General features: G+C 41.0%; 47 protein-coding genes and 1 pseudogene (2 of these 48 only partly in view). 41 read left to right on the top strand and 7 right to left on the bottom strand.

Translation table 11 applies throughout. From position 1 onward, the window contains the following. The 3 genes and pseudogenes from infB to EGX73_RS14010 all read left to right on the top strand — a co-directional run. Positions 1–1245 carry the 3' end of a translation initiation factor IF-2 gene (gene infB, locus EGX73_RS14020; protein WP_123867020.1) on the top strand. It extends 1335 nt beyond the left edge of the window, so the window shows 1245 of its 2580 coding nt (coding positions 1336–2580); the start codon falls outside the window, past its left edge; the stop codon is at positions 1243–1245. Between the two features lie 28 nt (positions 1246–1273). Continuing rightward, entirely contained in the window at positions 1274–1624 is a 351-nt protein-coding gene (rbfA, locus tag EGX73_RS14015) for a 30S ribosome-binding factor RbfA (RefSeq protein ID WP_005471299.1), read from the top strand. 85 nt (positions 1625–1709) lie between these two features. Further along, positions 1710–3121 (top strand): annotated as a pseudogene (locus EGX73_RS14010) (IS3 family transposase). A 151-nt stretch (positions 3122–3272) separates the two neighbouring features. Here EGX73_RS14010 and EGX73_RS14005 read toward each other — a convergent pair. After that, positions 3273–3842, bottom strand: a complete 570-nt coding sequence (locus EGX73_RS14005; RefSeq protein ID WP_005471304.1) for a phosphatase PAP2 family protein — start codon at positions 3840–3842, stop codon at positions 3273–3275. A gap of 124 nt (positions 3843–3966) precedes the next feature. Between EGX73_RS14005 and truB the strand changes: the two genes are divergently transcribed. The 5 genes from truB (at position 3967) to iadA (ending at position 11092) form a co-directional block, all read left to right on the top strand. Beyond that, positions 3967–4896: a tRNA pseudouridine(55) synthase TruB gene (truB, locus tag EGX73_RS14000; RefSeq protein WP_029486752.1), complete on the top strand. Its 930-nt coding sequence runs from the start codon at positions 3967–3969 to the stop codon at positions 4894–4896. A 2-nt stretch (positions 4897–4898) separates the two neighbouring features. Then, on the top strand, positions 4899–5837 hold the full coding sequence (gene ribF, locus EGX73_RS13995) for a riboflavin biosynthesis protein RibF (protein ID WP_003126385.1): 939 nt from the start codon (positions 4899–4901) through the stop codon (positions 5835–5837). A gap of 687 nt (positions 5838–6524) precedes the next feature. Beyond that, positions 6525–7949, top strand: a complete 1425-nt coding sequence (locus tag EGX73_RS13990) for an APC family permease (protein ID WP_003126386.1) — start codon at positions 6525–6527, stop codon at positions 7947–7949. A gap of 250 nt (positions 7950–8199) precedes the next feature. Further along, a complete protein-coding gene (gene yfcC / locus EGX73_RS13985) occupies positions 8200–9891 on the top strand; it encodes a putative basic amino acid antiporter YfcC (RefSeq protein ID WP_227760841.1) in 1692 nt (563 codons plus the stop codon). Between the two features lie 16 nt (positions 9892–9907). Continuing rightward, entirely contained in the window at positions 9908–11092 is a 1185-nt protein-coding gene (gene iadA / locus EGX73_RS13980; protein ID WP_096711060.1) for a beta-aspartyl-peptidase, read from the top strand. 70 nt (positions 11093–11162) lie between these two features. Here iadA and EGX73_RS13975 read toward each other — a convergent pair whose 3' ends face one another. Continuing rightward, on the bottom strand, positions 11163–11981 hold the full coding sequence (locus EGX73_RS13975) for an aldo/keto reductase (protein ID WP_029486755.1): 819 nt from the start codon (positions 11979–11981) through the stop codon (positions 11163–11165). A gap of 187 nt (positions 11982–12168) precedes the next feature. Between EGX73_RS13975 and EGX73_RS13970 the strand changes: the two genes are divergently transcribed. After that, positions 12169–12819, top strand: coding sequence for a hypothetical protein (locus EGX73_RS13970; RefSeq protein WP_029486756.1), 651 nt, complete (start codon positions 12169–12171; stop codon positions 12817–12819). A gap of 216 nt (positions 12820–13035) precedes the next feature. Here the strand turns inward: EGX73_RS13970 and EGX73_RS13965 are convergent, their stop codons facing one another. Next, entirely contained in the window at positions 13036–14229 is a 1194-nt protein-coding gene (locus EGX73_RS13965; RefSeq protein ID WP_123867018.1) for an AraC family transcriptional regulator, read from the bottom strand. 165 nt (positions 14230–14394) lie between these two features. Here EGX73_RS13965 and EGX73_RS13960 point away from each other — a divergent pair, with 165 nt between their 5' ends. The 15 genes from EGX73_RS13960 (at position 14395) to EGX73_RS13890 (ending at position 29271) form a co-directional block, all read left to right on the top strand. Next, entirely contained in the window at positions 14395–15849 is a 1455-nt protein-coding gene (locus tag EGX73_RS13960) for a DUF5597 domain-containing protein (RefSeq protein WP_236550262.1), read from the top strand. Between the two features lie 166 nt (positions 15850–16015). Beyond that, on the top strand, positions 16016–17191 hold the full coding sequence (gene hemW / locus EGX73_RS13955; RefSeq protein WP_172956418.1) for a radical SAM family heme chaperone HemW: 1176 nt from the start codon (positions 16016–16018) through the stop codon (positions 17189–17191). Positions 17192–17382: 191 nt separating this feature from the next. Continuing rightward, positions 17383–18426, top strand: a complete 1044-nt coding sequence (hrcA, locus tag EGX73_RS13950; protein ID WP_003126395.1) for a heat-inducible transcriptional repressor HrcA — start codon at positions 17383–17385, stop codon at positions 18424–18426. A 34-nt stretch (positions 18427–18460) separates the two neighbouring features. Then, positions 18461–19027 carry a nucleotide exchange factor GrpE gene (grpE, locus tag EGX73_RS13945; protein ID WP_003126396.1) on the top strand — a complete coding sequence of 189 codons (567 nt, stop codon included), beginning with the start codon at positions 18461–18463 and terminating at the stop codon, positions 19025–19027. A gap of 37 nt (positions 19028–19064) precedes the next feature. Next, positions 19065–20894 (top strand): molecular chaperone DnaK, encoded by a 1830-nt coding sequence (gene dnaK, locus EGX73_RS13940; RefSeq protein WP_029486759.1) that lies wholly within the window; start codon positions 19065–19067, stop codon positions 20892–20894. A gap of 126 nt (positions 20895–21020) precedes the next feature. Next, entirely contained in the window at positions 21021–22187 is a 1167-nt protein-coding gene (gene dnaJ, locus EGX73_RS13935; protein ID WP_003126398.1) for a molecular chaperone DnaJ, read from the top strand. A 109-nt stretch (positions 22188–22296) separates the two neighbouring features. After that, entirely contained in the window at positions 22297–23406 is a 1110-nt protein-coding gene (locus EGX73_RS13930) for a glycerol dehydrogenase (RefSeq protein ID WP_029486760.1), read from the top strand. A 407-nt stretch (positions 23407–23813) separates the two neighbouring features. Then, positions 23814–24746: a PLP-dependent cysteine synthase family protein gene (locus EGX73_RS13925; protein WP_021149819.1), complete on the top strand. Its 933-nt coding sequence runs from the start codon at positions 23814–23816 to the stop codon at positions 24744–24746. Positions 24747–24748: 2 nt separating this feature from the next. Continuing rightward, positions 24749–25912 (top strand): cystathionine gamma-synthase, encoded by a 1164-nt coding sequence (locus tag EGX73_RS13920; RefSeq protein ID WP_029486761.1) that lies wholly within the window; start codon positions 24749–24751, stop codon positions 25910–25912. Further along, a complete protein-coding gene (locus tag EGX73_RS13915) occupies positions 25902–26552 on the top strand; it encodes a class I SAM-dependent methyltransferase (protein ID WP_003126403.1) in 651 nt (216 codons plus the stop codon). Before EGX73_RS13920 ends, EGX73_RS13915 begins: the two co-directional genes overlap by 11 nt. Beyond that, positions 26549–27004, top strand: a complete 456-nt coding sequence (locus EGX73_RS13910; RefSeq protein ID WP_003126404.1) for an S-ribosylhomocysteine lyase — start codon at positions 26549–26551, stop codon at positions 27002–27004. Before EGX73_RS13915 ends, EGX73_RS13910 begins: the two co-directional genes overlap by 4 nt. A 179-nt stretch (positions 27005–27183) precedes the next feature. Beyond that, positions 27184–27648 (top strand): RNA polymerase sigma factor, encoded by a 465-nt coding sequence (locus tag EGX73_RS13905; protein ID WP_003126405.1) that lies wholly within the window; start codon positions 27184–27186, stop codon positions 27646–27648. Next, positions 27641–28666: a hypothetical protein gene (locus EGX73_RS13900; protein WP_003126406.1), complete on the top strand. Its 1026-nt coding sequence runs from the start codon at positions 27641–27643 to the stop codon at positions 28664–28666. The genes EGX73_RS13905 and EGX73_RS13900 overlap by 8 nt, the downstream gene beginning before the upstream one ends. Positions 28667–28669: 3 nt before the next feature. Further along, complete coding sequence (locus EGX73_RS13895) at positions 28670–28987, top strand: hypothetical protein (RefSeq protein WP_003126407.1); 318 nt, start codon at positions 28670–28672, stop codon at positions 28985–28987. 17 nt (positions 28988–29004) lie between these two features. After that, positions 29005–29271 (top strand): hypothetical protein, encoded by a 267-nt coding sequence (locus tag EGX73_RS13890; protein WP_003126408.1) that lies wholly within the window; start codon positions 29005–29007, stop codon positions 29269–29271. Positions 29272–29312: 41 nt separating this feature from the next. On the opposite strand, the gene EGX73_RS13885 is transcribed toward EGX73_RS13890, so the two are convergent. Both EGX73_RS13885 and EGX73_RS13880 read right to left on the bottom strand, forming a co-directional pair. Continuing rightward, complete coding sequence (locus EGX73_RS13885) at positions 29313–30050, bottom strand: amino acid ABC transporter ATP-binding protein (protein WP_003126409.1); 738 nt, start codon at positions 30048–30050, stop codon at positions 29313–29315. After that, a complete protein-coding gene (locus tag EGX73_RS13880; protein WP_123867017.1) occupies positions 30051–32207 on the bottom strand; it encodes an amino acid ABC transporter substrate-binding protein/permease in 2157 nt (718 codons plus the stop codon). A 273-nt stretch (positions 32208–32480) separates the two neighbouring features. Between EGX73_RS13880 and uvrB the strand changes: the two genes are divergently transcribed. From uvrB to whiA, 7 genes are all read left to right on the top strand, one after another. Beyond that, positions 32481–34472 (top strand): excinuclease ABC subunit UvrB, encoded by a 1992-nt coding sequence (uvrB, locus tag EGX73_RS13875; RefSeq protein ID WP_005471338.1) that lies wholly within the window; start codon positions 32481–32483, stop codon positions 34470–34472. Positions 34473–34486: 14 nt separating this feature from the next. Continuing rightward, entirely contained in the window at positions 34487–37303 is a 2817-nt protein-coding gene (gene uvrA, locus EGX73_RS13870; RefSeq protein ID WP_003126412.1) for an excinuclease ABC subunit UvrA, read from the top strand. A 299-nt stretch (positions 37304–37602) separates the two neighbouring features. Then, positions 37603–38856 (top strand): carboxylate--amine ligase, encoded by a 1254-nt coding sequence (locus EGX73_RS13865; protein WP_117474667.1) that lies wholly within the window; start codon positions 37603–37605, stop codon positions 38854–38856. Between the two features lie 3 nt (positions 38857–38859). Next, positions 38860–39564, top strand: coding sequence for an amino acid racemase (locus EGX73_RS13860; protein WP_021149805.1), 705 nt, complete (start codon positions 38860–38862; stop codon positions 39562–39564). A gap of 113 nt (positions 39565–39677) precedes the next feature. Next, on the top strand, positions 39678–40568 hold the full coding sequence (rapZ, locus tag EGX73_RS13855; protein WP_003126416.1) for an RNase adapter RapZ: 891 nt from the start codon (positions 39678–39680) through the stop codon (positions 40566–40568). Then, positions 40565–41566, top strand: coding sequence for a YvcK family protein (gene yvcK, locus EGX73_RS13850; protein ID WP_005471344.1), 1002 nt, complete (start codon positions 40565–40567; stop codon positions 41564–41566). The genes rapZ and yvcK overlap by 4 nt, the downstream gene beginning before the upstream one ends. A 15-nt stretch (positions 41567–41581) precedes the next feature. Beyond that, positions 41582–42517 carry a DNA-binding protein WhiA gene (whiA, locus tag EGX73_RS13845; protein WP_003126418.1) on the top strand — a complete coding sequence of 312 codons (936 nt, stop codon included), beginning with the start codon at positions 41582–41584 and terminating at the stop codon, positions 42515–42517. A gap of 155 nt (positions 42518–42672) precedes the next feature. On the opposite strand, the gene EGX73_RS13840 is transcribed toward whiA, so the two are convergent. Continuing rightward, positions 42673–43188 carry a DsbA family protein gene (locus tag EGX73_RS13840; protein WP_003126419.1) on the bottom strand — a complete coding sequence of 172 codons (516 nt, stop codon included), beginning with the start codon at positions 43186–43188 and terminating at the stop codon, positions 42673–42675. Between the two features lie 226 nt (positions 43189–43414). On the opposite strand from EGX73_RS13840, the gene nifJ reads away from it, so the two are divergent. From nifJ to EGX73_RS13815, 5 genes are all read left to right on the top strand, one after another. Beyond that, positions 43415–47110 carry a pyruvate:ferredoxin (flavodoxin) oxidoreductase gene (gene nifJ / locus EGX73_RS13835; protein WP_123867016.1) on the top strand — a complete coding sequence of 1232 codons (3696 nt, stop codon included), beginning with the start codon at positions 43415–43417 and terminating at the stop codon, positions 47108–47110. Between the two features lie 212 nt (positions 47111–47322). Beyond that, positions 47323–48204 carry a diadenylate cyclase CdaA gene (gene cdaA / locus EGX73_RS13830; protein WP_005471347.1) on the top strand — a complete coding sequence of 294 codons (882 nt, stop codon included), beginning with the start codon at positions 47323–47325 and terminating at the stop codon, positions 48202–48204. Continuing rightward, a complete protein-coding gene (locus tag EGX73_RS13825) occupies positions 48201–49295 on the top strand; it encodes a YbbR-like domain-containing protein (RefSeq protein ID WP_003126422.1) in 1095 nt (364 codons plus the stop codon). Before cdaA ends, EGX73_RS13825 begins: the two co-directional genes overlap by 4 nt. 16 nt (positions 49296–49311) lie before the next feature. Further along, complete coding sequence (gene glmM / locus EGX73_RS13820) at positions 49312–50667, top strand: phosphoglucosamine mutase (protein ID WP_021149797.1); 1356 nt, start codon at positions 49312–49314, stop codon at positions 50665–50667. A 173-nt stretch (positions 50668–50840) separates the two neighbouring features. After that, positions 50841–51152, top strand: coding sequence for a DUF3784 domain-containing protein (locus EGX73_RS13815; RefSeq protein ID WP_041120212.1), 312 nt, complete (start codon positions 50841–50843; stop codon positions 51150–51152). Positions 51153–51400: 248 nt separating this feature from the next. Here EGX73_RS13815 and glmS read toward each other — a convergent pair whose 3' ends face one another. Continuing rightward, positions 51401–53203: a glutamine--fructose-6-phosphate transaminase (isomerizing) gene (glmS, locus tag EGX73_RS13810; protein ID WP_029486765.1), complete on the bottom strand. Its 1803-nt coding sequence runs from the start codon at positions 53201–53203 to the stop codon at positions 51401–51403. A 447-nt stretch (positions 53204–53650) separates the two neighbouring features. Between glmS and EGX73_RS13805 the strand changes: the two genes are divergently transcribed. The 5 genes from EGX73_RS13805 to tig all read left to right on the top strand — a co-directional run. Next, complete coding sequence (locus EGX73_RS13805; RefSeq protein ID WP_003126427.1) at positions 53651–53941, top strand: hypothetical protein; 291 nt, start codon at positions 53651–53653, stop codon at positions 53939–53941. Positions 53942–53955: 14 nt separating this feature from the next. After that, a complete protein-coding gene (gene sppA, locus EGX73_RS13800; RefSeq protein WP_096711050.1) occupies positions 53956–54981 on the top strand; it encodes a signal peptide peptidase SppA in 1026 nt (341 codons plus the stop codon). A 2-nt stretch (positions 54982–54983) separates the two neighbouring features. Then, positions 54984–55769 (top strand): RDD family protein, encoded by a 786-nt coding sequence (locus EGX73_RS13795; protein ID WP_123867014.1) that lies wholly within the window; start codon positions 54984–54986, stop codon positions 55767–55769. A 149-nt stretch (positions 55770–55918) separates the two neighbouring features. After that, positions 55919–56863 (top strand): hypothetical protein, encoded by a 945-nt coding sequence (locus tag EGX73_RS13790; RefSeq protein ID WP_123867013.1) that lies wholly within the window; start codon positions 55919–55921, stop codon positions 56861–56863. Between the two features lie 141 nt (positions 56864–57004). Continuing rightward, positions 57005–57671: the 5' portion of a trigger factor gene (gene tig / locus EGX73_RS13785; RefSeq protein ID WP_123867012.1), read on the top strand. It continues 617 nt past the right edge of the window; only the first 667 of its 1284 coding nucleotides appear in the window; it begins with the start codon at positions 57005–57007; the stop codon falls past the right edge of the window.

Below are 57671 nucleotides of genomic sequence, written 5' to 3'. Positions count from 1 at the left end.
GTAATGCCACAAACTGTCGAAGCAATCAACCACGCTAAAGCAGCAAAAGTACCAATCATCGTTGCGGTTAACAAAATCGATAAACCAGGTGCGAACCCGCAACATGTCATGCAAGAATTAAGTGAATATGAATTGATTCCAGAAGCCTGGGGTGGCGATACCATCTTTGTAGAAATCTCTGCTAAATTTGGTCAAAATATTGAAGAATTGCTGGAAATGATTTTACTTGTTGCTGAAGTAGAAGATTTGAAAGCAGATCCATCACAACGGGCGATCGGTACAGTGATCGAAGCTCGTCTGGATAAAGGAAAAGGTCCGGTTGCTACCTTATTGGTACAGCAAGGAACGTTACATGTAGGTGATCCTATCGTCGTCGGGAACACATTCGGTCGAGTTCGTGTGATGACCAACGATTTAGGCCGTCGGGACAAAACAGCGGGACCAGCTACACCAGTTGAAATTACCGGATTGAATGATGTGCCGCAAGCGGGTGATCGATTCGTTACATTTGAAGACGAAAAGACAGCTCGTGCAGCAGGGGAAGAACGCGCGAAACGCGCCGTGATGGAACAACGCGCTTCCAGCAGCCGGGTAACGCTTGACAATCTGTTTGAAAGCCTAAAAGAAGGCGAATTAAAAGAAGTCAATGTAATCATTAAAGCGGATGTTCAAGGTTCTGCTGAAGCGTTGGGTGCTTCATTGAAGAAAATCGATGTAGAAGGCGTTCGGGTCAATATTGTCCATTCAGCAGTTGGAGCAGTCAATGAAAGTGACGTGACACTTGCAGCAGCAAGTAACGCGATCATTATTGGTTTCAATGTGCGGCCAACTCCGCAAGCTAAACAACAAGCCGAAGCCGAAGAAGTCGATATTCGTTTACACCGAATCATTTACAAAGCTATCGAAGAAATCGAAACAGCGATGAAAGGGATGCTTGATCCTGAATTTGAGGAAAAAATCACTGGTCAAATGATCGTTCGTGAAACCTACAAAGTTTCTAAAGTTGGTACGATCGCCGGTTGTTATGTAACGGAAGGCAGCATTCGCCGTGACAGCGGTGTGCGGGTAATCCGTGACGGCATCGTGATCTATGAAGGAAAATTAGCTAGTTTGAAACGTTTCAAAGATGACGTGAAAGAAGTAAAACTAGGCTTTGAATGTGGTGCCATGATCGAGAAATTCAATGATGTCAAAGTAGATGATGTGATTGAAGGCTACGTAATGGAAGAAGTACCAATGAATTAAGACACTAGTTATCAGGGAGGTTTTTTGAATGGCTAATTATCGTGACCGTAGAGTTGCCCAAGAAATCTTAAAAGAAGTGAATCAAATACTTCGTAAGAAAGTCCGTGATCCTCGTGTTCAAGATGTTACCATCACAGATGTTCGCGTGACAGGGGACTTGCAGCAAGCAACGATTTTTTACAGCACTTTGAGTGATCTTGCATCTGAAAAGCAAAAAGCACAAGCCGGATTAGAGAAAGCAACAGGGTTAGTCCGTCGTGAATTGGGACAGGCACTGTCATTATATAAAGTTCCGGAGTTGCAATTTGAACTAGATGAATCTGTTCAATATGGAAATAAGATCGATGAAATGATTCGCGATTTGCATAAAGGCGAATAAAGAATCACATAAAAAAAGGCCGCGTATATGAAGCGACCCCCAAAAGTTAGACCAAAAAATCTAACTTTTGGGGGTCGTTATTTGTATGGCAAAATATCCTTTTGAATTAAAACTAAAAATCGTTAAAGAATATCTTAGTGACGTGGGCGGATATCGGTATCTTGCCAACAAATACGGTATTTCAAGCAAATCTCAAGTAAGTAATTGGGTGAATGTCTATCGTGAATACGGAGAGGAAGGTCTATTGAGAAAGCATCAAAATCAGAAATATTCTGTTCAATTTAAGTTAAATGCGCTAGAGTTATATCAAACAAGTGAGATGTCCTATCGAGAAGTTGCTAGCACTTTAGAAATGAACAACCCTGCGCTTATTGCCAATTGGATGCGTAATTTCAGAGAAGCAGGTATTGAGGGGCTCTCAAAAGAGAAAGGGCGACCACTTACTTTGACTAGAAAAAAAGAAAACAAAAAAGAAAATACAACAACTGAAGAACGCGATCGTATCAAGGCATTAGAAAAGCAAGTCCGATCCCTTCAAATTGAGAATGCCTTTTTAAAAGAGTTGAGGAAGCTGCGAAAACAGGAAGCCCAGCAAAGACGCAAGAATCAATCGCACGAATCATCGCCAGCCTCCGAGGATCATTCAAACTAGTTGAGCTTCTTGAAACATTGAAATTTCCTAAAGCAACCTATATGTATTGGCAGAAACGGTTTGACAGACCAAACCCAGACCAAGAAATTGAAGAAAAAATGCTTGAAATTCGCAAAGATCATAAAGATTACGGCTGTCTGCGACTAAAAAAAGAATTAGAGAATCAAGGGATTCATGTCAATAAAAAGAAGATTCAACGTCTGATAAAAAAACTAGGTATCGAAGTAAAGTCTTACACTCGAAAATCTCGACGGTACAATTCTTATCGTGGGAAGGTTGGCACTGTCGCCAAAAATCGTATTCATCGTCGGTTTTATACAAATATCTGTCACCAAAAAATTACAACTGATACCACAGAGTTTAAGTATTATGAAGTAGACACCACAGGTGTCGTTCGTCAGAAAAAGCTGTATTTAGATCCTTTCATGGATTTCTACAATAGTGAAATTCTATCTTATCGGATTTCTGAAAAACCAATCGCACTAGCCATAATGGAAGGATTAGAAGAAGCAATCCAGATGACAAATGATTGTCCATTTCGTAGAACCTTCCATTCAGATCAAGGATGGGCCTATCAAATGAATGCTTATAAGAATAAATTGAAGCAGCATAAAATCTTCCAGAGTATGTCTCGTAAAGGGAATTGTTTAGATAACTCACCTATGGAAAACTTCTTTGGTTTATTAAAGCAAGAGATTTTTCACGGAGAAGTCTATCGGAGTTTAGATGAATTGAAAACAAAAATTGACCAATATATCTATTATTACAACCATAAACGCATCAAAAAGAAATTAAATTGGCGAAGTCCGGTTCAGTTTCGAGAAGCTGTAAAAACAGCTGTCTAACAGTTAATCTTATCATACAAAAAAGGAGTGGATTTCTCCACTCCATAAAAGTCTAACTTTTGGAGGTCGCTTCAATATGCGGTCTTTTTTTTATTACTGAGAGGTGAGGCTATTCTATAATGATCAAACAGATACTGTGCAAGGCCAAAAATCATAACAAAATGGTGATCAATGCAGCAACTGCTAATCCTAAAAACCACCCACCGATAACATCTGTCAAAAAATGGATCCCTAAATAAACGCGACTGAACCCAATCATAAAACTGAGCAGGACCGCAAGAATGCTCATGGGCAGAACAGCAGGTGGCAAAAGAAAAGCCATATTCATCGCTGCAGTTCCATAAAGTGCGGCAGAAGTAGCAGCATGGGCACTAGGGAAGCTGTGGTCTTTTTCTTCGACTAACCGATGATCGTTTGGTCGTTCTCTGCGGACGATCCGTTTAATCAGATAAGCGAATGCAGAGACAAGTAAGACACTCGCTGCTGCTTTCGGCGCTAGGATAGTTTGTGTAGCTGGAAAAACATAAAGCAATAACAATAAGATGATCGTGGGCAATGCTTTACCGAAATTTGTAAAAAAGAGCATCATCCGTGTTAAAGCAGGTGTTCGGCTCTTGATAACAAATAAAGCCAGTGCCTCCTCTTGTTGTTGCAGCGTACCACGTTGAACCAAATATAAAAAAAGTATGAAACCAATCAATGAACAAACGAATACAATCATGTGGCACCTCCTTATAATATAAGTGTATCATGAACGAATATCATTCTGAAAGACTTTAAGACCATACTAAGTTTTTTTAGAATATGGTATAATGGTCAAGTTGAAAAAGAAGCGGAGGGATACTATGGATGGAATTTTGCCATTATGGAAAGACCGTGGTCAAACCAGTCACGACTGTGTCTTTAAACTACGAAAAATTTTACATACAAAAAAAGTCGGACACAGTGGAACCCTAGATCCTGATGTAGACGGTGTATTGCCGATCTGCATTGGCAAAGGAACCAAAGTCGTGGAATACTTGGTGGATTCCGGAAAGATATATACAGGAGAAATCACGCTAGGTTTTTCCACAACGACCGAAGACCGTTCGGGTGAAGTTGTTGAAAGGACGCCTTTAGCAAAACCTTTTACTACAGCAGAAGTCGATCGTGCAATGGCAAGTTTGACTGGTGAAATTACCCAAATTCCGCCAATGTATTCCGCAGTTAAAGTCAATGGGAAACGTTTGTATGAATATGCCCGGGCAAATGAAGAAGTGCAGCGTCCAAAACGGCAAGCTTTGATTCATTCATTTAAGCGGATCAGCGATCTAATCTTTGATGAGACAAGTGGCACCCAATCGTGGCGGTTTCAAGTAAGCTGTGGGAAAGGAACGTATGTCCGTACGTTAGCCGTCGATACGGGTGCTGCTTTGGGAGTAGCCTCTCATATGTCTGACTTGACACGGTTAGCAAGCGGCGGCTTTACCAAAGATCAATCTGTTACGCTTGCAGAAGTTCGTGAAGCAATGGAATCAGGGCGAATCAATGAGTTGCTGCAGCCCATTGAATATGGGGTAAGCGGGTTTCCCAAAATTGCAATTGATGAGAAGTTGTGGCAGAATGTCAAGAATGGCATGCCCTTGCCATATCATAGTTTTGGTCTTCAAGAACCTCCTGCAACACCTGTGGCATTGTTTTATCAAGATAAAGTCGTTAGTATCTATATGCCGCATCAAAGGAAACAGGGGCTATTAAAACCTGCGAAAGTTATTCGTACAGAAATAGGAGAGTAAGAATGGAAATTATCGAGCTACGTCATCCATATAATAAAGATGTCATTCCATCAGAACCTGTCGTTTTGGTTCTAGGCTTTTTTGACGGTGTGCATCTAGGTCATCAAAAAGTTATTGAAACAGGAAAAGCAGCAGCAAAAGAAAAAGGATTGAAGCTGGCATTGATGACATTCAATCAGCATCCATCTATTGTCTTTCAAAAAGTGGATCCTGAGGCAATGCAATATCTAACCAGCTTATCACAAAAAGAAGCCCATATGGCTGATTTAGGAGTCGACTATCTTTACGAAGTGGATTTCACTTCAGCTTTTGCAAATTTAGCGCCGCAAGTCTTTGTCGATCAATACATGGTAGGTTTACATGCGGAAGTGGTCGTGGCTGGATTCGATTATACCTATGGAAAGAAAGAGACAGCAAACATGGCACTTTTACCTTCTTATGCCCAAGGCCGTTTTGAAGTGATTACCGTTCCCAAGGAAACTTTGGCAGGGGAGAAAGTCAGCTCAACAAGAATCCGCGCCGCTTTGCAGAACGGAGAAATGGCAGAAGCCAATCGACTGTTAGGTTATCCTTATGAGTTTGAAGGAACTGTCGTACATGGCGATGCCAGGGGACGCGAACTTGGCTTTCCGACAGCGAATATTAAAGTCAAAAGTACAGTGCGCCTCCCAAAAGAAGGTGTCTATGTTACCGAGCTTAAAGTAGGTGATCGCTGGTATCCGTCTATGGGATCGATTGGTCATAATGATACCTTTGGTCAAGGCCGACAATTAACAGTGGAGATCTATATTTTAGATTTCCATCAAGATATCTATGGAGAGACTGTTGCGATTCGCTGGCACCACTTTTTGAGAGATCAAGTTGCTTTTAGTGGCGCAGAAGCCTTGATTGAACAACTGCAACAAGACGAGATTGATACTAGGAAATACTTCGATAAATAAGAGCTACCTTTAGTACTCGTAAAAAATCTTAAGAGGATCGGAAAGTGTCAATCAAACTGATCTAATTAAGATTTTTTGTTATTTTAAATAATAGTTAAAATAGTTTTATGACGAATGTTATCGTTTTTATTGTAGTCTAGACAAAATATAAGTTGGTTTTTTTCTATTACTGTTCACTTTGTTTAGCGGGAAGAGTGGTGTAAGGGAATATCTTGCGTGAATAAAATTATTTTTCTAATCATTAATAGTTAAAAGTCTGAAAAATTCCAAAATTCTATTTTATCTTTTTTCTAAAAAATTTGTTTAGGCGCTAATTTCCAGTAAAGGAACGGAACGCAATAGGAGTTATTTTAATCTAAATAATGGTTTTTATCTCGTTATTTATATATCGCTTAACCCATTGTTAAAAAACGATGAAAATTGTTATTATTTTCTCTTGACCAAAATAATTTTGGGGTTTATTCTAAAATGAGGTGATGACTGAAACGAAATGAATGGTCAAAAAAATGATATTCTATTCCATTTCTGGTCAATGTTAATGACAGTTATCGAGAAGTTCGTTAGAAGTGAAAAAGCGTTGTGGACAGCTCATTCGACTTACAAATAAACTTTGCTCGATACATGGAAATCATGATCATTCGAGAATTCGGTTCGATCACTGAAATCATATGTTTAAAGGAGAAAGTAATGAACGAGAAACAATTGCGCTGGTATAATATTGCGCTAATGGCGTTTGTCTCTGTTTGGGGACTCGGAAATGTAGTGAACAACTATGCACAACAGGGATTGACTGTTGTTGTATCTTGGATCTTGATCATGGCATTATACTTTGTTCCCTACGCATTGAGTGTAGGTCAACTAGGATCAACGTTCAAGGAATCAAGCGGTGGTGTATCCTCTTGGATCAAAGAAACTTCAACCAAACGATTGGCCTTTTTCGCTGCTTGGACTTACTGGGTCGTTCACGTCCCATATCTCGCACAAAAACCACAAGGGATCCTGGTATCATTGAGTTGGTTATTTAAAGGAAACGGCTCTTTCGTATCGACTGTCGGATCAATGGAAGTCTCATTAATTTGTTTAGCTATTTTTCTTTTCTTTTTATGGATCGCATCTAAAGGATTGACTACATTGAAGATGATCGGTAATATTGCCGGAACAGCGATGTTTGTCATGTCGATCTTATTTATTATTTTAGCAGTAACAGCACCAGCGATGACTGGAGCTCAAGTAGCAACACCAAATATGACAACTGTTTCAACTTATATTCCTAAATTCGATTTTACTTACTTAACGACGATTTCGATGCTGGTGTTTGCGGTAGGTGGCTGTGAAAAAATTTCGCCTTACGTTAATAACACGAAAAACCCTGCCAAAGAATTTCCTAAAGGAATGATCTTTTTAGCCGGAATGGTCGCTTTATGTGCGTTACTAGGATCAATCGCAATGGGGATGCTGTTCGATGCAAACAATATTCCTAAAGATTTGATGGTAAATGGCGCTTATGAAGCATTCCAACGTCTTGGCAATTTCTATGGGATTGGCAATACATTTGTGATTCTTTATTCGATCGCCAATGCATTAGCGCAAATTTCAGCATTAGCATTTTCTATTGATGCGCCGTTGAAAATTTTGCTTTCTGATGCAGATCCAGAATTTGTACCAAATGGTTTGGCAAAATTGAACAAAAAAGGTACACCGATCAATGGATATATCATGACAGGGATCTTAGTCAGCATCTTGATCATCATTCCTGCGTTAGGTATCGGAAATATGACTGAATTGTATCGCTGGTTGTTGAACTTGAATTCGGTTGTGATGCCATTACGTTACTTATGGGTATTTGTAGCCTTCATGCTGATCAATAAACAAGCCCATCGATTCTCATCAGATTATAAGTTTGTTAAAAATACAAAACTAGGCTTTGGTATTGGTTTGTGGTGTTTCTTATTTACAGCATTTGCTTGTATCTTAGGGATGGTACCAAAATTAGATTATGCTGCTGATCCAAAAGCTTGGTTGTTCCAATTGTCATTGAATATCATCACACCGATCATCTTTATCTTGATTGGACTGATTTTACCAATGATCGCAAAACGTGTGAATAAATAGAAGATGCATCACCTAAAAGTCTTCAAGATATTTTACTGTCTTGAAGACTTTTTCTTGTCTATTACTTGTTTGGTACATCAGTGTTCTCCTAGCTTATTTCGCTAGAATTTACAACAAATTCTAATGGTTTCCCAATGAGTAAAGGGCAAAATTCCGCTATACTAAAAAAGATGGGAAATGATAATTTATGCAGTCAATGTATAAGGTGAAAGGGAGAAAATTGGTGAAAAAGAAAAAAGATTTAACAAAAATGAAAACGCCACACACGTATGTGATCATTTTTGGCGTAGTGCTGGTAGCATGGGTATTGACATTTCTGATTCCTGCCGGAAAATTCAGTACGGAAGAGATTGAATATGTTGATGCAAATGGTGAAGTGAGCACGCGAACGGTTTTGAAACAAGATTCATTCCGTTATGCGTATCCGCTTAATACCGATTTTGTCTTCGAGCAGTTAGAGAATTTAGAAGAAAATCCAGCAGAGCTAGAAGAATTGGGTGTCGATCAAGCAGCACTGCAAAGTGTGCTAGACGAAGGGGAGTCGAAACTTGATCAAGAAAAGCTCGATGAGCTCTCCCTAACGGATGATGTTCTTTATGAGTTATATGGAGATAAAATCTATGATACATCAGAAAAACTTCATAAGACAGCAAAGGTTTGGGGAACAGATGATTTTGGCGGTTTTGGTTTCTTGAACTTTGTGTTTGAAGGATTGGTTTCAGGAGATAAATATGGTTCCGCTGTCGGGATCGCTGCGTTGATCTTAGTAGTCGGTGGCGCATTTGGGATCATTATGAAGACCGGAGCGATTGATGCTGGGATTTTTGCCTTTATCAGTAAGACACGAGGATTAGAACGATTGGCTTTACCGCTTTTATTCTTTGCTTTTTCATTTGGAGGAGCAACTTTTGGGATGGCGGAAGAAGTAATTCCTTTTTCTATGGTCATGGTGCCATTTGTGATCGCACTTGGGTATGATTCGATCGTGGCGGTAACGGTCACCTATGTGGCCTCGCAAATCGGAAATGCAACTTCTTGGATGAGTCCGTTTAGTGTGGCGGTTGCGCAAGGGATCGCGGGTATCCCAGTTCTTTCAGGGGCAACTTTCCGAATTATCATGTGGGTAGTCATTACTGGCTTATCAGCTGCATATTTGATGGTGTATGCAGAACGTATTCGTAAGAATCCGGAGAAATCATTGACTTACAAATCGGATGCCTATTTCCGCGACCATATCCAGAAGACATCTGATGAAAACAAGCCGTTTCTTTTGGGGCATAAACTGATTTTGCTTGAAATGCTGGCAGTTTTGATTTGGATCGTCTGGGGAGTAACACAAAAAGGGTACTATATTCCAGAAATTGCTTCACAGTTCTTCGTGATGGGCTTAGGTGCAGGCCTGATTGCTGTGATCTTTAAGTTAGAAGACATGGGCTTGAACGATGTAGCAAGTGCTTTTCAATCAGGTGCAGCTGATTTGGCCGGAACAGCGATTGTTGTTGGGATGGCAAAAGGAATCCTGCTTGTTCTAGGTGGTTCTGATGCCAATGTGCCTTCAGCGTTGAATACGATCCTACACAGCATCGGCGGATTGCTAAGCGGTGTGCCAGCCTTTATTGGTGCTTGGTTCATGTATATTTTCCAAAGCTTATTTAATTTAGTTGTTACTTCGAACTCAGGTCAAGCAGCATTGACAATGCCGATCATGGCGCCATTAGCTGATCTTGTGGGTGTCTCCAGACAGATCGCCGTTTTAGCTTATCAATTAGGTTCCGGATTCATGGATGCATTCACTCCAGTATCTGCCAGTTTGATCGGTGTGCTTGGCGTTGCCCGAATCGAATGGGCAAAATGGGCGAAGTTCCAAATTAAAATGCAAGGATTTCTGTTTGTGTTAGGTACGATCTTTATCTTTATCGCTGTAGCGATTGGTCTGCAATAAGAGAGGAGCTGCGAGAATGAAACTTATTCGTCAAGCGGAAGTTTATGCACCAGAATATTTAGGAAAGAAAGATATTTTAGTGATCAATGACAAAATTGTTGCCATCGAAGATCAAATCAGTGGCGGCTTTGATCAACTAACTGTCGAAGAAATCGATGGTTCTTCATTGATTGCGACACCCGGATTCATCGATTGCCATTTCCATATCTTAGGTGGTGGCGGGGAAGGGGGCTACCAGAACCGAACGCCTGAAGTAACCCTTAGCCAGCTAACAACTGCTGGAGTCACAACGGTTGTCGGCTGTTTAGGAACCGATGGTGTTGGGCGTGATATGGTGGCATTGATCAGCAAAGCCAAAGGTTTAGAAGCGGAAGGAATCTCGACTTATGTCTATGACGGTTCGTATCGATTGCCTCTTGATCCAGTGACGGATTCATTGATCAAGGACTTTTTGACGATCGACAAAGTGATTGGCATTGGTGAAATTGCGGTCTCAGATCACCGTTCTTCACAACCTAGTTTTGAAGAATTTACTCGTGCTGTAGCAGATGCTCGAGTAGGGGGCATGCTCTCAGGAAAAGCAGGGATCATCAATGTGCATTTAGGTGGTGGCAAGCGACAATACGAACTCTTGCTACAAACTGTGGAGGAGACTGAGATCCCTATTAGTCAATTTTTACCGACTCATGCAAATCGGACAAGTGAGTTGTTTGAAGCAAGTATCGCTTTTGCTAAAATGGGCGGTACCATCGATTTTACCGCAAGTGAAGATCCTGATTTTTGGGAAAGAGAAGATGATGAAGTTCGCTTTAGTAAAGGGCTAAAACGTTTGTTAGACGAAGGTATCGGGTTGGATCAATTCACCATGACATCGGATGGTCAAGGAAGTCTGCCTTACTTTGATGAAAACAATCAATTCATTGGGCTTGGGGTAGGCAGTTCCCGAGCTTTAATGGTAGGAATCAAAGAAGCTGTACAAGTAGAACAGATTCCTTTGGAGATTGCATTGCGTGCAATTACTTCTAATCCAGCAAAGATTTTGAAGTTGGCTCAAAAAGGCCGGATCGCTCCTGGAATGGATGCCGATCTTTGCCTGTTGAATCAAGATACGCTAGATGTTGAAACGGTGATCGCTAAAGGAAAAGTGATGGTCGATAAAAAAAACGTGAAAGTCTGGGGAACCTTTGAACAATTAGTATAAAACAACCGTAAAAAGGCTCACCTGCAAGTTGATCATTTTGCAGGTGAGCGATTTTTTGCGTTAGGGACGTTTAGAGTTGATCTAAAAAGGCCATATCTTCATCGGAAATGGTAAAATCAACTTTTGCATTATCCAAAATATATTCTTCGTGAACGGATTTTGGCAATGGTAAAATGTCCTTTTGCAATAGATAACGAATAGATAATTGAGGGATCGAGCGTTGATAGTTCTCGGCAATTTTCTTGATGTCGGCATTATCCAGCAAGCGACCAGTCGCGATTGGTGAATAACCTTCCACTAAAAGGTCGTTGTCTTTACAGAATTGCAGCAACTCTTCATTTGTTTTTCCAATATGATAAATGATTTGATTGACCATTGGTTTCACATCGCAATGGTCAAAAATATTTTGCAGGTCATCTTGGTCAAAATTGGAAACACCAATCGATTTGATCAAACCACTTTGATACGCTTCTTCCAGTGCTTTCCAGACATCAATGTTTTCTTCGAAATATTTTTTTTGCTCCGGATTATCCCGCATGATTTTCCAAGGTCGTGGAGCATGGATCAAAACAAGATCGATATACTCAGTGTCAAGCTCTGCCATTGAGCGTTTGATGCTATCGACAGCTTCTTGAAAAGACTTCAGTTCAGCAGGAATTTTTGTCGTAACGAATATCTCTTCTCGAGGAACACCAGAATCTCGGAGGGCTTTGCCCACAGCCGCTTCGTTTTTATAGGCAGCAGCAGTATCCACATGACGATAGCCGTTTTCAAGAGCAAATTTTGTCGCATGATAGGCATCTTCCGGAGAGGACTGCCAAGTGCCCAATCCGATCTTTGGTATTTTGATTTGATTCTTCAGTGTGAATGTTTCATTCAGTAGACTCATAGTTTCCCAACTTTCTATTTTTTTTAAAAGCGTTTTCCTATCTATTACTTTAACCCGAGTAGCCTATAAGAAGTCAAGGGAAATGATTCTATTTAAATAAAAAAACGATCACTCGAGAGACAAATTGACATTTTCACAAGATATTGATAAATTGAACCAAATAATCTTTTCAGAAAGTGGGACGATCATGAATTTTGTAAAAGATGACTTTGCCTATTATCGGCGATCTTTTGAACAAATGTATCGCAGTTATTTCCAACGAAGAATGATTGTTGTTGGAATCGCTCTTTTGATTATTTGTGCTTATCTAGCGCTGATCCAAGAGGGATTTCTACTAAACTTGTTTTTGATTGCTGTTTTGCTCGTGTTGTTTGCTTGGCTTTATCTACGTTGGCAAGAAGTCGATCAAATAATTGCTGAATTTGAACAAGAAAATAGCGAACCGATCATTTATCAAATCGTAGAATTTGAAGATTATTATGCTGCCAAAAATAAAAACGGGCAGCAAGTGCGAATCAAGAAAAACGGCAATCGGAATTTTCCGTCTGCTAATAAAACGTACACGTTGATGGCAGGATTCAAAAAAGCATTTTTCCCTAAACAACCTCTTTTTATCTTTTACTATGATATGTTGGAGAATACTTATGATGAAGCCTATCGCATTAGAAGAAATGGACAAACTACTTTTAGCAAATGGTCCCGTTACTTTAGTTTCCGCTCGTTTCGTGCCTCCATTGGAAATGGCTTCCGCTTTATTTTAGGTAACCTGTTTTTCTTGTTTTTGATCTATCGATTGATTCGTTATCTGATTTCGCTCTTGCGGATGTTTATTCAATGATAGTAAAACGTATAGCCTGAAGAGCTTTTTTTCTCACTATAGCATGCGAAGGTCAGACCTAGTTAAATAAGTCGTTGTTAGCAAAAAATTACTGTGAGCAGTAGTTAACCCAAAACATGAGTCTTTTAAGGAGTGGAGAAATCCACTCCTTTTTTTATGGAGGGCAGAAAAAGACGGTTAACAACCTTGTTTAGAGAGAGTTTATAAGTTGATCCATCAACTATCAGTTGAACAAAAGACACTTGAGAAATAGTTTTTGCGATATTCTTTAGGAGAAATGATCGCAAATTGCTTGAATACTTGGATAAAGTGGCTTTGATTCGAAAAATGAAGCAATGCAGCTATTTCTTTATAGCTATAATCAGTAAACACTAACAAATGCTTTGCTTCCGCTACTTTCTGCAGATTGATATAGGTGTGGATCGTTTGGCCTACATGTTTTTTGAATTCTGTGCTCAGATGGGTGGGGTGTTTTTCAGTAAATTCAGCCAAATCGTTTAATGTAATTTTATCGTAAATATGCGTATCAATGTAATTGATGAGACTTCTGATCAAAAAACTTTTCTGGGTAGGAAATGCATGAATCAACCTCATGAAATGATAAGTACTTTCCTGAATATGGGTCAAACATTCCTGAACGTCATAAATATTTTGTAGTTTTTGGAGTAGTGTATCGGATAACCCATAGGCTTGACTCACCGGAACGCCTTCATTGATACTGACCCGAGTTAGAATGGTAATCAATCCTGAATACTTGTATTTCAAACTTTCTAGCTTGTTGTTTGCTAGTTCGACGCTGTAGGTGCTGCTCATTTTATGGAATAGCCAAAGAATTTTTTCGGGTTGATTTCGGCGTACAGCCTCTACGTAACGTTTCTCAAATTCAAACGAGTCCAAATAAGGATCCTCTAACCGTCGTTGATAAAGATTTTCTTCTAATAGGGTGGACGTATTGGAATTTGCTTGTTTCTCTGGAACGCTCCAACGAAACTTGTTGGCATCAGGGATGGCTCTTTTTAGGATCGTGTAAAACAATTCAACGAAAGCGACAAAAGATTCTCGACTTTCTTTCGAGTAATGGACCCCAGCAATGTAATCATATCCTTGAAAAGGAAATGATCTTTTGTTAGTACCTAATATCCCGCAAGGTCCAATCAGCACATTGCCAATTGAAGAATCTGGTAGATCACAAGTAAAGCCGCTGAAAAAAAAGTCATCTCCTTCAAAAAACGTCACCACATCCAATTCAGTCGATTGGCTGGTAAGGAAAAAATGTTCCGCCACTTGTTTATCAGTTATGAAGGAATTACGAGGAATCACCACTTGCTGTTTTTCATCGAAGATAAATAAAGGAATCAAATATTTATCGTAGAGTTTTTTCACAATTGATTCTAGTGCTGCTCGATTCATCAAAAACCTCATTTCTGTTTTTTTAGTATGAATTCTCTTTTTTTAGTATACCTTATTTTAGAAGATTCCTATAATAGAATTACGACTAAAAACGCTTGCAACTACCTGAGAGGGATAGTCGATCAAAACGTGACTATCTGTCTGAGAAGAAAAAGGAGGACAATGATGAAACAACGACAGCATTCTCAAAAATTGATACTAGGAGGAGAAGTCCATAACTCCACTGCTTCCTCTATCGCTTACATGGAGGAAAAAGTATGGGACAAGATTGACAAAGTTGCGATCAATACCCTTTTGATACCTATTTATTGGGAGCTGATCGAACCACAGCCTAATCAGTTTGATTTTTCATTAATTGATTCCCATTTGGAAAATGCCGCTGAGAAGAAAATCGATGTGATTTTTTTGTGGTTTGGCCTTTGGAAGAATGGCTTATCCACGTATGTTCCTGAATGGATCAAAACGGATCCCAAATATTTTCGCATAGAGGATAGCGACGGAAACAAGATGAATAGTTATAGTCCGCTATGTCAAGATGTGATAGCACAGGCTCATTCAGCCTTTGCCGCCATCTGCGACTACTTGGGAAGCCATCCTTTGCGGGCCTTTATCAGAATGGTGCAGATTGAAAACGAGATTGGTAGTCTTGGCACTAGTCGTGATCATTCGTCAGCAGCAGAAAAAGTCTATCAGATGGCGTTGCCGCAAGAAATCAGAAACCTCTATCCTGGAGCTAAAAAATGGTCAGAAGTACCCTTTGGGGATGAAGTGTTTATGGCATATCATTATGCCGCAGCAATCCAAGACTATGCAAAGATTGCAAGAAAACGTTTAGCGTTGCCGTTATTTACGAATGTATGGCTCAAAAAGCCAGACAGGCGGCCGGGAGAATATCCTAGTGGTGGCGCTGTATCCACCACTTGGCAAGTTTGGAAAGTTATTGCCTCTCAGTTGGATTTTATTGCCCCAGATATTTACGAAGAAGAAATCAAACCGATCATCGCGGAATACGGGAATGATCAGCCGTTGTTAATTCCGGAAACCCGAATTGACAAAAGATATATTTCGAATCTATTTTATGCTTTTGGTCAAGGAGCAATCGGCTATTCACCTTTTGGTATCGAAGATCTTCTAACGGATGATACTAGTCAGGATTACCGCTTTTTATCCCAGTTAGGATTAGCGAAAGACGCCTTTGATTCTTCCGATACACTGCCTCATTTAAACCAAGGGTATCGAATCATCGCCGCCCTTGAGCCACTGTTGCAAGATCAGGAAGCTCAAATCTTCTCATTTAAAAAAGAAGGGGCTCAGAACCAAATTGTGTATGAAAATGGTCAGGATCGCTGGGCAGTCAAATTATTTTCTCGAGACAAAATGATCAATTCCGCAGGTCTGATCATTAAACACAAAGAATATTACTATCTCACCGGTGCTAATTTCGCATTGGATCTGCAAGCGCAGCAGGGTTCTAATCCTTTAGGTATCCTTTCTTTAGAAGAGGGGGGTCTACAAGATGGGCAATGGCGGACAAATCGTCGCCTGAATGGGGATGAAGCCTATTTCCCATTTATCGGTGAAGATTTTAAAATTTTGCGCATGCGATTGTATTCTTATTAACGGATAGCAGTGAGATCTGCTTCTAACTACTTTTAATGCAGAGGCGTTTCGAGATAATCTTACTTATGATAGAATGGGGAGCGGATATACCTCGGATCAGGTTCATTTGCTGCGAGCCGTATTTGTGCAGTTGAACGTTGATTTGATCTCTGAAAGGAATAAAAATATGCAAAACATGAATAAGATTCCAATCAATACACTTCCCACCAGTACTTCTGCCTATATTCACATCCCATTCTGTGAACATATTTGTTATTACTGTGACTTTAATAAAGTTTTTTTAGAAGGGCAACCGGTTGATGAATACATCGAGTGTTTGCTGAAAGAAATCGCTCTAACGGTGAGCAAACAACCAATCACTACTTGTGAGACGATTTATATTGGCGGCGGAACGCCGACTTCCCTTTCGGCTGCGCAGCTAGACCTTCTGATTACAGGCATACATGAATTACTGCCCACGCAAACGACCAAAGAATTTACGGTAGAGGCCAATCCTGGGGATTTAACGGAAGATAAATTGCTAGTTTTGAAAAATCTGGGCATTGATCGGTTGTCGATGGGGGTGCAGACTTTTGATAACCGCTTGTTAAAGAAAATCGGCCGCAAGCACACGGCAGAGGATGTCTATCAAACGATTCGGTTGTTAGATAAACATGATTTTCAAAATATTACGATCGATCTGATTTATGCTTTACCTGGACAAACGATGGAAAGTTTTCGAGATACGCTAACACGAGCGATTGATTTGGGTTTGCCTCACTATGCTATGTATTCACTGATTTTAGAGAACAAAACGATGTTCATGAATTGGGTTAGGCAAGGGAAAATGGAGTTGCCTTCTCAGGAATCTGAGACACAAATGTTTGAAGAAGCCATCACTGCAATGGCTAAAGCTGGCTTATCGCAATATGAGATCAGTAATTTTTCCCGGCCAGGATATGAGTCTAAGCACAATCTTGTTTATTGGAATAATGAACATTATTACGGATTTGGCGCAGGAGCGAGTGGTTATATCGGACAGACGAGATACAAAAACTTTGGACCGATCCAGCACTATCTGCGTCCATTGAGGGAAGATCAACTGCCGATCCATGAAACAGAATCGTTAACGACCAGCAATCAAATGGAAGAAGAAATGTTTCTTGGATTACGGAAGAAACAAGGTGTATCGAAAACAGCCTTTTCAAATAAATTTGCCTGTTCTTTTGATTCGATCTATGGCAATGTCGTTGAAGAACTTTCTAAAAATGGCTGGTTAGTCTCAGAAGGAGACCGCGTTTATTTAACAAAGTCTGGGATGTTTATCGGCAATGATGTATTTGAAAAATTTTTATTAAGTTAAGAATAACCAAGAAGATCGAGCTGTTTTCGATCTTCTTTTTTTGGAGCTAATTGACAATGAAGTGGATTAGCACTCTCTCTATAAGAGTGCTAAAAATCTGTGTCAAATTCTTGACATTCGTAGGAAATATGGTATATTAATAATCGTGTTAGCACTTAATGTGAAAGAGTGCTAACGGAGGAGTGGATAAGATGTTGACACAACGACAACAAACTATTTTACACCTCATCATCCAAAATTATACGGATACTGGTCAGCCTACGGGCTCCAAACGATTGATGGAGGATGGGGTTGAAGCAAGTTCGGCTACCATCCGCAATGAGATGAAGGCCTTAGAAGAAGCGGGTCTCTTATTGAAGACACATTCCTCTTCTGGACGTGTTCCTTCAATGGCCGGCTACCGCTATTACGTTGATCACTTATTAAGACCATCAAAAGTCAATCAAAATGAGATCAAAGCAATTCGCCATTCCTTGGGGAAAGAATTTCATGAAATCAATGAAATCATTCAGCAATCTGCTACGATCCTATCCAATCTTACGAGCTATACCGCATTATCGTTAGGACCGGATGTCAAAGAACGGAAATTGACTGGCTTTCGGATCGTACCTTTGAATGCACGACAAATTATTGCTATCATTGTTACGGATAAAGGCAATGTTGAAAATCAGATTTTTTCATTACCTTCATCGATGGATAGCAGCGACTTAGAAAAGATGGTTCGGATTATCAATGAAAAATTAGTGGGTGAACCGCTCATGACGGTCTATCATCGATTGCGAACAGAGATTCCGATGATTTTGCACAAGTATTTTCAAACAACAGAAGGAATCATTGATTTATTCGATGATATGTTGAGTCATCTCTTTGAAGAGAAAATTTACGTCGGCGGACGGATGAATCTATTAGATTTTGAACCAAGTCAAGATGTTCGTCAGTTTAAGTCGATGTACTCTTTCATGAAAAATGCAGAAGAACTCACACAATTATTGGCACCGAGAGACTCCACGATTCAGATCCGCATTGGTCAGGAACTAGGGAATGAATTACTCCAAAATATGAGTTTGATTCAAGCAAGCTATGACATTGAAGGTCATGGCCAAGGGACGATTGCTTTATTAGGTCCTTCTAGTATGCCTTATTCGCGAATGTTTGGACTGATGGATGCCTTTCGTCGAGAATTAGCAATGACATTGGCTGATTACTATCGCACACTAGATGCAAACAGTGAATGATCAAATAAGTGAATTATAGAAGGGATGGTAGCAAGTGTCAGAAAAAGAAGAACAGGTAGAAAAAGATCTTGAGACAACTGAAGAGCCTCTGACAGAACCGTCAGAAGAAGAAATCGATGCAGCTGGCCTATCAGAAGCAGAAGTAGAAAAAAGCGAGATCGACAGTTTAAAAGAAAAAAACAATGAACTAGAAGACCAATTTCTGCGCGCACGGGCCGAAATCGCTAATATTACAGCAAGAAACCGTAATGAACGTGAATTGTTGCAAAAATACCGTTCGCAAGATTTGGGCAAAAAATTATTGCCAGCGATCGATAATTTGGAACGCGCTATGGCAGCAAATGTGGAAGAAGACCAAGCGGCTAACTTGAAAAAAGGTGTCGAAATGGTGTTGGAAAGTTTGCGTCAAGCGTTGAAAGAAGAAGGAATCGAAGAAATTCCTGCTGAAGGAGAAACTTTCGATCCCAATCTTCATCAAGCGGTACAGACCGTACCTGCGACAGAAGATGTGCCTGCGGATACGATCGTCACAGTATTGCAAAAGGGCTATAAGCTGCATGATCGTGTCTTGCGTGCAAGTATGGTTATCGTAGCACAATAAATAAAAAGAACGATGAATGAAAAGGAGCGTATTACTTATGAGTAAAATTATCGGTATTGACTTAGGTACAACTAATTCAGCTGTTGCTGTCCTAGAAGGCGGCGAAGCAAAAATCATCACCAATCCAGAAGGAAATCGTACAACACCATCTGTTGTTTCATTTAAAAACGGCGAGATCCAAGTAGGGGAAGTTGCTAAACGTCAAGCAGTTACGAACCCTAACACGATTTCATCAATCAAACGTCATATGGGTGAAGCTGGCTATAAAGTAGAAGTTGAAGGGAAATCATACACTCCTCAAGAAATCTCTGCAATGGTCCTACAATATATCAAAGGATTTGCTGAAGATTATCTAGGAGAAAAAGTAGACAAAGCAGTTATCACTGTTCCTGCTTACTTCAATGATGCACAACGTCAAGCAACAAAAGATGCTGGTAAAATTGCCGGATTAGAAGTAGAACGAATCGTCAACGAACCAACAGCAGCAGCTTTAGCTTATGGATTAGACAAAACAGACAAAGACGAAAAAATCCTAGTCTTCGACCTTGGTGGGGGTACATTTGACGTATCGATCCTTGAATTAGGGGATGGCGTATTCGATGTGTTGTCTACTGCTGGGGACAACAATTTAGGTGGAGATGACTTTGATAACAAGATTATCGATCACATGGTTGCAGAATTCAAAAAAGAAAATGGCATTGATTTAGGTAAAGACAAAATGGCATTGCAACGTCTGAAAGATGCTGCTGAAAAAGCGAAAAAAGACCTTTCAGGTGTGACAAGTACACAAATCAGCTTGCCATTTATTACAGCTGGCGATGCTGGTCCATTGCACTTAGAAATGACATTGACACGGGCAAAATTTGATGAATTAACCGCTGATTTAGTCGAACGGACAAAAGTTCCTGTACGTCAAGCGCTAAAAGATGCTGGTCTTTCACAATCTGAAATCGATGAAGTGATCTTAGTCGGTGGATCAACTCGGATTCCTGCAGTCGTCGAAGCAGTTCGCAAAGAAACCAATAAAGAACCAAACAAATCAGTGAACCCAGATGAAGTTGTAGCAATGGGTGCTGCGATTCAAGGTGGCGTGATCACTGGTGATGTGAAAGATGTCGTTTTACTTGATGTCACACCATTATCATTGGGTATCGAAACAATGGGCGGCGTCTTTACGAAGTTGATCGATCGCAATACGACGATCCCAACAAGCAAATCACAAGTCTTCTCAACAGCTGCAGACAATCAACCTGCTGTAGACATCCATGTCCTACAAGGCGAACGTCCAATGGCTGCTGACAACAAGACATTAGGAAGATTCCAATTAACGGAAATTCCACCAGCACCTCGAGGAATTCCACAAATCGAAGTAACATTTGATATTGATAAAAATGGTATCGTAAATGTATCTGCAAAAGATTTAGGAACTCAAAAAGAACAAAAAATCACGATCAAATCTTCTTCAGGTCTAACCGATGAAGAAATTGAACGGATGGTTAAAGATGCGGAAGCAAATGCGGAAGCAGACAAACAACGTAAAGAAGAAGTTGATTTGCGTAATGATGTCGACGCATTACTATTCACTGTTGACAAAACATTGAAAGAGCTTGAAGGCAAGGTAGATGCCGATGAAGTGAAGAAAGCGGAAGAAGCTCGTGATGAGTTGAAATCTGCTGTCGATGCAAACAATATCGAAGAAATGAAAACAAAACGCGATGCATTGAATGAAATCGTACAAAACTTGACAGTGAAGTTGTATGAGCAAGCTGCACAACAACAAGCACAAGAAAATCCAGAAGCTGCACAAGGCGGCGCAGACGATGTGGTAGACGCCGATTTTGAAGAAGTAGACGGCGACGATAAATAATCGCTGTTTGTGAAAAAGCCAAAGTCACCACTTTGGCTTTTTCTTATGAATTTCTGAAACGTATTTTTCTGAAGCAAATTATATGCTAAAATACGAGGGACGCAAGAAAATAGTGGAGGGAAGCCAATGGCAGACAAAAGAGATTATTATGAGGTCTTAGGTCTACAAAAAGGGGCTTCGGATGACGAAATAAAAAAAGCATATCGGAAGCTTTCCAAAAAGTATCATCCAGACATCAATAAAGAACCTGATGCAGAAGCAAAATTCAAAGAAATTTCTGAAGCATATGAAATACTGAGCGATCCTCAAAAACGAGCTGCTTACGATCAATATGGTCACGCGGGAACTGATCCGAACTACGGTGGTGGTTATGGCGGCGGCTTTGGCGGCTTTAACGGCGGGGGATTCTCCGGTGGCGGCTTTGGTGGATTTGAAGACATCTTTGAATCATTCTTTGGCGGCGGTGGCAGAACGGCAAATCCAAATGCTCCGCGACAAGGAGCTGATTTGCAATATGCTGTGGATCTTTCTTTCGAAGAAGCGATTTTTGGTGTGGAAAAAAATATTCAGTATAACCGCGAAGAAACCTGTCATACTTGTGGCGGTAATGGCGCAAAACCAGGAACACAACCTGAAACCTGTCATAAATGTCATGGCTCAGGTACGATCAATGTGGAACGTCAAACACCTCTTGGTCGTGTCATGAGCCGTCAAACCTGTGATGTATGTCACGGTACAGGGAAAGAAATCAAAGAACCTTGTATGACTTGTCATGGCACAGGACACGAAAAGAAAAAACATAGCGTCAAAGTCAATGTACCCGCTGGCGTGGAAGATGGTCAACAAATGCGCCTATCCGGTCAAGGAGAAGCTGGCAGCAATGGCGGACCTTATGGAGACCTGTATGTCGTTTTCCGTGTTGAGGAAAGTGATATCTTCGATCGTGATGGATCCGAAATTTATTACGAATTACCATTGAACTTTGTTCAAGCAGCTTTAGGTGACGAGGTCAATGTTCCGACTGTTCACGGAAATGTCAAATTGAAGATTCCTGCTGGTACCCAGACGGGCACGAATTTCCGTCTAAGAGGCAAAGGTGCACCAAAATTACGTGGCAATGGCAATGGTGACCAACAAGTCAAAGTTAAGTTGATCACACCAAAGAATTTGAATGAAGAACAAAAAGAAGCGTTACGGGCTTATGCAAAAGCAAGCGGCCATGTAACCAATGAGCAACAACCTGAAGGATTTTTTGATAAAATGAAAGATGCCTTTGGTGGTAAGAAAAAATAAAAAGCGGAGCCTGAAGAAAACCACTTTTTCAGGCTGCGCTTTTACTAGCGTTTGTGAAAATTTTAACAATGTCGGGAATTGGTATAAAAAACTGAAAGTAGGAGAGTTCATGGAAAAAATATTTGTTAGTCCGCAGCGCTACATTCAAGGAGAAAACGTATTAAAAAAAGGCTTGCACTATATTAGCTCATTAGGAGATAAATTATTACTAATAACCGATCCATTTGTTTGGAGGATTGCTGGCGAAGAACTGGCAAGCGATTTAGCCCATCTAGGAATCGAAGTAACCTTAGCAAATTTCAGCGGTGAATCCTCCAATGCAGAAATCAGACGTATTGCAAAAGAAGCAGAAAGAGCAGAAGCGGCAGCAGTTGTTGCTCTTGGTGGCGGAAAGGTGATCGATACCGGTAAAGCAGTGGCCCATCATTTGAAGCGAGCGGTTGCTGTCGTACCAACAGTTGCCTCAACAGATGCCCCTACCTCCTCCATCTCGGTTCTTTATTCGAAAGAAGGGAAATTTGAACAGTATAGTTATTATCCGAAGAATCCAGAACTGGTCTTGGTTGATACAACTCTGTTAGCCAAGGCCCCTGCAAAATTATTAACTTTCGGCATCGCCGATGGATTGGCGACGTATGTTGAAGCCAGAGCAGTAGCTAAAAGCGGCGCTCAGAATCTTGTAGGAGGACGGCCGACTTTAGCAGCTATGGCAATTGCTGAGAAATGTGAAGCAGTGCTGTTTGCCAATGGGGTCGCTGCCTATAAGGCCAATCAGCAGCAACAGGTAACAGCCGCTTTCGATCAAGTAGTGGAGGCGAATACACTTTTGAGCGGACTAGGATTTGAAAGTGGAGGACTAGCAGCAGCTCATGCGATCCATAATGGGTTGACAGCCGCTACTGGGAAGTTCCACCAACTTTCTCACGGAGAAAAAATTGCCTATACGACGTTGATGCAATTGCTGTTGGAACAAGATACAAACGAGTTGGAACGTTATATTGTTTTATATCAAGCTCTGGGGTTACCAACAACGTTAGCAGAAATGCAGATGGACTCACTTAGCGATCAGGAATTACTAGCAATCGGTATTCAAGCCACTATCCCTAATGAAACGATCCATCGAATGCCCTTTAAGATCACAGCAGAAGAGGTAGCAAATGCATTTCAGGCTGTCGATGCATATGTCACCAAAAATTTTTCACAAAGAAAAAAAGATTGACTTCTATTTTTTCCCATGCTATTTTGTTTACAAGCTTAAAAAGGAGGGGACGTAGACATGACAAACAACAACTTGGCATTGGTATGTTGTTGTTGTATGGTGCTAAAAAGCAGCATACTGATTTGTCATGCCTATTAATCGTTCCCTCATCTGGATAAATCACTCTAAGAGTCTCTTTCGTTGGGAAAGAGTCCTAGAGTCATTCTCTAAGAGGTACTGATTGAATAGTCAGTGCCTCTTTTTGTTTGCCTTGATTTACCTTGCAAAGATCTGTAAACAAAGACAGATCATGCCTTTTTAAGCAGGTGATCACCTAGGAATGACCAATTGTAAAACGCAGTGCCTCTGATTTGCTGCAGCATTTTAGCGGACTGACAACAAAAATTTCATTGAAAAGAAGGTTGCCCATGATCGTATCAGATATCAAAGAATTAATTGGTAAGACACCGATTTTTCAGTTTTTAGCCACTGACTACGGAGGAGAAAGCCAAAGCCGGATCTATGCGAAATTAGAATACTTAAACCCTGGAGGTAGTATCAAAGACCGATTAGGCAGTTATTTGATCTCGGAAGCAGTTGCTGCTGGAAGAATAACGAAAGACACAACCGTGATTGAACCCACCGCTGGCAATACTGGGATCGGCTTAGCTTTAGCCGGTTTGGCATATGGATTAGACATGCTTTTTGTGATTCCAGAAACATTCAGTCAAGAAAAACAACAACTAATTAAAGCCTTAGGAGCACGAATCATTCACTCGCCTAGTCAAGAAGGCATGCAAGGGGCAATCAGGAAAGCCAAATTTCTTGCTGATCAATTGCCAAACTCTTTTTTGCCGCTACAGTTTGAAAATGAACAAAATCCGGCTGCCTATTATCGAACACTAGGTCCGGAAATCGTTCAAGAAATTCCTGAGAGAATTGACAGTTTTGTAGCAGGAGTGGGGAGTGGCGGGACTTTCGCCGGGACAGGCTCGTATTTAAAGTCGATAGATTCTACTATACGTTTGATTGCTGTGGAACCAGAAGGATCGATCTTGAATGGCGGGCCTGCTCATGAACATGCGATCGAGGGGATAGGCGTTGAAGAGAGGCCGATCTTTTTTAAGAGTCTTATGCCAGACAGCATTGAGACTATCAGTGATCCAGAGGGATTTTATTATACCCGGTTGCTGGCAGCCCGTCATGGTCTATTGGTAGGCAGTTCCAGCGGTGCAGCATTTGCAGCCGCTATCCGAGAAAGCAAGCGACTGCCAAAGGGAAGCACGATCGTCACTATCTTTCCTGACAGTGGAGATCGCTACTTGTCAAAAAATATTTATGGTCAACTAGAGGAGGCATAAACATGGAATTTCGCACAAAATTGATTCATGCTGGGATCAGTCAAGATCAAGAAACGGGGGCTGTCAGTGTACCTATCTATCAAACGTCTACCTACAAGCAAGTAGCTGTGGGACAGCCAAAACAATATGAGTACTCTCGTTCAGGCAATCCTACACGGTTTGCATTAGAAGAACTGATTGCTGAACTGGAAGAAGGCATACGTGGGTTTGCTTTTGCTTCAGGTTTAGCAGCAACCCATACTATTTTTTCTTTATTTCAGTCCGGAGACCATATTTTGTTGGGAGATGATGTCTATGGAGGCACCTTTCGACTGCTTCAGAAAATCTTCAAAAAGAATGGATTGACGTATACATTGGTCAAGACTGATGATCCCCAAGCGATTCAGCGGATTGCCGCAGCGATTCGGCCAGAAACAAGAGGAATCTTTCTGGAGACGCCTACTAATCCTTTGTTGAAAATCACAGATATTCAACAAGTTGCCACGATTGCTAAGAAAAAGGATCTCTTGACCATCGTTGATAACACATTTGCGACACCTTATTTTCAGCGTCCACTGGCATTAGGTGCCGATATTGTCATTCATAGTGCAACGAAATATCTGGGGGGCCATAGTGATGTCGTTGCTGGGTTGGTCGTAACCAATCAAGCGGAACTAGCTGAGCAAATTGGTTTTCTGCAAAATGCTATAGGTGGTGTGTTAGGGCCTCATGACAGCTGGCTAGTTCAGCGGAGCATCAAAACATTGGCTTTGAGGATGGAAGCCCATCAAGCCAATGCACTAAAAATCGCCACATTGCTTCAAGAACATGCAGCTGTAGCCAGAGTTTATTATCCGGGGTTATCAAGCCATAAAGGACATGAGATCGCCAAAAAACAAATGTCTGGTTTTAGCGGGATGATTTCATTTGAATTAAAAGCCGAAAACCGAGTAGCTGCGTTTGTTGAATCGCTAACTATTTTTACACTAGCTGAAAGCTTAGGTGGCGTTGAAAGTTTAGTTGAAGTTCCTGCGGTCATGACGCATGCTTCAATTCCACCTTCAATCAGAGAAAAAGCGGGAATCAAAGATGGCTTGATCCGTTTGTCTATTGGTATTGAAGACGCTGCCGATTTATGGACGGACTTAAAGCAAGGATTAGAAAGGGTGCTGGAAGATGGGGCGTGAATTCATTCCGATTTTTTCTGAGTGGGCCAAGCAATATGACGAGACCGTCAAAGGGAAGGATGAAGAATATCGGGAGGTTTTTCTTCATTATCCAGAATTGTTAGCAAATATTGCTGAAAAAGCAGGAGATTCTGTGATAGAATTTGGTAGTGGTACGGGAAATTTGACGTTGGAGTTGATTCGAAGAAAGAAAACAGTGTTCGCGATCGAGCCATCGGCTGCGATGCGTCAAGTAGCTGAGGCAAAGCCGGAGTTGTCACAGGTAACTTTTATTGATGGAGATATGGAACAATTTCCACAGATCAATTTTCCAATCGATACGATCGTTTCTAGTTATGTCTTTCATCACTTGAATGAAACAGAGAAACAGCGAGTGATTAAAAGATATAAAGCGCTGCTTTCTGAAGGCGGAAAAGTCATTATAGGGGATACGATGTTTTTATCCCCTGAGCATAAAGAAAGCATCCTAAGACAGGCAATCAAAGCCAATCACTTACGATTAGCAGCGGATCTGCAACGAGAATACTACCCATTGATACCAGATATTGAAACCTATTTTCGAGCCAATGGTTTTACCAGTCGCTTTAAACAAATCAATGCTTTTGTTTGGCTCGTCGAAGCGAGAGGAGAAAAAGAATGAAAATGAACGTGGAAAGCTTTAATCTAGATCATACGAAAGTCAAGGCACCTTATGTACGGGTCGCTGACAAAAAACAAGGAACAAAAGATACGATTATCAAATATGATGTTCGATTGAAACAACCGAATCAAGCACATATGGAGATGGCTAGCCTCCACTCATTAGAGCACTTGACCGCAGAATTGATTCGTAATCATGCCGATTACATTGTTGACTGGTCTCCGATGGGCTGTCAAACAGGATTTTATCTAACGGTTTTAAATCATGAAGATTATGATGAAATTTTAACTGTGTTAGAAAAAACGATGGAAGATGTGTTGAAAGCGACAGAAGTTCCAGCTAGTAACGAAGTCCAATGCGGCTGGGCAGCCAACCATACCTTAGAAGGCGCCCAACAATTGGCAAGGGAGTTTTTAGCCGAACGGGAGAACTGGTCAACCGTCTTTGCTTAAATCCATTCTAAAAAGCTGTAAGCCACACGAAACATTTCAGCGTGGTTTACAGCTTTTTTTGTTTTGTTACGTAGAAAGAACCTTCTGAATACGTTAGTAACAGTGATATACTATTCTTACTATAATATTTTTTTGCAACTTTTTTGTTGTTCACTCGTCTATATAAGTAAGGAGGGGTAGTGTTGGAGGAGATTTATCAGATCTATTACGAGAAAATTCAGCACTACTTTCAAAAAAGAGTGGGGGATGAGTATCAAGCAGAGGATTTAACGCAAGATGTATTTGTTAAAGTTTTTTTGGCTTTGCCAAAGACAAAGCCAGATGACTTTGAGAGGTGGCTCTTTACGATTGCTAAGTTTACACTATATGATTTTTACCGTCGTAAGCGGTATCTTTTGGTAGCGGAAGAAGTCGATACTTTGATGCAGGAGATTCCTATCGAAGACCAAGATAGTCTTGAAAAAGAAGAAGCGCTCCGTCATGTGAATCAATTGCCTAACAAATTAAGGCATCCTTTGATATTGGCGATTCGCGGCTATAGCTATCAAGAAATAGCAGAAATATTAAATCTAACGTTAAGTACAGTGAAATCTCGTGTTTTTCAAGCGAGAAAACAAGTGAAAAGCAGGTGGTCACATGGATAAAAAACAGTACCAGCGATTACAAAAGTCAGTGGATCGTACAAAGAAAAGCATGGTACTCCAAATGATCTATAGCGTGTTGTTTTGGGGGATGGTAGTGCTTGTTTTATGCTACTTTTTACCATTAGCCTATTATCGTGCAACCGGAAATGACCGCGAGGATTATCAATCGATTCCTTCGGCGATGAATGCTCCATATTCGGAAGATGCGCTTAAGAATGATACGTTAGAGAAGTACCGCTACTATTGGTATGAGATGGGACAGCGAAACCTCCATTACGATCCTATCAATCGGCAATCTCTGCTTGCATTTTTGGGGAAAGAGGACGTTTATCCGGTCATTTCTCGTTTAGGAAATCAGAAGACGGTCGCGTACACAGTCGAAAATCGCTATATTTTTGATCAGGCAGTTCAGACAATTGTTTCCAGCGATACGCTGACCGCATTTGCTCCCTCTGCAACACTATATGAGCCAGGCAATGCGGTTTCGACCTATGACTCCTTTCTCGCCTATTTACGTTCACTCGGCGAGTACAAGCAGGCTGAAATTTCTATTACTTTAAAAAATCCTCAAATTCCTAGTGAGCTAAGGGAAAAACTGGCTGATTTGTCTGTTCAACATTATAGTATTGATTATCATTCAGGCAATATTTTTGGTTATTCAGATGAAATGGTTCGTCAGACAACAGGAAATGATTATGATCGGCAAGTAACAGAAAGCGTCACGCAAGGACTGGTTTTTTTGGAAAAATATTATCCGACTTTTGGGGATCTAGGCTGGGATAGTCCTGACAATCTCCATTTTACCAATGATCTTACCAATCAAATCAATTTCTATGATTTCGGCGACATTCTAAATTATGTCAAAGATAATGGTGTGAAAGTAAGTGCCGTTCATGTATCGGCCTCTTGCACTGAATTAGCTCGATGGTTAGCGGAGAATCGGTCGCTTGTCATGAGAGTCCAGCTGCAGCAGCTCTCAGATATCATGGTCCAAGATGTAATCACGGAAGGAGAATGAGTATTGTTGAAAAAAATTCCATTTAGCAAACTATTCCGTTGGTTTGCAAAAGGGTATTCATTGGTGTTTTTGTCTTGTTATGTTTTCAGTCGTTTCATTCTTTTTCGTTTCAGTTCTTTTAGGTTAAGCACAGGGAGTGATCAACTAACAACCAGAACCTATTCAAGTAATTTGATTGGCTTATTGTTTGAACCGACTATTTTATTGCTGATCATTGGCGGTTTGCTGTATCTTGCTTGGAAAGAAAAACACTGGATCAGAGAATTGATGTATCCAGTTGTTGTTTTGTTATTAATAGTCATTGGAACAATTCTTTATTGATCAAAGGAGGGTATGGGATGAGTTTTTTTAAGGAAATAAAGGAGCAGCGGCAGCAAAAGAAAGAAGCGAAGAAACAAGAATTGCGTAAAAAGAACGCTGAATTAAGGAAACAAGGAAAAGATCCGCTGAAAGGCTGGGGGCAAATGATGGATACTGGTGCTGGGGGATTCAACAAAGCCAATCCAATCGATACAAAAGTTTATTTTGGTGAAAAGCAGAAACGAATCGCTTTAGAAGCACAGTACAAAAAGCAGCAACGAGAAACTAAAATGTCAGATGAATAACAAAATCCGCAGAAAACGACCAAGTTTTCTGCGGATTTTGTTTAGATATTCAAGACTTTGTCTAAAAAGTCTTTGGTCCGTTCGTTTTTCGGACTAGTGAAAATTTGTTCTGGTGTGCCGTCTTCTAGGAAATTTCCGCCATCGATAAACATGACGCGATTGGCTACTTCTTTAGCAAAACCCATCTCATGGGTAACGATAACCATCGTCATGCCTTGTTTTGCCAATTTTTTCATAACATTCAAAACATCACCGACCATTTCAGGGTCCAACGCAGATGTAGGTTCATCAAACAGCATAACATCAGGATTCATAGCTAATGCACGGGCGATGGCTACCCGTTGTTTTTGACCACCAGATAGATTGTCTGGATACATGTCTTTTTTGTCAGCCAAACCCACTGTGTCCAGCAATTGAATGGCTTTTGATTCAGCTTCATTACGAGACATCTTTTTTAAATCCATCGGTGCTAAGATAATATTCTCTAGTACAGAGAGATGAGGAAACAGATTGAAATGTTGAAAAACCATGCCTATGTGTTGACGGACGGCATTGATATTGGTGTTTTTATCCATTAGATGAGCACCATCGATAATGATATCACCACTAGTAGGTTCTTCTAAACGGTTCAAGCAACGCAGGAAAGTAGATTTTCCTGAGCCAGAAGGACCGATAACACAAACGACTTCGCCTTCTTGGATCGAGACATTGATATCATTTAAAACAGTGTTATCCCCATATTTTTTTACAAGATTTTCGACTAAGATTTTTTCCTTCATTTATTTCACCTTCTTTTCTAAAACTTTAGCAAGTTTTGTTAAGGCTGTGATAACAATTAGATACATGACAGCAACGATTAGATAAACATAGGTACTTTGTGTGGTTCTTGCGACAATGATCTTACCAGTTTGCAGCAGCTCCACAACACCAATAACCGAAATGATTGTCGTATCTTTCAGCGAGATAACGAATTGATTGACGAAAGATGGGATCATGATCTTGATGGCTTGCGGCAAAATGATTTTTTGCATGGTTCGGGTATAGGTCAATCCCAAACTGCGGGAAGCTTCCATTTGGCCTACAGGAACAGCCTTGATCCCTCCGCGAACGATCTCTGCGATATACGCACTAGCGTTCAGTGTCAAAGTGATGACTCCTGCAGCAAAGTCGGGGATTGTAATCCCAATTGCATCCGAAAGGCCAAAGAAAATGAAGAAAGCTAACACCATCATTGGTATCCCGCGAATAATATCGACATAGATACCTGCGAAGATACGCAAAGCTCGGATTGGGGACACGCTGAAGAGTCCCAAGATGATCCCAATGATCAACGCTAAAGCAAAGGAGATCAATGCAAGCAGCAGGGTATTCCATAAACCTTTTAGCAAAACTTTGTAATTGTTTTTGATTAAACCAGCGACTGTTGATTCATCGGCTTTCTTTTCTGTAGCCGAACCGTCTTTGATATAACGGCCGACGATTTCATCGTATTCGCCAGTTCGTTTCATTTCTTTTAACGCTTCATTGAACATTTGGATCAATTCAGGATTTTGGCCTTTTTTGACGGCAAACCCATATTGTCCGCCCACTTCTTTCTCAATCGGCGTACTTAGTTTTTGTCCTTGACTGATGGCGTAGCCAATGACTGGGTAATCATCCATCATGGCGTCGATCTGACCGCCACTGACTGCAGCATAAAGTTGATCAGCTGCGTCATAATACTTAATGGTATAGCCGTATTTGTCTTCATTTTCAATCAAGAAGTCTGCACTCTCGGTACCAACTTTAGCACCAACTGTTTTTCCTTCTAAATCTTCATAAGACTTGATACTATCGTTTCCTTCTTTGACCGCAATTTGAATACCACTTTCAAAGTAGGAGTCTGAGAAGTCATACGCTTTTTTGCGTTCATCATTGATACTCATCCCAGCAATCATACCATCCGCTTGATTCCCATCTAACGCTTGTAGCGCTCCTGAGAAACCAATGAAATTAAACTCAATGTTGAATCCTTGCATTTCCGCCGCTCTAGTTAAGAGATCAACATCGATTCCGACATATTCATTGTCTTCATTTTGAAACTCGAAAGGTGCGAATGCAGAGTCACTTGAGATTCGATAGACGTCTTTTTTCGGTTCAACTTTAACCATTTCACTTGCTTCATCAGAAGTGCTTTCTGATGAAGCAATATAAGTAGCAATGATTTCGTCGTATTTATCACTGGATTTCAACTCTTTTAGACCAGCGTTGAATTTAGCCAGTAATTCAGAATTTTGGCCTTTTTTGACTGCGAACCCGTAAGATGCCCCTTTTTCAGGCTCACCCACAAGTTTCATAGCTTCACCATTACTAATCGCATAACCTAAGACTGGATAGTCATCAAAGATGGCCACAACTGTTCCATTGCGAACGGCACCATAAAGCCCGCTAGCATCATCATAGTTTTTGATAGAGTAGCCATATTTTTTTTGATTGGTTTCTAGAAAACGAGCACTCTCGGTACCAACTTTAGCGCCAACTGTTTTATCTTTCAAATCAGCGTAAGTTTTGATATCTTGGTTGTCTTTTGCGACAGCCATCTGAATCCCACTGTCGAAGTAAGGATCTGAAAAATCAAAGGTTTCTTTCCGTTCGTCTGTAATACTCATCCCAGCGATCATCCCATCAAGTTGATTGGATTGGACGCCCTGTAACGAGGAATCAAAGCCTAATGGGCGCAAATCAACAGCAAAGCCTTGATCTTCAGCAATAGCATTTAACAGATCAATGTCGATCCCTACATACTCATTTTTTTCGTTTTGAAATTCGAAAGGAGCAAATGTCAGGTCTGTTCCGATTTTATACGTTGTTTCTGCTGCACTGACTGGCTTGTTCGCAAAAGCGAAAAAGCAGAAAATCACTGAAAACAGTGCACAAAACATATATTTTCTTTTCAAGAAAATTCCCCCTTTTGATTTTAACGTATTTTTAGATTATAGGTATTTTTGTAAAAACACACAAGTCTTTCGGTCAATATTTGCAAAAAACAGCGCTATTTCTGACATTGGGTGTTAGAAAAACTGACATCTTAAGTAAAGTTAAACTAGCAGAATAAAAAGTACAAAAGATGGCGAAAGTATGTTCGCTATGGTATACTATTCTATGGAAAAGCGTCAGCTTTCTTTTTGTTTCACGGACGCTTCGCAAATATAAATACAGGGGGAATGAAGATGATCGAAAGAACGACTTCCCATGAATTTGAATTAATCTCAAAATATCAGCCGGCAGGAGATCAGCCAGAAGCCATCCATCAATTGGTCGATGGCGTCGTTGGGGGCAAGAAGGCGCAGATTTTGTTGGGGGCAACTGGAACAGGGAAAACCTATACTGTTTCAAACTTGATCAAAGAGGTCAATAAGCCAACACTGATTATCGCACACAACAAAACATTGGCGGGTCAATTATACGGTGAGTTCAAGGAATTCTTTCCTAATAATGCAGTAGAATATTTTGTCAGCTATTATGACTATTATCAACCAGAAGCATATGTACCTTCCAGTGATACTTACATTGAGAAAGATTCAAGTATCAATGATGAGATCGACAAGCTGCGGCACTCGGCGACCAGTTCATTACTGGAACGCAACGATGTGATCGTGGTTGCTTCAGTCTCTTGTATTTTTGGTTTGGGTTCACCAATCGAATATGCTAAGCAAGTGGTTTCTTTACGAGTAGGAATGGAAAAACCGCGGGATCAACTACTGAAAGAAATGATCGACATACAATTTGAACGCAATGATATCGATTTCCAACGGGGACGCTTTCGTGTTCGAGGAGATGTGGTAGAAATTTTTCCGGCATCGCGGGACGAGCGGGCATTACGCATCGAGTTTTTTGGCGATGAGATCGATCGAATTCGAGAAGTGGATGCGTTGACTGGGGAGATTTTAGGGGAAACAGAACACGTTTCTATTTTCCCAGCTACTCACTTTGTGACCAACGAAGACCATATGGAACATGCTATCGCTTCGATACAAAAAGAACTCGAAGATCGATTAGCTGTTCTTCGAAGTGAGAACAAATTATTGGAAGCACAACGTTTAGAGCAACGCACCAATTATGATATCGAAATGTTGCGGGAAATGGGCTACACATCCGGGATCGAAAACTATTCACGACACATGGATGGGCGCAAAGAAGGCGAACCACCTTACACGTTGCTGGACTTCTTTCCTGATGATTTCCTGATCGTGATTGACGAGTCTCACGTAACGATGCCCCAGATTCGTGGGATGTACAACGGCGACCGTGCCCGCAAACAAATGCTGGTGGATTATGGCTTTCGTTTACCGTCTGCGTTAGATAACCGGCCGTTACGTTTAGAAGAATTTGAAGAACATGTGAATCAGATCGTTTATGTCTCAGCAACGCCGGGACCTTACGAGCATGAACAAACGGATACCGTTATCCAACAGATCATTCGTCCAACAGGGTTATTGGATCCAGTAGTAGAGGTTCGCCCGATCATGGGGCAAATTGATGATCTTGTAGGAGAAATCAATGAGCGGGTAGAAAAAGATCAACGGGTCTTTGTTACCACATTGACGAAAAAAATGGCAGAGGATCTGACCGATTATTTTAAAGAGTTAGGAATCAAAGTCAAATATCTTCACAGTGACGTCAAGACACTTGAGCGGACAGAGATCATTCGCGATTTGCGGCTTGGTGAATTTGATGTATTAGTCGGGATCAATCTGCTTCGAGAAGGGATCGACGTTCCTGAAGTTTCTCTCGTAGCGATCTTAGATGCGGATAAAGAAGGATTCTTGCGTAGTGAGCGTTCTTTGGTCCAAACAATTGGTCGAGCTGCTCGGAATTCTGATGGTAAAGTGATCATGTATGCGGATAAAATGACTGACTCTATGCAGCGAGCGATTGATGAAACAAGTCGCCGCCGCAGTATCCAAGAGGCGTATAATAAAGAGCATGGCATCGAACCAAAAACGATCATTAAGGAAATTCGCGATTTGATCGCTATTACGAAAGTTGCGGAAGAGTCAGGCGATTATACAACCACTTCGTATGAAGACATGACTCGTGAAGAGAAAGCAACTCTCTTATTAAAACTGGAAAAAGAAATGAAAGATGCCGCAAAAGCATTAGACTTTGAAACTGCAGCTACTTTACGAGACACGATCTTGGAATTGAAAGCAGCTGAGTAAAAGGAGACAAGAGAATGGCAAATGATAAAATCGTAATCCATGGCGCTCGCGCACACAATTTAAAGAACATTGATGTGACGATTCCTAGAGATAAACTGGTTGTTGTGACCGGTTTGTCTGGTTCAGGAAAGAGCTCTTTGGCGTTTGATACCCTTTATGCAGAAGGACAGCGGCGGTATGTGGAAAGCTTGTCTGCATATGCACGACAATTTCTAGGACAAATGGATAAGCCAGATGTGGATAGTATCGATGGACTGAGTCCAGCGATCTCCATTGATCAGAAAACGACGAGTAAGAATCCTCGCTCAACGGTCGGTACGGTGACCGAGATCAATGACTATCTGCGTTTGCTGTACGCCCGTATTGGACACCCGATCTGCCCGAATGATCATATTGAGATCACTAGTCAATCAGTGGAACAAATGGTCGACGAAGTACTGGCATTGCCAGATCGGACAAAGATCCAGTTGTTGGCACCGATCGTTTATCAAAAGAAAGGCCAGCACAAAAAAGTTTTTGAAATGATTCAACGAGAAGGGTATGTGAGGATTCGAGTAGACGGTGAAATCTATGATGTTTCTGAAGCGCCTGAACTGGAAAAAAATAAAAAACACGACATCGCCATCGTGATTGACCGGATCGTTGTCAAAGAGGGCATTCGTTCGCGATTGTTTGATTCTTTTGAAGCCGCATTACGTTTGGCAGATGGCTACGCTGTAGTAGATGTGATTGGTCAAGAAGAGATGTTGTTTAGTGAACACTATTCCTGTCCTTATTGCGGATTCACAGTAGGCGAGTTAGAACCACGTTTGTTTTCTTTCAATGCACCTTTTGGGGCTTGTCCGGATTGTGATGGATTAGGGGTAAAATTAGAAGTTGATACTGATCTAGTGATTCCTGATACTAGCAAAACGTTGCGTGAAGGTGCAATCGTTCCTTGGAATCCCATTAGTTCACAATATTATCCACAAATGCTGGAACAAGCTTGCTTGGAATTCAATATTGACATGGACACGCCTTTTGAAGAATTGCCAGAAGAACACCAAGCAATTATTTTGAATGGTTCCAATGGCGAAATGTTCCATTTTCATTATGAAAATGATTTTGGCGGTGTACGGGACGTTGAAGTACCCTTTGAAGGAATTCTTCCTAATATCAAACGTCGCTATCATGAAACCAATAGTGATTTCACCCGGGAACAAATGCGTCTGTACATGACAGAATTGACCTGTAAAACCTGTCATGGCTACCGGCTAAACCCGCAAGCATTATCCGTCAAAGTGAATGGCAAGCATATTGGTGAACTTAGTGAGATGGCAATTAACAACGCCTTATCATTTGTCGAAAAATTAACGCTCTCTGAACAAGAAAAGATGATCGCAAAACCGATCGTCAAAGAAGTGGATGACCGGTTAAGCTTTTTGCGCAATGTGGGATTGGATTATTTGACTTTAAGTCGGGCTTCTGGCACTTTGTCCGGGGGCGAAGCTCAACGTATTCGCTTAGCGACACAAATTGGTTCCAATCTTTCTGGTGTGCTTTATATCTTGGATGAACCTTCGATCGGTCTTCATCAGAGAGACAATGACCGCTTATTGGATTCATTGCGTAAGATGAGAGATCTTGGCAATACATTGATTGTGGTCGAACATGATGAAGACACCATGCGTTCTGCTGATTATTTAATTGATGTGGGTCCGGGAGCTGGACATGCTGGCGGCGAGATCGTTGCAGCAGGGACCCCAGAGGAAGTTGCGGCTAATGAACATTCACTGACTGGACAATATCTTTCAGGAAAACGGGAGATTCCAACGCCGGCAGAACGTCGAGCAGGAAATGGACAGTCCATTCGCTTGACTGGCGCAGCTGAGAACAACTTGAAAAATGTCAGCGTTGATTTCCCTCTTGGAAAGTTTATTGCTGTGACTGGGGTATCTGGTTCGGGAAAATCAACATTAGTGAATGAAATTTTGAAAAAAGCTTTAGCACAAAAAATCAACCGCAATTCGAACAAACCGGGAAAATATAAGAAACTAACCGGATATGAAGCAATCGAAAAGCTAATCGACATTGACCAAAGTCCCATCGGGCGAACCCCTCGAAGTAATCCGGCAACTTATACAAGTGTTTTTGACGACATTCGTGATTTGTTTGCAAAAACCAATGAAGCCAAAGTCCGCGGTTATAAAAAAGGTCGCTTCAGCTTTAATGTCCGCGGCGGTCGCTGTGAGGCATGTAAAGGAGATGGGATCATCAAGATCGAGATGCATTTCTTGCCGGATGTCTATGTTCCTTGTGAGGTTTGCCACGGCAAACGATACAATTCAGAAACCCTCGAAGTGCATTACAAAGGGAAGAATATAGCAGAGATCCTTGAGATGACGGTCGAAGATGCTGTCGAATTCTTCAAACATATTCCTAAGATCCATCGAAAATTACAAACGATCGTTGATGTAGGTCTAGGGTATGTCACGATGGGGCAACCGGCAACCACTTTGTCAGGTGGGGAAGCACAGCGAATGAAACTTGCCAGTGAACTCCACAAAAATTCTCATGGAAAAAGCTTCTATATATTAGATGAACCTACAACTGGTTTGCATACGGATGATATTGCTCGTTTATTGAAAGTCTTGGAGCGTTTTGTTGATGCAGGGAATACAGTTCTAGTGATCGAGCATAATCTTGATGTGATCAAATCAGCAGATCATGTGATTGATTTAGGTCCAGAAGGCGGCGAGGGCGGAGGAACGATCCTTGCAACTGGTACACCTGAAGAGATAGCAGCAGTTCCTGAAAGCTATACCGGAAAATACCTCAAGAAAGTCTTATGAGAGAGGTAGGATAAAGGCGGAGATAAAGGGGATTTTAGCAAAATTTAATATTTACTGTAATAATTCTGCAAATTCTCAAATAACTCTTGTAATGCACCGTTTATTTGTTAAAATAGCAATAGGTAAATGTCTATTCGTAACAGAATAAACGACCTATAAGTTCTATCCGTTCAAAGAAGAGGAAGGCAATCAGAGGTACATACTTTGATTGCTTTTTTCTTTATGGTATTATAGGTCTGTTGTAACAAAGTAAATAGGTAAAAATCTAAATTTATATATGCAAAAGAGAGAGTGGTTTTATGAATCCGGAAAAATTCGTTCCTATTTTGTTAGGAAGCGATATGAATGTCTATGGTATGGCAAGAGCCTTTCACGAAGCATATGGCATCCAGTCAATTGCTTATGCTGGGACACAGCTTGCCCCCACCCGCTATAGCAAAATCGTCAAGGTCAATCAAGTAGCAGGATTTGATCATGATCCTGGTTTTTTAGATACATTGATTGATTTGGCAAAAACCACTTATAACGATCCCTCTATGACTTATTTGTTGATTCCTTGCGGGGATGGTTATGCTGAATTGTTAGCGAAACATAAAGCAGATTTAGCGTCATATTACACATTTATTGCGAATGATTATTCTTTGTTGAAACGATTGATCAATAAAGTGAGTTTCTATGAAGTGTGTGAAGAGTTTGGCTTACCTTATCCAAAAACTTTTATTTTGACACCAGATCTATTAGAGGATGGCCGCTTTACTCAAGAACTGCCATTTGAGTTTCCCGTGGCATTGAAACCGGCAAATAGTGTCGCTTGGTTATCTGTTGATTTCGAAGGACGGAAGAAAGCCTTTATTATTGAAGATCGTGCCGAGTTCGATAAGATTGTTGAGCGGATTTATCAAGCTGGCTATAATTACGAGATGATCGTGCAAGATTTTATTCCAGGGGATGACAGCAATATGCGTGTGCTGAATGCCTATGTTGACAAAGACCATAATGTACGAGTGATGGCATTGGGTCATCCACTTTTAGAAGATCCAACTCCTGGAGCAGTCGGCAATTACGTGGTTATTCTGCCGGATGAAAACCAACAAATCTATCAAATGATTTCGACGTTCTTAAAACAAATTCAATATGTTGGCTTTGCCAATTTTGATTTGAAATATGATAGCCGAGATGGGCAATACAAATTATTTGAAATCAATCTTCGTCAGGGGAGAAGTAGCTTTTTCATCACATTAAGTGGATTGAATCTTGCTAAATTTCTGACAGAAGACTTAGTATTTGATGTGCCTTTCCAAGAAACTGTTTATGGGAAAGCATATGCTCCAACAGCGAAGCTTTGGTTGGGTGTACCGAAAAACATCTTTTTGGATTATGCCAATGAAAATGAAGAAAAAGAACGGGCTAAAAAGCTGCTAGCCGAAAATCGCTGGGGGACTACCGTTTTTTATGACAAAGATCTCTCCATCAAACGTTGGATTCTACTAAAAAGAATGTTCTATCTTTACAACAAACGATTTAAACTGCATTTCCATTCGAAAGAAGGCTAGTCTATGGAAAACTTCTTTAGTATCTTAGGTGGAATGGGAACGATGGCGACTGAAAGTTTTGTACGAATCTTGAACCGTCGAACCGTTGCTCATAAAGACCAAGATTATTTGAACTATGTGTTATTCAATCATGCGACAGTGCCAGATCGCACTGCGTATATCTTGAACAACGATTTAGAAGATCCTGTTCCTTATTTGCTTGATGACATCGCTAAACAGAACTTATTACAGCCAAATTTTATTGTACTGACATGTAATACTGCGCATTATTTCTTTGATCAGTTGCAAGAAGCCACACCGATTCCGCTACTTCACATGCCGCGGGAAGCTGCTAAATCTTTGCAAAAAGAAGGTGTTACCGGGAAAGTGGCCTTTTTAGGAACAGAAGGTAGTATCAAGGCTGGGATTTATGAAGCCGAGTTACGTGCTTGTGGCTTTGATGTCTACTTGCCTGAGCCGCAATTACAACAAAAAGTAAATACATTGATTTATGATCGGATCAAAGAATCTGATACATTAGACCAAGATCTTTATTTTGAGATCTTAGAAGAAGTAACACATAAAATTGGTTGTGAGAAAGCTGTCCTAGGCTGTACCGAACTTTCATTGATGGAAGAATTCACGGAAAATAATCCTTATCCGGTAGTCGATGCGCAATCGATTTTAGTCGATCGAACAATTGAAAAAGCGTTAACTTATCGAAATTGAGCGAGGCATTGACATGGGAGTCAACTCTCATGTTGATGCTTTTTTTGTGCGGTAGTGTTTAAATGATACGCCCGGCATGATATACTGTTAATGAGTGAGGAAGGAGTTTTACGATGACAGAAGTAGATAATTTAGAACTAGTGATCATCACTGGTATGAGTGGAGCAGGAAAAACCGTTGCTATTCAAAGTTTTGAGGACATGGGCTATTTTTGTATTGACAACATGCCGCCGAGTTTAATTCCTAAATTCTGGGAATTGATCAAAGAGTCAGGGAAAGTGACCAAAATTGCATTGGTCGTTGATTTGCGTTCGCGTTCCTTTTTTGAAGAAATCCAAAGCATGCTGATCGATATCGAGAATACTCGATTCATCGATACAAAAATATTGTTCTTAGATGCTACAGACAATGAGTTGGTTTCTCGTTATAAAGAGACACGCAGAGCCCATCCCCTTGCGATGGACGGCTTAATAACGGAAGGGATCCGTAAAGAGCGTGCGATCTTGGAAGACTTGAAGACAAAAGCGAATATCGTGATCGACACGACAACTTTAACACCAAGACAGCTGCGAGAAAAGATCAATCAAGAATTTCGTTCTTCCCATGAACATGGATTTCGGGTGGAAGTTGTTTCCTTTGGCTTCAAATACGGATTGCCTATCGATGCGGATATCGTGATGGACGTGCGATTCTTACCAAACCCACATTATATACCCGAATTGCGTCCGCTAACGGGAAAAGATGAAACCGTATATGACTATGTCATGTCTTTTCCAGAAACTGAAGAGTTTTATCAGCAATTTGAGACATTGCTTGAAACTATAATGCCTGGGTATATCAAAGAAGGAAAAAGCAGTTTGACGGTCGCAATTGGTTGTACGGGCGGACAACATCGTTCGGTCGCTTTATCTGAACGGATCAGCGCTGCTTTAGCAAAAAATTACAAAGTCAATGTGACCCATCGTGACAAAGATAAGCGCAAAGAGACGGTGAATCGATCATGAAAATGAAAACCTATCGAATCCGTAAACCTAAGATCGTTGTCATTGGGGGCGGAACTGGCCTGCCGGTCATTTTAAAAAGTTTGCGGAATCAAGGTGTTGATATCACAGCAATTGTGACGGTCGCAGATGATGGTGGCAGCAGTGGTGAGATCCGCAACCTAGTTTCGTCTATTTCGCCTCCAGGTGATTTGCGCAATGTGCTGGCTGCTTTGTCAGATATGCCGCAACTCTATAATGATATTTTTCAGTATCGGTTCAAGAAAGAAGACAAATTTCTTGCAAACCATGCCTTAGGTAATTTGATCATTGCCGCCATTGCGGAAATGCGCAACAGTACCTATGAAGCGATCCAGATACTTTCAAAAATCATGCACATTGATGGCCATGTCTATCCCTCTTCTGACCAACCTTTAATTTTGCACGCTGTTTTTAAAGACGGGACAGAAGCAGTGGGAGAATCCAAAATTGCCTTGGATCGTAAAACCATCGATCACGTGTTTGTGCGGAATCAAGATGACGAAAATGAACCCAAAGCTGCACGTAAAGTTGTGACGTCGATATTAGAAGCTGATATGATCGTATTAGGACCGGGTAGCTTGTTTACGAGTATCTTGCCGAATTTGATGATCAGTGAGATCGGACAGGCGTTGCTAGAAACGGCAGCGGAGACTGTTTACATCTGCAATATCATGACGCAAAAAGGGGAAACAGAACACTTTACTGATGCAGATCATGTTCGAGTTTTGCATCAACATTTAGGGAAGTCTTTTATTGATACCGTGTTAGTCAATACAGAGAAGGTCCCAGAAGGCTATATGGATCCAGAAATCTACGATGAATACCTTGTCCAAGTGAAACATGACTTCCAAGGACTGCGGAATGAAAGTTGTCGCGTGGTTTCAGCGGATTTCTTAGAGTTACGTGATGGCGGTGTCTTTCATGACGGTGATAAAGTGATCGATGAATTACTGCGGATCGTCTACGGTGCCAAAATCTAGAAAGGAGGCGACGCTATGTCCTTTGCAGCAGAAGTCAAAAAGGAACTGACATCACTAGAAGTACATCGGGAACATGCAAAAGCAGAATTAGCTGCTTTGATACGAATGAATGGATCGTTAAGTATTAACAACCAGCAGTTCGTTCTCAATGTGCAAACAGAAAATGCTGCCATTGCTCGGCGGATTTATTCCTTATTGAAAGATCACTACAATGTCCGAAGTGAGCTGTTGGTTCGTAGAAAAATGAAGTTGAAAAAGAACAATGTTTACATCGTTCGCTTAAAACAAGAGACCAAACGTGTATTGCTAGATTTAGATATTATGGATGGATTGATGTTTCATAGTCATGTATCGGATGAAATTATGGGGAATGCCCAAAAAATGCGTTCCTATTTACGGGGGGCATTTATGGCATCAGGTTCAGTCAACAATCCAGAGACCAGCCGCTATCATTTGGAAATCTATTCGATCTATGAAGAGCACAATCAAGATATCTGCGATATGTTGAACTATTATGGATTGAATGCGCGAGCCCTTGAACGACGAAATGGCTTTATTTCTTATTTAAAGGGCGCAGAAAAAATTGCCGATTTTCTCACATTGATCGGCGCGACCAATTCGATGCTCAAGTTTGAAGATGTTCGGATTGTCCGCGACATGCGCAATTCAGTCAATCGTTTGGTGAATTGTGAAACAGCAAATATGAACAAGACCATCGATGCAGCTTCCAAACAGATTGACAATATTGAATTTATTCAACAACGGGTGGGGCTGGGAGCTCTTCCAGAGAAGCTGCAGGAAATTGCAGAATTGCGATTGGAACATCCTGAAGTCAGCTTGAAGGAGTTGGGAGAGATGATTCCTTCTGGAGCGATCTCCAAATCAGGCATCAACCATCGAATCCGTAAAATCAATGAATTTGCGGATCGTTTGCGAGATAAAGTCAGTTAAACTAACCTGTGCCACAGGTCATAACAAGACAACAGTTGAAGGGATAGAATGAAGCTAAAACGGCTAAGTATCAAGTAGTTTTGGCTTCGTTGGACCGCACGTGCGAGTCGATTATCCTTCAAGAGTGGGTTGCTGTTAGAACTGTGGCACAGGTTTTATTCATTGATCAATTGTGTCAACTCATCCGCTGAGATTGATTCATCGAAAATGTGACTGCCTACGATAACGGTCGGCACAAATTGAATATTTGCTTTTCGGGCTTCTTCCACGATTTCACCAGCATACGTGGAATGGTTATGTTCGGTTAATCCTAGCTGGTTTTGCGCAAATTCTGCAACCTCCTCTAAAGTTAAATGTCCCCATTGATCTTGTGTTTGATAGATTTTAGTAATATCTGCGATCGTTTGAGCAGGATTATCCGTTGCTACAAACCGATGCATCACATTTCCCCGTTGAAGAGACTCTTTTTCTTTATCGAATAATTTGATCACTCGTTGAACTTTTCCCGCAGCAACAGCTTCGGTTAGGATCGGCAATGACTCTTCAAACCATTTGCGGCAATAAGGACAACGAAGATTCATGAATTCAATGATTGGCTTAGCATTTTCATCACCAATCTTGATTCCAGTAGTCGTATTTGTTTCTTTAGCTTTGATAATTGAAATATCCATGTTTCATCCTCCTTTTTTTTAAGTTTAACAGAATTTCAACTAGAAAGAAAAGGAGAAACAACCAAATGAAATTTGTGAAAAAATCTTAGATTAGATAGAAACTGTATCGTTTGCTCTTTCACTAAATCGCTGCTATTTTGATTTGCAGTATTTATTCAAGTAGATTTTTCAGCTATAATGGATTGTGTGAGAATGCTCAAAATGGAAGATAAAGGAAGTTAGAGAGATGCGCAAGAAAAAAACAATGGACGGAAATACAGCGGCAGCCTACATTTCTTATGCTTTTACAGAATTAGCCGCAATCTATCCTATTACCCCTAGTTCAACAATGGCGGAATTGGTAGATCAATGGTCCGCCAGCGGAAAGAAAAATATTTTTGGACAACCAGTGAAAGTGGTTGAAATGCAGTCAGAAGCCGGAGCAGCTGGTGTAGTACATGGTTCATTAAAGACTGGGGCTTTAACGACGACTTATACAGCTTCGCAAGGATTGCTGTTGATGATTCCAAATATGTACAAAATCGCGGGAGAACGTTTGCCTGGCGTATTTCACGTTGCCAGCCGAGCAGTCACTACGAATGCATTGAATATTTTTGGTGACCATACAGACGTGATGGCGGCTCGCCAAACAGGCTTTGCGATGTTGGCGGAAAGCAGTGTTCAAGAAGTTATGGATCTTGCACCTGTGGCTCATTTAGCGGCGATTGAAAGTGGGATTCCCTTTCTGAATTTCTTTGATGGTTTTCGAACCAGCCATGAAATCCAGAAGATTGATGTACTTGAATACAGTGAATTGGCTCAATTGATTGATCAAGAAAAATTAGCAGCTTTTCGCGAAAAGGCAATGAATCCAAACCATCCAACGGTTAGCGGAACGAATCAAAACCCCGATATTCATTTTCAACAGCGAGAAACGGTCAATGCCCATTACGATGCGTTACCGGCAACAATTCGCAAATACATGAAAGCCATTAATGATTTGCGCGGAACCAACTATGATTTGGTCGATTATTATGGCTGTGCTGATGCAGAAGAAGTAATTGTAACAATGGGTTCTTCGGCTCAGACTGTACAACAGACGGTGGATCATTTGCTCAAACAAGGAAGAAAAGTCGGGGTCTTGACAATTCATTTGTATCGACCATTTCCATTGGAAGTCTTTTTGGAAAAACTTCCATCAACGGTCAAAGCAATTGCCGTTTTAGACCGTAGCAAGGAGCCGGGAGCAAACGGTGAGTCTCTGCTTTTAGATGTCCAAAGTGCCCTTTATGATGCAGCGATCCGGCCAGCTGTCATTGGTGGTCGCTATGGATTGGGTTCAAAAGATATAACGCCAGATCAAATCGTTGCTGTATACGAAGAACTGACGAAAACAAAAAGTGAGCAAAAAAGACGGTTTACGATTGGGATCATGGATGATGTTACCCATCTCTCGTTGAACACGGAAGCTACTTTGGACTTGACCAATCCCAATACATTTCAGGCGAAATTTTGGGGATTTGGCTCCGATGGAACCGTGGGTGCCAATAAATCAGCGATCAAAATTATTGGCGATCACACAGATAAGTATGTTCAAGGTTATTTTTATTATGATTCCAAAAAATCAGGAGGATTAACAGTCTCCCATTTGCGTTTCGGAGACACACCGATCCGCTCGACTTATTTGATCGAGCATGCTGACTTTGTCGCATGCCATACCCCTGCGTATCTGCATACATATGATTTGCTGAAGGGGCTAAAAAAAGGCGGTACCTTCCTACTAAATACCACCTGGAATGAGCAACAAATTGCAACTAGTCTTCCTAAACACATCAAGCGTTACATTGCAGAAAATGACATCCGTTTTTATACCATCAATGCCATGCAATTAGCAATGGAGACTGGGCTCGGCAGACGCATCAACACGGCAATGGAAACTGCCTTTTTCTATTTGTCTGATATTATGCCTTTCGACGAGGTTCTGCCGATTTTAAAAGCGGAGGTATTAAAGAATTACGGACATAAGTCCATGGAAATTGTCGAAAAAAACTATTTAGCGATTGATCGGACCCTTGAATTGCTTTACGAGATTCAAGTGCCAGCTGAATGGGCCTTCATTGATGTGCCTGAACGGAAATCAACTGCAACATCCCGTTATGTTCGGGAGATCGTTGAGCCAATCAATCGACAGGAAGGCAATCAATTATCAGTGGGGACGCTCGTTCGGAATCAAATGACGGAAGGAGCGATGCCTCTAGGGACCACTGCAGTGGAAAAACGAGGGATTGCTTTAGAAGTGCCAGAATGGTTATCCGACCGTTGTACGATGTGCAATGAATGTGCATTTGTTTGTCCGCATGCAGCGATTCGACCTTTCTTAGTGGATGAAGATGAACTGACAGAGGCACCAGAAGGGTTTATTGTTCGAGAAATGCGAGGAAAAGATGGTCAGAAGTATCGAATCCAAGTTTCAATTGAAGATTGTACTGGCTGCGGGCTTTGTGTTGAAGCGTGTCCCGCAAAGGACAAAGCTTTGGTCATGAGCTCTTATGAAAGCCAAAAAGAGCAAGCAATGAATTGGGCCTTTGCTATGACACTACGTCAGAAAGAGAATCCGGCAAAACCGGGTACCGTAATGGGCACCCAATTCAATAAACCGCTTCTAGAATTTTCAGGAGCCTGTGCAGGATGTGGCGAAACTCCGTATGTCAAACTGTTGACTCAAATGTTCGGAGACCGCATGATGATCGCAAATGCCACCGGCTGCTCATCGATTTGGGGCGGCGCTGCTCCGGTGTCTCCTTATACGACCAACGACCAAGGGCAAGGACCGGCATGGTCCAATTCACTATTTGAAGACAATGCCGAATTTGGTTATGGGATGTTTCTAGCAAATCAAACACGAAGAGAAGCCTTAGCAGCAAAAATGCAGGCAGCCTTAATCACTGTTCCGATAGATCTACAAGGGATTATGCAAGACTGGATCGATCATCGGGAAGAAAGTGCAGGAAGCCAACAGAGGGCGGCAAAATTACAGGCTGCTTTACAACAAGAAATTCATCAACAGCCAAGTTTGCAAGCGATTCTTGACGACAGCGACTTGTTTGTAAAGCCAAGTCAATGGATGATTGGTGGCGATGGTTGGGCTTACGATATCGGATTTGGCGGAATCGATCATGTCTTGGCCTCAGGCGCGGATGTAAATATTCTAGTTTTAGATAATGAAGTCTATTCAAATACTGGCGGGCAAGTCTCTAAAGCAACCCCAACTTCAGCGATTGCTAAGTTTGCAGCTAGTGGGAAATATGTGTCGAAAAAAGATTTAGGGATGATGGCTATGACATATGGTCATGTATACGTGGCGCAAATTGCTTCCGGAGCCAATCAAATGCAGACGATCAAAGCTTTCGAAGAAGCGGAGAAATTCCCTGGACCATCTCTGATCATTGCTTATACACCATGTATCACCCATGGATTAGCAGGTGGCATGAGACAATCCATCAAAGAAGCAAAAGAAGCAGTGGCTTCCGGTTATTGGTCTCTATACCGTTACAACCCATTAATGACTGAAAAAGGTAAGCCAGCAATGACACTAGACTATAAAAAACCTGATTTTTCGTTGATGCCAACGTTTATGAAAACACAGGTTCGTTTTTCAGCCTTAGGTGCAGCTAACCCAAGTGCTGCAAGTGCATTATTCACAAAAACAGTCTTGGATGCCAAAAACCGTTTCTATAATTATGCGCGTCTTGCTGGGCAAGAAGAAAAGATTCGAGCAAAATTAGAAAAAGAGCCATTGTCTGAAGCAGAACCTCAATCGGTGGAAAAACAAGGAGAATCTGTTAGAACTAAACAGCGTAGATCAGTCTCTGATCCTGAAGTCGAAGCAGTTCGCGCGGCAAGAAGAGCTGCCAGAGCGGAGCGGAGAAAAAAATCAGAATAGGCAAGTGTCACAGCTCTAGCCAGTATCTGGCAGAGCTGTTTTTTTTAAGCTCCATTACGTAAAGATCAACCGTGTTATCCAATAATCGAGAGTCCAGAAAAAAGTGAGATTTTTTTTGAAAAAATGAGATAAATTTGCTTTTTTTCAACGTGTTAAAAGAAGTCCTATGTTATACTATTATTTGAAGTCTTAAGAATAAAGGAAGGCTGTTTATGTCGATGAATTTCAGTGATTTTTTTAATTTTGATTATTGGAGAGAAGTTTTCTCGTTTAATATATTTTCTATTTCGTTTTTAATCAATGTTTTGGATGTTTTAGTTGTCTGGTATGTGGTCTACAAATTGATTCAGTTAGTCAGAGGGACCAAGGCGATCCAGCTATTCAAAGGGGTCGGGCTGTTTATCGTCTTACGTTTTTTAGCGGGTTTGATTGGTTTGAGAACTCTCTCATGGCTGATGGATCAAGTAATCACCTATGGGGTGATCGCTGCTATTGTCATTTTTCAACCGGAGATTCGGCGAGGTTTGGAACATTTAGGTCGGAGTTCGCTATTCAAGACCTCTAAGTCTGAAAAGCACGAAGACGAAGTGATGGTCCAATCTTTAGATAAAGCGATCCAGTATATGGCGAAACGCAAAATAGGTGCCTTGATTACAATTGAGCGAACTACCGGTTTGGAAGAGTATGTCGAAACTGGGATTGCCTTGGATGCCGATATTACCGGAGAACTATTGATCAATATTTTTATTCCCAACACACCTTTGCACGACGGAGCAGTCATTATACGAGACGGCAAAATTGCGGTTTCGAGTGCGTATCTGCCCCTTTCAGAAAGCTTGTTGATTCCTAAAGAATTCGGGACTAGGCATCGGGCGGCAGTGGGGGTGTCAGAAGTCAGTGATGCTTTGACGATCGTTGTGTCTGAAGAAACTGGGGATGTCAGTATCACTATGAACAACCAATTGTTATCTGGGTTATCTCGAGAACAATACTTGGATATTTTGAATCGAGAGCTTGTGCCTGAAGAAAAAACAGCAAAACGTAATCTACTGCAATCTTTCCTTGACGGTGTGAACAAAGGGGGAAGAAAATGATTAAGAAAGAACGCCAACGAAATATTTTTTATGGTATACTAGCGCTGTTCTTTAGTTTGGTGTTGTTTTTTATTGCTAGTGGTTCCACACTGCAAGTCAATCTATCCGGCTCTACTAGTGGTTATGAAGAACATCTTAGCAATGTTCCCATCCAAACGACGTATGATACAGATAGCTATTTTATCCAAGGGTATGAAACCACCGTGAATGTCACCTTGAAAAGTCGAAATCGTATCCAGTTGAATGCAGAAAAAAATGATGAGACACGAAACTTTCGCGTGATGGCGGATCTCTCTGAATTAGGGGAAGGAACGCATGAAGTTCCTTTAGAAGTTCAGAATTTGAGTTCGGGTGTAACAGCTGAAATCGAGCCGAAGACCATCACAGTGACTATTGAAAAGAAAGTAACAAAAACATTTACTGTTGAACCAGTCATATCGGGCGCAGATATAAAGGAAGGGTATTCTATCGCTTCTCTAGAGGCAGATCCTCAGAAAGTAGCGATCACTACGGGTGATCGCACCTTAAATGATATCGATCGTGTGGTGGCTGTCATTGATCCTAATGAGATCGGAACGTCCTCTTCAACAGTCAAAGGAACGATACAAGCGTGGGATACCGCTAAAAATGCATTAGCAATTTTGCCAGATCCCGAAACAGTTAACGTAACGGTAACATTAGAAGCCCCGACAAAACAAGTGGAATTATTCGTCACCCAGCAAGGAACAGTTCCTAACGGCATCTCCCATTTTATCTATAGAATGAGTGCAATCAGCGGAACGATTTCTGGTAGCCAGTCTATTTTAGATACATTAGATCAAATTGGCGTACCAATCGATATTTCAAGAATCACCTCAACTGTTGAGCGAACTGTTGAAGTGCCAGTGCCAGATGGTGTGACGATTGATCCTAAAGTAGTGACGATCCAAGTGACACCTGTTTTCCAATCAACGGAAACGAATGGTCAAACTGGCAACGAGTCATCTGCCGAATCTCGATCAGATGAAACTAGTGAATCATCTACTAGTGAAGAAAACCGTGATTCAGAAAGCGAAACAACTGTTACAACTTCAGATGAGAGTAAAGAATAAGAGAGGGTAATACATTATGGGAAAATATTTTGGTACAGATGGTGTTCGTGGAGAAGCAAATAAGGAACTTACACCAGAATTAGCATTTAAACTTGGCCGCTATGGCGGATATGTGTTGAGTCAACATGAAACAGACGATCGTCGACCTCGCGTCTTAGTTGGGCGAGACACACGAATCTCTGGTCAGTTATTAGAAAATGCACTGATCGCTGGTTTGCTATCTGTGGGAATCGAAGTGTTTCAACTAGGCGTCATCTCAACGCCGGGTGTGGCTTATCTGACACGGGTCCAAAAAGCTAGTGCTGGAGTAATGATCTCAGCATCACATAATCCAGCACAAGACAACGGAATTAAATTCTTCGGTAATGATGGCTTCAAATTGGTGGACGAACAAGAAGCGGAGATCGAAGCTTTATTAGATGCTGCAGAAGATACGTTACCACGGCCGTCAGCTGAAGGTTTAGGAACCGTTGATGAATTTCCAGAAGGTCTTTTGAAGTATTCCCAATTTCTCCGTCAAACGATCCCGGGTGATCTAGAGGGCATCACCGTCTGTGTAGATGCAGCCAATGGGGCGACTGCTACAAGTGTCAATCGGTTGTTTGCAGACTTAGAAACTGATTTTTATACCATGGGAACTTCGCCGAATGGTTTGAACATCAATGATGGTGTTGGTTCCACTCATCCTGAGAAATTAGCAGAGTTCGTTGTCGAAAAAGGGGCCGATGTTGGACTAGCCTTTGATGGAGACGGTGATCGGGTGATCGCTATTGATGAACAAGGTAATATTGTTGACGGCGATAAGATCATGTACATTTGTGCAAAATACTTAGCTGAACAAAAACGTTTGAAACAAGATACCATCGTTACAACTGTGATGAGCAATTTAGGTTTTCATAAAGCTGTTGAAGCCATTGGTTTGAAAGATGTGATTACTCAAGTGGGTGATCGCTACGTTGTAGAAGAAATGCGCAAAAATGACTACAACTTTGGCGGGGAACAGTCCGGACACATGATCTTCTTAGACTTCAATACGACAGGGGATGGAATGCTGTCTGGTATCCAGTTATTGAATATCATGAAGCAGACTGGAAAAAAACTTTCTGAGCTGGCAGGGGAAGTTACGATCTATCCGCAAAAATTAGTTAATATTCGTGTGATAGATAAAAATGGCGCGATGGATGTACCGGCAATCCGAAAAATCGTCGAAGAAACAGAAGCAGAAATGAATGGGGAAGGTAGAATCTTAGTACGCCCTTCTGGAACAGAGCCACTATTGCGCGTGATGGCTGAGGCACCAACAACAGAAAAAGTAGATTATTATGTCGATAAAATCGCAGCTGTCGTACGGGAAGAAATCGGTGCGGAATAAATGAGATCAAAAACCAACGAAAGTCGTTTTCGTTGGTTTTTTTATCTTGTGAAAATATAATGATAATCCAAATAATGATTTTCATGTGGTATACTCACTGTATAAAGCGCGAGAAACCGATTGGTTGAATGGATCTAAACGTTAGGCAGACGTGTAGAGAGGATGAATGTGTGATGGGGAATACAACAGGATGGTTAGTCTTGGGTTTGTTTTTTATTACAGGTATCCTATTTTTAAGCAGACATGGATGGCAATTGATTGCTGGATACAATATGGCTTCTGAAGAAAAAAAGGCACAGTATGATTTAGATTGTTTGTATGTAGCGAAAGGCATCGGTATGTTGGTTCTGAGTGCTTTCATCCTGCTTTCATTACTTTTTAGTGATCACTGGTCATTAATGGGGAATATTTTATTCGTTGCAACTAGTTTACTGACGATAGTAGGGATAATCATCATAAATGGCACGTGGTGTGTAAAAAAATGATACATTTCTCCTATGTTAATCAACAGAGGTGCACTGAATCTGGGATGAATGCTGCTTGCTGTTTTGTGCATTACTTAAAAGACTTTAAAAAAATTGAGGGACGAGAAAAGAAAGGATGATCAAAATAGGCAATTCCAAGCAGTTTCAGCTTGTCTAAAAAAATTGCTTTTAATTGGTTGTACGAAAAAAAGAGCTGCGACAATCGTCTTGTCGCAGCTCTTTTTTCTGCCTAAAAACTTTTAAAAGTTTTATTCGACAGTCACTGATTTAGCTAAATTTCGAGGTTTATCCACGTCATACCCTCGTTGCAATGTTGCAAAGTAAGCCAACAGTTGCGTAGGAATCACGGCAACTAAACTAGTAACCAATGGATGGACCGAAGGCAAAACAATGTGATCCGTCGCTTTCGCTAGTTCTTGGCTGACGATGACTAAAGTATGAGCGCCACGAGACTCAACTTCTTTCAAATTTCCTCTCGTATGGGAGCCGGTCACTTCTTCAGTGATGATTCCGATGACTGGGGTTCCTTCTTCGATCAGTGCGATGGTTCCATGTTTCAATTCGCCAGCTGCAAATCCTTCTGCTTGAATATAAGAAATCTCTTTTAGCTTCAGTGCAGCTTCCATGGAAACATAATAGTCATTGCTTCGACCAATATAAAACGCATTGCGACTAACAGACAAATAATCTTCTGCTAATTGACTGATGACCGCTTTTTCATCAACTAATGTTTCCATAGCAGAGGCAACAATACTTAATTCATGGAAAACATCGAAGTCCTGTGCAGCAGCAATACCTTTAGCATCACCGATTGCTTTTGCTAATAAGGTTAAAACTGCGATTTGAGCAGTATAGGCCTTGGTAGAAGCTACGGCGATTTCAGGTCCGGCATGAAGCAACAATGTATGGTCAGCTTCACGAGAAAGAGTCGAGCCTGCTACATTTGTAATAGTCAGACTAGGCAAATTCATTTGATTGATTTTTACCAAGACTTGTCGGCTGTCGGCTGTTTCTCCACTTTGTGATAGAAAAATAAAGAAAGGTTTTGCAGACAGCAAAGGCATGTTGTAGCCGAATTCACTTGATAAATGTACTTCAACAGGAATCTGTGTCAGAGATTCTAGAATCGCTTTTGCGGCCCAACCAGCGTGATTACTGGTTCCGCAAGCAACGATGTAGATGCGGTCGCTCGCAACCATTTGATCCTTTAATGCGTCATCGATCGTCACTTCTCCTGTGCCTTGATACTCTTGAATGAGACGACGCATCACAGCTGGCTGCTCGTCGATTTCTTTCAGCATATAGTAAGGATACGTTCCTTTTTCGATGTCTGTTAAATCAAGTTGTGCTTCATAAGACTCGCGATAAACAAGATTTCCTTTTAGGTCTTCGATTTCAATCGTTTCTGCCGTCACAGTTACCATTTCACCGTCTTCAATTTCAACGAAATGAGTAGTCTGATCCAGCATAGCCAATGCATCACTACAAATAACGTTAAACCCATCCCCAAGCCCAATCAATAACGGACTTTTATTTTTTGCTACATAGATGGTTTCAGGGTCATTTTTATCAACTAATGCAAAGGCATAAGAACCACGAATCAATGAGAGTGCCTTTTTGAACGCTTCTTTAGTCGAAAGGTCTTTTTTCAATACTTCGATCAAGTGGACGACAATCTCTGTATCTGTCTGTCCTTCGAAGTGATGATCATTTAAATAGTTTTGATGCAATTCTTCAAAATTCTCGATTACTCCGTTATGAACCAGTACTAATTCTTGGTTAGAAGAAGTATGAGGGTGGGCATTTTTTTCTGATGGTTTACCATGAGTTGCCCAGCGAGTGTGTCCGATACCGATCGTTCCTGTTACTTCTGGTGTGACTTTGTCTTCCAAGTTTTTGATACGCCCTTGTGCTTTGACTAAGTGGCCAGAAGTACGATCAGCAACATATAAACCTGCTGAGTCATACCCACGATATTCTAAACGTTCCAAACCATTCAAAATGACTTGTTCAGCATTTGATTTTCCTACAATTCCTACGATTCCACACATAATGACAAATCCTACTTTCCACTACTTATTTACGATTCATTATGTATTTCTACCTGCGCAGCAAGAGGTTTGTTTTCATCTCAAGATGAGGTTTTGTTCTTGCTTATAGAGTGCAGTCCCTAGAGTTACCCGCCGAAAACTTCGATAAACTCTCTCCTCGTCATCTGTTGTACAGATCTGGCGCTATTCCTATTGGTCTATCTATCCTCCTTAAATTATTTTGTAGAAATACATGCATTATCATAATATTTATAAGGGAGTTAGTCAATAGAAAAAGCTAAAAAAAATAATTGGTATAGATGTTATCAGAGGCAATGTTTGTTCTGTAATGGAGATTTAAAGAAGGAGAATTGCGGATGATCCAATTCGTAAAATTGGAATTGTCCTTTTTGACTATCCTTTTTTTTTTAATTTCGATACAATGACAGAAGAAAGTGAGGGATGAAGATGTCAGAAACTGTACAATGTATGACGTTTTCCGAGTTAAAGGAAATAGTGGAAAGATTAGAGAAACAAGAAAATGTCAATGATGATACAAAAATCATGTTAGACACTGGTTGGGACAGCCTGCAGGAAATTCTTCCGGGTGCAATCTCTGTTCAAGAAGCACAAGCGTTTCGAGTGCAAGATGAATTAACTAAAGAATATTTCGGCGGCTACGCATTGAAAGAAAAAAGCGAAAAATTCGATGCAAGTGGACTAGTTGAAGCGGTAATTGTGATTGAGAACCGCTATTAAAAAGGAGTGGAAAAATGAATAAGAGAAGATGGGTGGCTGTTGCGATTGCAATTGGATTGTTTGTGTGCTCAGGTGTTTTTGCTTTGATGGCTCCGCCAGCAAATGAAGAGTCGTCACTGGACGGATTGAATGCTCTTTTATACGGAAGCAATGAATTGGAGGAACATCAAATAGCGGCTGGAGATAGCAATAACCGCATCCTTCGCTTGACTTTGGAAGGGACGATTGCGAATACTTCAGGTGGTGGATTGTTCTCAACAGAAGGATATGATCATCAATTATTTCTGGAAGAATTACGTGCCGCGCAAGAGGACCCAACGATCAAAGGGATTCTATTTGAAGTGAATTCGCCTGGGGGCGGAGTTTACGAAAGTGCAGAGATTGCTCGTGAAATGAAAAAGATCAAAGAAATTGGAATTCCTGTCTATGTTAGTATGAAGAACACCGCAGCTAGCGGTGGTTATTATGTCTCAGCGGGTGCGGACAAAATCTTTGCCACAGATGAAACCGTGACAGGTTCTATCGGAGTTATTATGTCTGGATTGAATTATTCAGGTTTATTGGATAAATTAGGGATCGAAGATAGCACCTATAAAAGTGGTGACTTGAAAGATATGGGTTCCTCTACAAGAGCCGCTACCGATGAGGACAAGAAAGTTCTGCAAACTTACGTGGATAATGCATACGGACGCTTTGTTTCCATTGTAGCTGAAGGACGAGGCATGTCAGATGAAGCTGTTAGAAAAATTGCTGACGGACGGATTTATGATGGTCAACAAGCTGTGGAGAACGGGTTAGTTGACGAAATTGGGTTTCCTGAGGACGCCTTCGCTGCATTAGAAGCAGATCAAGGGTTAGAGGATGCGGAAATTTTTGAATATGGTGTCGGTTCCACAGGGTTCGCTTCTACATGGCTGGGTTCAAAGCTGGCAGAGTTTCAAGGGCTGAAGGCATCTGAGTCTAGTCGTCTTTTGCAAGTAGTAGAAAGCCTGGGTACGATGGATGCGCCGAAACCTCTTTATTATTATGGAGGTGAATAACTATGCCTGAAAAAGAAACGAAAGAGCCACGAATCAAACAACAACCTGTTGAACAGGGAGCAGAAAACGTAACTCTGGAAAATCTAGAGTCGACCTCTGGAATCTCTACAGAGCAGGCGAATCAAGAAGTACAACTAGCTGTGGATACCCCAAATCAAGAGGCCGCTGTGACGAATCATCCAGATGATTTCTATCAACAAGTATTGGGCTCGTTTAAGAGAAAAGAATTTAGCGAGGAAGAGATTGATCAGCGACAAAAAGAATGGCAACGGTATGAGGGGATAGAAGACAAACAGAAAGAACGCAGACGAGTGAATGATTTTCCAGATTACTTTTTTGCTGGGTTTTGGATTCGGCTATTTGCTTATCTCGTAGATGTACTTTGTATCGGAGCTATTACAGGAATTACTCTGGATACGATCTATCACTTAGGTGGTTGGTCAAGTAGCGGGCATCCTTTTGGACTCTACCAGTTACTCTCGTTGGCCATCTACTTAGGCTATTTTGTTTTATTAACAAAGTTCAATCAGGGACAAACGGTAGGTAAGATGATTTTCGGTATTCGGGTCGTGTCATTTACAGAAGCTGATTTGAGTTGGAAAACAGTTCTGACAAGAGAACTGTGTATGCGCTACGTTTTGCAATTCAATCCTTTCTTTTATTGCGGTTATTTGCCAGTGATTTTTACTAAAGAAAAGCAGCATGCCGGAGATTATTTTTCTGAGACCAGTGTGGTTACTATCAATTTGATTAAAGCATTCAATAAACAGGCAAATGCCAATATGTAACAAGAATAGACAATAGCGTAATGAGCGGTCAGTCTCTATTTGAGGCAAACGAAGACTGACCCGTTGAAAAGCGGTCTTGCTACCAGAAGATTGCACCATACAAGCGGAAGTGCGATTGCAGATCGATTACAGATAAAGGAGAATGAGATATGGGAGACACGATCCAGTTTCCAAAACCTGAAGACCGCCTGCGTCATTCAGCAGAAAAAGCATATCAGGCAAAAGATTATCTGAAGGCTTACCATGATTACCAGGAAATTTATACTGAGCATTCTTCTTTTGAGATCAATCAGTCTCTCGTTAAGTGCTTACAGCAACTGGCTGATTTTGCAAAAGCGTTGGAAGTGGCAGATGATTTCTTGGATGAATACCTACAAGATCCAAATGGTTTTGTTCAAATTGGTCATTTGTTGATTCTTGATGGTCAATACTTGCAAGCGAGAAAATGGATAAGACTCGCAGAGGAATTTTCGGTGATCTCTGAAGCGACAAGCGAAAATTTAGTGAAAGAATTGGATAAAGTAGAAGAAGTTCAACAAATACTTGGTTTGGAAGATTTTTTAGGAAAAAAACAGTCATTGCTTGCAATGGACAGCAGCAACCAACCAGTTAGCGGGCACACATGGCACGTTTTTTCCCAAGGACTCACAAAGGATCAGTTTGTATCGTTGATGACGGAGCTGCTTCCTCAGTTAACGAATCCTTTTTTGTTACCAAAACTAGTAGAAGAACTTGTCCGTTTAGGAAGTTCACAGCAGTTTGAATTGATAGACTACATGGGGGATCAACGGCAGATCATTCCCAATCAGTTATCTTTATTGAGGGAAGTGCCAGTTTTCAGCCAAATGCGACAAGCTGTGAATGAACGAATCGGGCAAGAAAATCCAACCTTAGCAGAAGGCATTTTAGAAGAGTTGAATGATCATTTTGCTTTAAGCTATCCGTTCTTGCCAGAAACCCAAGAGATTGATCGCTGGGTACAAAGCTATATCGATGAGTATCAAGATCTTTTTGCAAAAAGCGAACCACAAGCGATCGACGAGGAGATCCAACGTAAGAAAACAAGATTACGAAAGATTTTGGGTTCTTTCTAATTCTGAAAGCAGATCACTCAAGAAAAAAACGAGAAGTTTCTAGGTAAAATGTTTACAATTAAAGAACGTTAGTGTACTATTTAAAGGTATGCATGAAACTATTTCATATGTAAAATATAATTGTTATTCGGAGGGAAATAAATGACTGCAAAATGGGAAAAAACAGGCACCAATGATGGTGTATTGACATTTTCGATCGAGCAAGCTGAAATCCAAAAAGGCTTGACGACTGCATTTAATAAAGTGAAAGGCAACTTAAACGTACCTGGCTTCCGTAAAGGAAAAGTATCTCGCCAAGTATTTAACCGTATGTACGGAGAAGAAGCATTGTATGAAGATGCATTGAATGCTGTCTTGCCAGAAGCTTATGAAGCAGCAGTTAAAGAAGCTGGTATTGATCCAGTATCACAACCAAAAATCGATGTTGACAGCATGGAAAAAGGTCAAGACTGGGTGATCAAAGCAGAAGTGACTGTGAAACCAGAAGTTAAACTTGGTGATTACAAAGAGTTGACTGTTGAAAAACAAGATCGTGAAGTAACAGAAGAAGACGTAGATGCTCGCATCAAACGTGAACAAGAAGCACAAGCTGAGTTAGTCATCAAAGAAGACGAAGCTGCTGAAAATGGCGATACAGTCGTTATCGACTTTGAAGGTTTCTTAGGTGAAGAAACATTTGAAGGCGGCAAAGGCGAAAACTATTCATTAGAATTGGGTTCTAACTCTTTCATCCCAGGTTTTGAAGATCAATTAGTAGGAGTGAAAGCTGGCGAAAGCAAAGAAGTCAACGTCACTTTCCCTGAAGATT

The sequence above is a fragment of the Enterococcus sp. FDAARGOS_553 genome (assembly GCF_003812305.1).
In the GTDB taxonomy this organism is placed as follows: domain Bacteria; phylum Bacillota; class Bacilli; order Lactobacillales; family Enterococcaceae; genus Enterococcus_D; species Enterococcus_D gallinarum.
Note: the sequence above shows the minus strand (reverse complement) of the source record. Positions and strands in the feature narration are given on the sequence as shown.

What these genes read in the sequence shown, in the direction of transcription:
- rbfA (WP_005471299.1), top strand. Translation starts at nt 1,274, where the DNA reads ATGGCTAATTATCGTGACCGTAGAGTTGCCCAAGAAATCTTAAAAGAA.
- EGX73_RS14005 (WP_005471304.1), bottom strand. Translation starts at nt 3,842, where the DNA reads ATGATTGTATTCGTTTGTTCATTGATTGGTTTCATACTTTTTTTATAT.
- truB (WP_029486752.1), top strand. Translation starts at nt 3,967, where the DNA reads ATGGATGGAATTTTGCCATTATGGAAAGACCGTGGTCAAACCAGTCAC.
- ribF (WP_003126385.1), top strand. Translation starts at nt 4,899, where the DNA reads ATGGAAATTATCGAGCTACGTCATCCATATAATAAAGATGTCATTCCA.
- EGX73_RS13990 (WP_003126386.1), top strand. Translation starts at nt 6,525, where the DNA reads ATGAACGAGAAACAATTGCGCTGGTATAATATTGCGCTAATGGCGTTT.
- yfcC (WP_227760841.1), top strand. Translation starts at nt 8,200, where the DNA reads ATGAAAACGCCACACACGTATGTGATCATTTTTGGCGTAGTGCTGGTA.
- iadA (WP_096711060.1), top strand. Translation starts at nt 9,908, where the DNA reads ATGAAACTTATTCGTCAAGCGGAAGTTTATGCACCAGAATATTTAGGA.
- EGX73_RS13975 (WP_029486755.1), bottom strand. Translation starts at nt 11,981, where the DNA reads ATGAGTCTACTGAATGAAACATTCACACTGAAGAATCAAATCAAAATA.
- EGX73_RS13970 (WP_029486756.1), top strand. Translation starts at nt 12,169, where the DNA reads ATGAATTTTGTAAAAGATGACTTTGCCTATTATCGGCGATCTTTTGAA.
- EGX73_RS13965 (WP_123867018.1), bottom strand. Translation starts at nt 14,229, where the DNA reads ATGAATCGAGCAGCACTAGAATCAATTGTGAAAAAACTCTACGATAAA.
- EGX73_RS13960 (WP_236550262.1), top strand. Translation starts at nt 14,395, where the DNA reads ATGAAACAACGACAGCATTCTCAAAAATTGATACTAGGAGGAGAAGTC.
- hemW (WP_172956418.1), top strand. Translation starts at nt 16,016, where the DNA reads ATGCAAAACATGAATAAGATTCCAATCAATACACTTCCCACCAGTACT.
- hrcA (WP_003126395.1), top strand. Translation starts at nt 17,383, where the DNA reads ATGTTGACACAACGACAACAAACTATTTTACACCTCATCATCCAAAAT.
- dnaK (WP_029486759.1), top strand. Translation starts at nt 19,065, where the DNA reads ATGAGTAAAATTATCGGTATTGACTTAGGTACAACTAATTCAGCTGTT.
- dnaJ (WP_003126398.1), top strand. Translation starts at nt 21,021, where the DNA reads ATGGCAGACAAAAGAGATTATTATGAGGTCTTAGGTCTACAAAAAGGG.
- EGX73_RS13930 (WP_029486760.1), top strand. Translation starts at nt 22,297, where the DNA reads ATGGAAAAAATATTTGTTAGTCCGCAGCGCTACATTCAAGGAGAAAAC.
- EGX73_RS13925 (WP_021149819.1), top strand. Translation starts at nt 23,814, where the DNA reads ATGATCGTATCAGATATCAAAGAATTAATTGGTAAGACACCGATTTTT.
- EGX73_RS13920 (WP_029486761.1), top strand. Translation starts at nt 24,749, where the DNA reads ATGGAATTTCGCACAAAATTGATTCATGCTGGGATCAGTCAAGATCAA.
- EGX73_RS13915 (WP_003126403.1), top strand. Translation starts at nt 25,902, where the DNA reads ATGGGGCGTGAATTCATTCCGATTTTTTCTGAGTGGGCCAAGCAATAT.
- EGX73_RS13910 (WP_003126404.1), top strand. Translation starts at nt 26,549, where the DNA reads ATGAAAATGAACGTGGAAAGCTTTAATCTAGATCATACGAAAGTCAAG.
- EGX73_RS13900 (WP_003126406.1), top strand. Translation starts at nt 27,641, where the DNA reads ATGGATAAAAAACAGTACCAGCGATTACAAAAGTCAGTGGATCGTACA.
- EGX73_RS13890 (WP_003126408.1), top strand. Translation starts at nt 29,005, where the DNA reads ATGAGTTTTTTTAAGGAAATAAAGGAGCAGCGGCAGCAAAAGAAAGAA.
- EGX73_RS13885 (WP_003126409.1), bottom strand. Translation starts at nt 30,050, where the DNA reads ATGAAGGAAAAAATCTTAGTCGAAAATCTTGTAAAAAAATATGGGGAT.
- uvrB (WP_005471338.1), top strand. Translation starts at nt 32,481, where the DNA reads ATGATCGAAAGAACGACTTCCCATGAATTTGAATTAATCTCAAAATAT.
- uvrA (WP_003126412.1), top strand. Translation starts at nt 34,487, where the DNA reads ATGGCAAATGATAAAATCGTAATCCATGGCGCTCGCGCACACAATTTA.
- EGX73_RS13865 (WP_117474667.1), top strand. Translation starts at nt 37,603, where the DNA reads ATGAATCCGGAAAAATTCGTTCCTATTTTGTTAGGAAGCGATATGAAT.
- EGX73_RS13860 (WP_021149805.1), top strand. Translation starts at nt 38,860, where the DNA reads ATGGAAAACTTCTTTAGTATCTTAGGTGGAATGGGAACGATGGCGACT.
- rapZ (WP_003126416.1), top strand. Translation starts at nt 39,678, where the DNA reads ATGACAGAAGTAGATAATTTAGAACTAGTGATCATCACTGGTATGAGT.
- yvcK (WP_005471344.1), top strand. Translation starts at nt 40,565, where the DNA reads ATGAAAATGAAAACCTATCGAATCCGTAAACCTAAGATCGTTGTCATT.
- whiA (WP_003126418.1), top strand. Translation starts at nt 41,582, where the DNA reads ATGTCCTTTGCAGCAGAAGTCAAAAAGGAACTGACATCACTAGAAGTA.
- EGX73_RS13840 (WP_003126419.1), bottom strand. Translation starts at nt 43,188, where the DNA reads ATGGATATTTCAATTATCAAAGCTAAAGAAACAAATACGACTACTGGA.
- nifJ (WP_123867016.1), top strand. Translation starts at nt 43,415, where the DNA reads ATGCGCAAGAAAAAAACAATGGACGGAAATACAGCGGCAGCCTACATT.
- cdaA (WP_005471347.1), top strand. Translation starts at nt 47,323, where the DNA reads ATGTCGATGAATTTCAGTGATTTTTTTAATTTTGATTATTGGAGAGAA.
- EGX73_RS13825 (WP_003126422.1), top strand. Translation starts at nt 48,201, where the DNA reads ATGATTAAGAAAGAACGCCAACGAAATATTTTTTATGGTATACTAGCG.
- glmM (WP_021149797.1), top strand. Translation starts at nt 49,312, where the DNA reads ATGGGAAAATATTTTGGTACAGATGGTGTTCGTGGAGAAGCAAATAAG.
- EGX73_RS13815 (WP_041120212.1), top strand. Translation starts at nt 50,841, where the DNA reads ATGGGGAATACAACAGGATGGTTAGTCTTGGGTTTGTTTTTTATTACA.
- glmS (WP_029486765.1), bottom strand. Translation starts at nt 53,203, where the DNA reads ATGTGTGGAATCGTAGGAATTGTAGGAAAATCAAATGCTGAACAAGTC.
- EGX73_RS13805 (WP_003126427.1), top strand. Translation starts at nt 53,651, where the DNA reads ATGTCAGAAACTGTACAATGTATGACGTTTTCCGAGTTAAAGGAAATA.
- sppA (WP_096711050.1), top strand. Translation starts at nt 53,956, where the DNA reads ATGAATAAGAGAAGATGGGTGGCTGTTGCGATTGCAATTGGATTGTTT.
- EGX73_RS13795 (WP_123867014.1), top strand. Translation starts at nt 54,984, where the DNA reads ATGCCTGAAAAAGAAACGAAAGAGCCACGAATCAAACAACAACCTGTT.
- EGX73_RS13790 (WP_123867013.1), top strand. Translation starts at nt 55,919, where the DNA reads ATGGGAGACACGATCCAGTTTCCAAAACCTGAAGACCGCCTGCGTCAT.